At 46.2% G+C, this 57,671-nt stretch carries 43 protein-coding genes, 1 tRNA gene and 1 pseudogene (1 of these 45 running past the window's edge); 24 read left to right on the forward strand and 21 right to left on the reverse strand.

The window, feature by feature from the left end:
- Positions 1 to 146: 146 nt before the first annotated feature.
- A complete protein-coding gene (locus tag QZW82_RS11600; RefSeq protein ID WP_293148160.1) occupies positions 147 to 1,055 on the reverse strand; it encodes a PEP-CTERM sorting domain-containing protein in 909 nt (302 codons plus the stop codon).
- A gap of 242 nt (positions 1,056 to 1,297) precedes the next feature.
- Between QZW82_RS11600 and QZW82_RS11605 the strand changes: the two genes are divergently transcribed.
- Positions 1,298 to 1,507, forward strand: coding sequence for a hypothetical protein (locus QZW82_RS11605; RefSeq protein ID WP_293148162.1), 210 nt, complete (start codon positions 1,298 to 1,300; stop codon positions 1,505 to 1,507).
- On the opposite strand, the gene QZW82_RS11610 is transcribed toward QZW82_RS11605, so the two are convergent.
- Positions 1,489 to 1,926, reverse strand: coding sequence for a secondary thiamine-phosphate synthase enzyme YjbQ (locus QZW82_RS11610; RefSeq protein ID WP_293148164.1), 438 nt, complete (start codon positions 1,924 to 1,926; stop codon positions 1,489 to 1,491). The two genes, QZW82_RS11605 and QZW82_RS11610, sit on opposite strands and share 19 nt — an antisense overlap.
- A 445-nt stretch (positions 1,927 to 2,371) precedes the next feature.
- Positions 2,372 to 2,587 (reverse strand): hypothetical protein, encoded by a 216-nt coding sequence (locus QZW82_RS11615; protein ID WP_293148369.1) that lies wholly within the window; start codon positions 2,585 to 2,587, stop codon positions 2,372 to 2,374.
- 607 nt (positions 2,588 to 3,194) lie between these two features.
- Between QZW82_RS11615 and QZW82_RS11620 the strand changes: the two are divergent.
- The 8 genes and pseudogenes from QZW82_RS11620 to QZW82_RS11650 all read left to right on the forward strand — a co-directional run.
- Positions 3,195 to 4,721 (forward strand): annotated as a pseudogene (locus tag QZW82_RS11620) (ferredoxin--nitrite reductase); the annotation flags it as partial.
- A gap of 75 nt (positions 4,722 to 4,796) precedes the next feature.
- Entirely contained in the window at positions 4,797 to 5,069 is a 273-nt protein-coding gene (locus tag QZW82_RS32235; RefSeq protein ID WP_363318769.1) for a 2Fe-2S iron-sulfur cluster binding domain-containing protein, read from the forward strand.
- A 180-nt stretch (positions 5,070 to 5,249) separates the two neighbouring features.
- Positions 5,250 to 6,578, forward strand: a complete 1,329-nt coding sequence (locus QZW82_RS11625) for a CmpA/NrtA family ABC transporter substrate-binding protein (RefSeq protein ID WP_293148168.1) — start codon at positions 5,250 to 5,252, stop codon at positions 6,576 to 6,578.
- 181 nt (positions 6,579 to 6,759) lie between these two features.
- On the forward strand, positions 6,760 to 7,629 hold the full coding sequence (gene ntrB, locus QZW82_RS11630) for a nitrate ABC transporter permease (RefSeq protein ID WP_293148170.1): 870 nt from the start codon (positions 6,760 to 6,762) through the stop codon (positions 7,627 to 7,629).
- Between the two features lie 364 nt (positions 7,630 to 7,993).
- Positions 7,994 to 10,024: a nitrate ABC transporter ATP-binding protein gene (locus QZW82_RS11635; protein ID WP_293148172.1), complete on the forward strand. Its 2,031-nt coding sequence runs from the start codon at positions 7,994 to 7,996 to the stop codon at positions 10,022 to 10,024.
- Positions 10,025 to 10,129: 105 nt separating this feature from the next.
- Positions 10,130 to 11,779 (forward strand): nitrate ABC transporter ATP-binding protein, encoded by a 1,650-nt coding sequence (locus QZW82_RS11640; protein WP_293148174.1) that lies wholly within the window; start codon positions 10,130 to 10,132, stop codon positions 11,777 to 11,779.
- Between the two features lie 642 nt (positions 11,780 to 12,421).
- Positions 12,422 to 13,669: a transposase gene (locus QZW82_RS11645; RefSeq protein ID WP_293148176.1), complete on the forward strand. Its 1,248-nt coding sequence runs from the start codon at positions 12,422 to 12,424 to the stop codon at positions 13,667 to 13,669.
- A gap of 141 nt (positions 13,670 to 13,810) precedes the next feature.
- Positions 13,811 to 15,982: a molybdopterin oxidoreductase family protein gene (locus QZW82_RS11650; protein ID WP_293148178.1), complete on the forward strand. Its 2,172-nt coding sequence runs from the start codon at positions 13,811 to 13,813 to the stop codon at positions 15,980 to 15,982.
- A 236-nt stretch (positions 15,983 to 16,218) separates the two neighbouring features.
- Here QZW82_RS11650 and QZW82_RS11655 read toward each other — a convergent pair whose 3' ends face one another.
- Complete coding sequence (locus QZW82_RS11655) at positions 16,219 to 16,362, reverse strand: hypothetical protein (protein ID WP_293148180.1); 144 nt, start codon at positions 16,360 to 16,362, stop codon at positions 16,219 to 16,221.
- Positions 16,363 to 16,731: 369 nt separating this feature from the next.
- On the opposite strand from QZW82_RS11655, the gene QZW82_RS11660 reads away from it, so the two are divergent.
- Together QZW82_RS11660 and QZW82_RS11665 are read left to right on the forward strand one after the other, a co-directional pair.
- Positions 16,732 to 17,037 carry an RNA-binding protein gene (locus tag QZW82_RS11660; protein ID WP_293148182.1) on the forward strand — a complete coding sequence of 102 codons (306 nt, stop codon included), beginning with the start codon at positions 16,732 to 16,734 and terminating at the stop codon, positions 17,035 to 17,037.
- A gap of 358 nt (positions 17,038 to 17,395) precedes the next feature.
- On the forward strand, positions 17,396 to 17,857 hold the full coding sequence (locus QZW82_RS11665) for a phosphate-starvation-inducible PsiE family protein (protein ID WP_293148184.1): 462 nt from the start codon (positions 17,396 to 17,398) through the stop codon (positions 17,855 to 17,857).
- A 188-nt stretch (positions 17,858 to 18,045) separates the two neighbouring features.
- Here the strand turns inward: QZW82_RS11665 and rimM are convergent, their stop codons facing one another.
- From rimM to glp, 3 genes are all read right to left on the reverse strand, one after another.
- Positions 18,046 to 18,693 (reverse strand): ribosome maturation factor RimM, encoded by a 648-nt coding sequence (gene rimM, locus QZW82_RS11670; protein WP_293148186.1) that lies wholly within the window; start codon positions 18,691 to 18,693, stop codon positions 18,046 to 18,048.
- A 503-nt stretch (positions 18,694 to 19,196) separates the two neighbouring features.
- Entirely contained in the window at positions 19,197 to 19,829 is a 633-nt protein-coding gene (locus QZW82_RS11675; RefSeq protein ID WP_293148190.1) for a response regulator transcription factor, read from the reverse strand.
- A gap of 248 nt (positions 19,830 to 20,077) precedes the next feature.
- The gene (gene glp, locus QZW82_RS11680; RefSeq protein ID WP_293148192.1) at positions 20,078 to 21,352 is read right to left on the reverse strand and encodes a gephyrin-like molybdotransferase Glp; all 1,275 of its coding nucleotides are present in this window, start codon (positions 21,350 to 21,352) and stop codon (positions 20,078 to 20,080) included.
- A gap of 112 nt (positions 21,353 to 21,464) precedes the next feature.
- Between glp and QZW82_RS11685 the strand changes: the two genes are divergently transcribed.
- From QZW82_RS11685 to cobO, 3 genes are all read left to right on the forward strand, one after another.
- Positions 21,465 to 22,088, forward strand: a complete 624-nt coding sequence (locus QZW82_RS11685) for a hypothetical protein (protein WP_293148194.1) — start codon at positions 21,465 to 21,467, stop codon at positions 22,086 to 22,088.
- 325 nt (positions 22,089 to 22,413) lie between these two features.
- Positions 22,414 to 22,992, forward strand: a complete 579-nt coding sequence (locus tag QZW82_RS11690; RefSeq protein ID WP_293148196.1) for a Uma2 family endonuclease — start codon at positions 22,414 to 22,416, stop codon at positions 22,990 to 22,992.
- A 343-nt stretch (positions 22,993 to 23,335) separates the two neighbouring features.
- A complete protein-coding gene (gene cobO / locus QZW82_RS11695) occupies positions 23,336 to 23,971 on the forward strand; it encodes a cob(I)yrinic acid a,c-diamide adenosyltransferase (protein WP_293148198.1) in 636 nt (211 codons plus the stop codon).
- A 228-nt stretch (positions 23,972 to 24,199) separates the two neighbouring features.
- On the opposite strand, the gene QZW82_RS11700 is transcribed toward cobO, so the two are convergent.
- Positions 24,200 to 26,860: a glycosyltransferase family 39 protein gene (locus tag QZW82_RS11700; protein ID WP_293148200.1), complete on the reverse strand. Its 2,661-nt coding sequence runs from the start codon at positions 26,858 to 26,860 to the stop codon at positions 24,200 to 24,202.
- A 134-nt stretch (positions 26,861 to 26,994) separates the two neighbouring features.
- Here QZW82_RS11700 and QZW82_RS11705 point away from each other — a divergent pair.
- A tRNA-Phe gene (locus QZW82_RS11705) sits at positions 26,995 to 27,067 on the forward strand.
- A gap of 62 nt (positions 27,068 to 27,129) precedes the next feature.
- On the opposite strand, the gene QZW82_RS11710 is transcribed toward QZW82_RS11705, so the two are convergent.
- Positions 27,130 to 27,750, reverse strand: coding sequence for a DUF4339 domain-containing protein (locus QZW82_RS11710; protein WP_293148214.1), 621 nt, complete (start codon positions 27,748 to 27,750; stop codon positions 27,130 to 27,132).
- 247 nt (positions 27,751 to 27,997) lie between these two features.
- On the reverse strand, positions 27,998 to 28,276 hold the full coding sequence (locus tag QZW82_RS11715) for a type II toxin-antitoxin system ParD family antitoxin (RefSeq protein ID WP_293148216.1): 279 nt from the start codon (positions 28,274 to 28,276) through the stop codon (positions 27,998 to 28,000).
- A 421-nt stretch (positions 28,277 to 28,697) separates the two neighbouring features.
- Between QZW82_RS11715 and ribBA the strand changes: the two genes are divergently transcribed.
- From ribBA to QZW82_RS11745, 6 genes are all read left to right on the forward strand, one after another.
- On the forward strand, positions 28,698 to 30,458 hold the full coding sequence (gene ribBA / locus QZW82_RS11720; protein ID WP_293148218.1) for a bifunctional 3,4-dihydroxy-2-butanone-4-phosphate synthase/GTP cyclohydrolase II: 1,761 nt from the start codon (positions 28,698 to 28,700) through the stop codon (positions 30,456 to 30,458).
- A gap of 177 nt (positions 30,459 to 30,635) precedes the next feature.
- Positions 30,636 to 32,069: a pentapeptide repeat-containing protein gene (locus QZW82_RS11725; protein ID WP_293148220.1), complete on the forward strand. Its 1,434-nt coding sequence runs from the start codon at positions 30,636 to 30,638 to the stop codon at positions 32,067 to 32,069.
- 396 nt (positions 32,070 to 32,465) lie between these two features.
- The gene (locus QZW82_RS11730; protein ID WP_293148222.1) at positions 32,466 to 34,202 is read left to right on the forward strand and encodes an ATP-binding protein; all 1,737 of its coding nucleotides are present in this window, start codon (positions 32,466 to 32,468) and stop codon (positions 34,200 to 34,202) included.
- 951 nt (positions 34,203 to 35,153) lie between these two features.
- On the forward strand, positions 35,154 to 36,158 hold the full coding sequence (locus QZW82_RS11735; RefSeq protein ID WP_293148224.1) for an RNA polymerase sigma factor, RpoD/SigA family: 1,005 nt from the start codon (positions 35,154 to 35,156) through the stop codon (positions 36,156 to 36,158).
- A gap of 488 nt (positions 36,159 to 36,646) precedes the next feature.
- Positions 36,647 to 37,198, forward strand: a complete 552-nt coding sequence (locus QZW82_RS11740) for a hypothetical protein (protein WP_293148226.1) — start codon at positions 36,647 to 36,649, stop codon at positions 37,196 to 37,198.
- Positions 37,199 to 37,679: 481 nt separating this feature from the next.
- Positions 37,680 to 40,223: a CHASE4 domain-containing protein gene (locus tag QZW82_RS11745; protein ID WP_293148228.1), complete on the forward strand. Its 2,544-nt coding sequence runs from the start codon at positions 37,680 to 37,682 to the stop codon at positions 40,221 to 40,223.
- A gap of 313 nt (positions 40,224 to 40,536) precedes the next feature.
- Here the strand turns inward: QZW82_RS11745 and QZW82_RS11750 are convergent, their stop codons facing one another.
- The 10 genes from QZW82_RS11750 to thrS all read right to left on the reverse strand — a co-directional run bounded on the left by QZW82_RS11750 (position 40,537) and on the right by thrS (position 52,145).
- On the reverse strand, positions 40,537 to 41,181 hold the full coding sequence (locus QZW82_RS11750; RefSeq protein WP_293148230.1) for a fasciclin domain-containing protein: 645 nt from the start codon (positions 41,179 to 41,181) through the stop codon (positions 40,537 to 40,539).
- A gap of 169 nt (positions 41,182 to 41,350) precedes the next feature.
- Positions 41,351 to 42,133 (reverse strand): MBL fold metallo-hydrolase, encoded by a 783-nt coding sequence (locus QZW82_RS11755; RefSeq protein ID WP_293148232.1) that lies wholly within the window; start codon positions 42,131 to 42,133, stop codon positions 41,351 to 41,353.
- Positions 42,134 to 42,592: 459 nt separating this feature from the next.
- A complete protein-coding gene (locus QZW82_RS11760; RefSeq protein ID WP_293148234.1) occupies positions 42,593 to 43,180 on the reverse strand; it encodes an aminodeoxychorismate/anthranilate synthase component II in 588 nt (195 codons plus the stop codon).
- 179 nt (positions 43,181 to 43,359) lie between these two features.
- Entirely contained in the window at positions 43,360 to 43,869 is a 510-nt protein-coding gene (locus tag QZW82_RS11765) for a diacylglycerol kinase family protein (protein WP_293148236.1), read from the reverse strand.
- 161 nt (positions 43,870 to 44,030) lie between these two features.
- Positions 44,031 to 44,555, reverse strand: a complete 525-nt coding sequence (gene ybeY, locus QZW82_RS11770; RefSeq protein WP_293148238.1) for an rRNA maturation RNase YbeY — start codon at positions 44,553 to 44,555, stop codon at positions 44,031 to 44,033.
- Positions 44,556 to 44,762: 207 nt separating this feature from the next.
- Positions 44,763 to 44,981 (reverse strand): DUF3285 domain-containing protein, encoded by a 219-nt coding sequence (locus tag QZW82_RS11775; RefSeq protein WP_293148240.1) that lies wholly within the window; start codon positions 44,979 to 44,981, stop codon positions 44,763 to 44,765.
- A 259-nt stretch (positions 44,982 to 45,240) separates the two neighbouring features.
- On the reverse strand, positions 45,241 to 48,351 hold the full coding sequence (locus QZW82_RS11780) for a tetratricopeptide repeat protein (protein WP_293148242.1): 3,111 nt from the start codon (positions 48,349 to 48,351) through the stop codon (positions 45,241 to 45,243).
- A 549-nt stretch (positions 48,352 to 48,900) separates the two neighbouring features.
- The gene (locus QZW82_RS11785) at positions 48,901 to 49,224 is read right to left on the reverse strand and encodes a hypothetical protein (protein WP_293148244.1); all 324 of its coding nucleotides are present in this window, start codon (positions 49,222 to 49,224) and stop codon (positions 48,901 to 48,903) included.
- Positions 49,225 to 49,290: 66 nt separating this feature from the next.
- Positions 49,291 to 50,085: a DUF4058 family protein gene (locus tag QZW82_RS11790; protein ID WP_293148246.1), complete on the reverse strand. Its 795-nt coding sequence runs from the start codon at positions 50,083 to 50,085 to the stop codon at positions 49,291 to 49,293.
- 251 nt (positions 50,086 to 50,336) lie between these two features.
- Positions 50,337 to 52,145, reverse strand: a complete 1,809-nt coding sequence (thrS, locus tag QZW82_RS11795; protein ID WP_293148247.1) for a threonine--tRNA ligase — start codon at positions 52,143 to 52,145, stop codon at positions 50,337 to 50,339.
- Between the two features lie 851 nt (positions 52,146 to 52,996).
- On the opposite strand from thrS, the gene QZW82_RS11800 reads away from it, so the two are divergent.
- The 3 genes from QZW82_RS11800 to QZW82_RS11810 all read left to right on the forward strand — a co-directional run bounded on the left by QZW82_RS11800 (position 52,997) and on the right by QZW82_RS11810 (position 55,972).
- Positions 52,997 to 53,326, forward strand: coding sequence for a DUF2605 domain-containing protein (locus QZW82_RS11800; RefSeq protein WP_293148249.1), 330 nt, complete (start codon positions 52,997 to 52,999; stop codon positions 53,324 to 53,326).
- A 158-nt stretch (positions 53,327 to 53,484) separates the two neighbouring features.
- A complete protein-coding gene (locus QZW82_RS11805; protein WP_293148252.1) occupies positions 53,485 to 53,796 on the forward strand; it encodes a DUF2973 domain-containing protein in 312 nt (103 codons plus the stop codon).
- 181 nt (positions 53,797 to 53,977) lie between these two features.
- The gene (locus QZW82_RS11810) at positions 53,978 to 55,972 is read left to right on the forward strand and encodes a DICT sensory domain-containing protein (RefSeq protein WP_293148254.1); all 1,995 of its coding nucleotides are present in this window, start codon (positions 53,978 to 53,980) and stop codon (positions 55,970 to 55,972) included.
- A gap of 199 nt (positions 55,973 to 56,171) precedes the next feature.
- Here QZW82_RS11810 and QZW82_RS11815 read toward each other — a convergent pair whose 3' ends face one another.
- Positions 56,172 to 57,671 carry the 3' end of an AAA family ATPase gene (locus tag QZW82_RS11815; protein WP_293148256.1) on the reverse strand. 4,383 nt of this gene lie beyond the right edge of the window, so only the last 1,500 of its 5,883 coding nucleotides appear in the window; its start codon lies beyond the right edge, outside the window; its stop codon occupies positions 56,172 to 56,174.

Raw genomic sequence — 57,671 nt, forward strand, 5'->3', positions numbered from 1 at the left:
AGAATGGACTACTGGGTGATGTTGAGTCACCGAGATAATTGAGTATTTCTACTCATTTTTGTCTCGGATGATTCACTTTTCCCCCCTCAATCCCCCTATGTGCCAGTTGGGGGTGCGGAATGTGGGTTCCAATCCGTTGCTAAGGTTTAATTGCAGCTAATTTTGCCCTTAATTTTGCGTTTGGCCGCGCCCATACCTAGAATCCCAAATCCTGCCAAAGTACCCAATACCGTACCAGGTTCCGGTACTGCTTCAGCAGATGGTGTTTCAAAATTACCTTTAATCGCGATCGCATCATTAGCGCACTCAGCAAACAAGTTAGCAATATAACTGCCAGAAGGCATGGCAGATTTATTGAAACTGAATCCGATGGTTTGAGAACCTACTGCATTAAACTGCGAGAAATCCAAACCCATGGCGCTCAAAGTTGCTGAAGTTAAAGCAGAGATTTCTCCTACTTTTGTACCCGAATCAATTGAGTTGAGAACTGTCCAGTTTCCTGTTTGTTGAAAATAGGGGTCATTCGCAGCTAAATCTCCCGTAGACGGCGTTCCACCAGCCGATCGAACGCGATCGTTGTATTGAGTTAAATTGGTAAATCCAGAATTAATTTGGGTGACGCTTTTCGCTGTAACATTGCTGTAAACGCCTGTTGTCGCGACGCCTGAGTCATTGCCGGCGGCAAAGCGCACTGCAAACAAGCTGCCATTTGCGTTAGCTGTATTGAAGTTTTGACCTGAAAAATTGAAGAATAAATCGCCGTAGTTAATGTTCCCTCTTTGAGCCTCGGTGTCAGCATATCCTGCTAAACTCAGATTGGAGTTGATGGCGATAAAAGCTCTATCTGATGTTTCTTTGACGGCGATGCCGTAAAATTCAAACTCGCCACCACCGATTTGATTTCCTGTCACGCCGTCGTTGAAGGAGTCGATCGCATAATTCCAGCCGTTAGATAGGGTTGCTGCTGTAGCCTTTGGTTGCTGTAATCCAATAAATGCAAGGAAGACAGCCACCGAGTAAGTCCAGCGAAAGCTGTTTTTTGTAATGGAATTCATAAAAAACTCTCTGATGAACGTGTGTTAAAGTATCAATTTTGTCGATCGACTATTTTGATTTTTAGTAAATCACACATTTCAGTATATTTTATTAAAGTTTTGGTAAAGATTTTGTTGGCAATTACGTAATATCACTGGGATTTGTCCAAAAAACCAACCAATACCTTCAACAGTTGACAGTTGACAGTTGACAGTTGACAGTTTGAAAGCAACCTCTACCCTTAAGTCCAAGGATTGGAGTAATGAATAATCTGATTTTAATTTCTCCCTCAAAGGCTTGGGGCTTTCAACCAATTCTTTGCTGTACTGTATCTAGATTGTCTGTGGTGTGCGAGGGGGAGATGGCAGAGGGTGCGATGGGGAGAGGGTTTGAAGATTTGCGATCGGCGATCGCAATATGCAGCAATTTAAATAAACAACAATACACAACAACTTATTCGCCTATAATTTGAATACTTACACTTCTGTTTCGCGGCCCGTCTAAGTCGAAAAATAAAACTGATTGCCAAGTCCCCAGTGCTAATTTACCTTCAACAACTGGAATGACTTCGCTGGTACTGAGTGTCATGGCCATCAGGTGAGAATGCGCGTTGATCGGTTCGTCGGGCGGAACTATTCTTAAATGCAAGTCGTTGTGCAGGTATTTGTCGTCTGGGGGCGCTAATTTTTGCAGGTATACTTTAATATCGGCTAGCAATCTTTCTTCGTTTTCATTGATTGCTAAAGCTGTCGTGGTGTGTCGGGAAAATACAAGGACTTGTCCATTTTTTACTGCACTTGCGTCCAGAAGCTGGACTATTTGGGGCGTGATGTTGTAAATGCTGATGCCTGATTCTGTGAGGATTTCGATTGTTTGATTGATTATTTGCATAACTTATCTCTTATCTTCCGCCCGGTTCAATAATTATAATTACGTTTGTAGTGAGGACTTCAGTCCTCAAAGTCCTCAAATGCCGATCGCCCAAAATTCTATCATTTCTCTCAACCCTTGCTACCCATGAAGTGTTGGGAAACATTGAAAGGAGGACTTACGCATCAATACCAAAGAAACCGGGTTTTTTGCCTAATCTCGGGGTTAGAACCAAGGATTTTCGTAAAAAACCCGGTTTCTCACCACTCGCGCGTCAGTGCAAAGTAAATCTAAAATCTAAAATCGACTGAGATCCAGAGGCGATCGCTCTCGCCTACGCACGTTTTAACAACAGTCAAGCAAATTCCTGCAACATATTACAGCAGGCATCGCGGGTTAATTCTAACTCGGGCGGTAGTTTCTGCACTTGAAGCGCTGCATAAATCGATCGAGTTTTTCCCGACTCTTAACCTATCGCCGAGAGCTCGTTGACAATTTTGACTTTTCCCTTGAGCACAGAGCGCAGCAGGCGGTTGATCGAATGTATGTCTTCCTCGGGGAGAGAGTCATCTAAAACAGCGGCCATCAAACCGTAGCGATCGGCTACAGTCAAACTGCCCGTATCGGTAACAGAGGCAAGTATTTCGGAAATAGCGCCGGGGATAAGTTGAACCAAAAACATGAAACGTTCCCTCTCATTCGATACAAGTATCATCTCTCGTTCTCCAAAAATTAAGAGTGACGCTGGCATAGCAGAGAACGTGATGTTTTGAGGCTAACTGTGCGATCGCCACGGAGCTTATTTTGTGACGAGTGGCATCTTAAATCAGCGATCGCCGTCACAATATTATCTGAGAACTACCCATTGCCTCCACTCTCCTCCAAAATCTAAAGATTTATAAAGCTTTTTGGGATCTGCGGGTGTCTTTACCCATTTCCCATGTATAAAACGCATTGCGGTGATGCAAAAAGTTCATAAAAGTAAACATTTTGTAAAAATAGCTACGAATATTTACTGTCGCGCGCTTTACATTAGTTCATAACAAAGGTGCATCGGAATACAGCGATCGAGCCATCGGTAACAACTATAACCATATATAGTTTGGCTGAATTCGAGACAGCGCCTAATCAAGCTCAGGCATACACAAGACCAACCATGCTTAAAAGAAATTAGATCGAGTAACTAAATATACAGTTTTAAATCCACAAGCTCATTAAGGTTAGCAGGAAACACATTTTATGCTCCAAGTCAATATCTCAGGGAATAAACCAGCAGCGAGGGTAAATCGATGACCCAAACAGTAGAACCCAAAGCCAGCTTGAACAAGTTTGAAAAACTCAAAGCCGAAAAAGATGGCTTAGCAGTCAAAGCCGAACTAGACCACTTCGCCCAAATCGGCTGGGAAGCAATGGACGAAATCGATCGCGAGCACCGCCTCAAATGGCTCGGCATATTCTTTCGGCCAGTAACTCCGGGCAAATTCATGATGCGCCTGCGCTTGCCCAACGGCGTCATTACCAGCAATCAAACTAGAACGTTAGGAGACATATTACAACGCTACGGCTCCGACGGCAGCGCTGACATCACCACCAGACAAAACCTACAACTGCGCGGAATTCGGATCGAAGATGTGCCCGATATCTTCCGCCGTCTCAAGGAAGCGGGGATGACCAGCATTCAGTCTGGAATGGACAATGTACGTAACATTACGGGTTCCCCAGTCGCGGGTTTGGATGCCGGCGAACTGATAGATACGTGGGAATTGGCGAACCAAGTCCAAGACATGATTACCAACAGCGGCGAAGGCAACCCAGAGTTTTCCAATCTGCCGAGAAAGTTTAATATTGCGATCGCAGGCTGCCGCGATAACTCAGTCCACGCCGAAATCAACGACATCGCCTTCGTACCCGCTTACTCTGACGGCAACATCGGCTTTAACGTTTTAGTCGGCGGCTTCTTCTCCGCCAAACGCTGCGAAGCTGCAATTCCCCTCAACGTCTGGGCTAGTCCCAGCGACGTTGTAGATTTGTGCAGAGCAATTTTAACTGTGTTTCGCGATCGAGGCCCGAGAGCAAACCGCCAAAAATCGCGGTTGATGTGGCTGATTGACGAACTCGGCATCGAACAATTCCGCGCCGCCGTCGAACAACAAGTAGGCCGCACTTTGCCCCCCGCCTCGCCCAAAGATGAAATCATCTGGGACAAACGCGACCACATCGGCATCTACGCGCAAAAACAATCAGGGCTCAACTATGTAGGGTTGCACGTTCCCGTCGGACGGCTGCAAGCAGCAGATTTGTACGATTTGGCCAGAATCGCTGAGGTTTACGGCAGCGGCGAACTCAGGCTCACCGTCGAAGAAAACGTAATTGTTCCCAACGTTCCCGACTCGCGGCTGGAATCCCTAGTCAAAGAACCGTTGTTACAGCGTTTCTCGATCGACCCCGCACCCCTAACGCGCGCCTTGGTTTCCTGCACCGGCTCAAAGTTTTGCAACTTCGCCCTCATCGAAACCAAAGCCCGATCCGTGGCAATGATTCGGGAACTGGAAGCCGAACTCTCCGTTCCCAAACCGGTCAGAATTCACTGGACTGGTTGCCCCAATTCCTGCGCTCAACCCCAGGTAGCCGACATCGGCTTGATGGGTACAAAAGTTCGCAAGAACGGCAAAACCCTCGAAGGTGTGGACATCTACATGGGAGGAACAGTTGGCAAAGACGCTCATTTGGGTACTTGCGTCCAAAAAAGCATTCCTTGCGAAGACCTGAAACCGGTGCTGCATCAACTGTTAATTGATAAGTTTGGGGCTGTTCCCAATCCAGCTTTCGGGGATGTCGCTTCCCTGAACCGGCAACTGCAACTGACGGTTGAGAGAGACGAAACAGTTCTGATGGCGAAACCTCAGACATCTACTGTCATTTTCGCTCGATCGGGCAAAGAAGTGGCTTGCAGCGAAGACGAATTCATTCTCGACGTTGCCGAACGCGCCGGAATCGACCTCGAAAGCAGTTGCCGATCGGGAACCTGCGGCACTTGCAAGCAGCAACTCTTAGAAGGTAAAACCGTCTACGACAGCCAACCTGACGCAGCCTCCGACTTAGAACCAGGGTTCATCTTAGCTTGCAGCGCGCGGGCGATCGGCAAAGTGTCGATCGACGCCTAATATCATAATGTGAGATTCGAGAGACCCAAAGAATTATCTCATTGCGAACAGAATTATGTCATTGCGAATGATATTCTCTCCTTGCGATCGAAATTATGTCATTGCGAAGGTCGTAAACCAATCTCACATCAGGCATCTCACATTTCGAGTATCTCAAAGTACACCAACAATTCAAGACAAATGAGCAACCTTTCTAGAAGAAAATTCATCATCACCGCCGGAGCAACAGCAGCAGGCACCCTCCTCGCCCACGGTTGCAGTTCCGGTTCCAGCACTACTAGCGGTAGCCCTACCCCCGCAGCCGGTGGCGCCTCACCCACCGCCGCCCCAGCAGTCAACATCAACCCCGCCGACGCCCCCGAAGTTACCACCGCCAAACTCGGATTCATTGCCCTCACCGACTCCGCACCCATAATCATCGCCCAAGAAAAAGGGTTATTTGCGAAGTACGGCATGAAAGACGTACAAATCCTCAAACAAGCATCTTGGCCAGTTACTCGCGACAACCTAGAACTCGGTTCCGACAAAGGTGGCATTGACGGAGCTCACATCTTGTCCCCGATGCCTTACCAGATGACCTTAGGCACAATTACCAAAGGCAATCAACCAGTGCCGATGAACATTGTTGCCCGGTTAAATACCAACGGTCAAGCCATCTCCGTAAGCAAAAAATACCTAGATTTAAAAGTAGGTACAGACAGCAAACCACTCAAAGCAGCCCTCGCCAATCAAAAAATTGCTGTTACCTTTCCCGGCGGCACCCACGATTTGTGGATGCGCTATTGGTTAGCAGCCGGTGGCATCGACCCGAATACAGAAGTTTCTGTTATTCCCGTACCGCCACCTCAAATGGTAGCTAACATGAAATCCGGCAGCATGGAAGCATTTTGCGTCGGCGAACCTTGGAATGCCCAGCTAGTTACTCAAAAAGTTGGATACACCGCCTTAGTAACGGGAGAGCTCTGGAAAGATCACCCAGAAAAAGCCTTAACTTTAAGAGCAGATTGGGTTGAGAAAAATCCTAAAGCTACTAAAGCAATTACAATGGCCGTACTGGAAGCCCAGCAGTGGTGCGATAAGCCAGAAAATAAAGATGAGATGTGCCAAATCATCTCTCAAGATAAGTGGTTGAAAGTACCACTTGCAGATATTGCAGGTCGCATGAAAGGACAAATTGACTATGGTACTGGCCGCGTTGAAGCAGCTAGTTTAGTAGCAATGAAATTCTGGGCTGACAATGCTTCCTATCCCTACAAGAGTCACGATGCTTGGTTCATCGCCGAAAATATTCGCTGGGGTTATATGCCGGCAACTACCGACATCAAAGCCACGGTTGATAAAGTTAACCGCGAGGATATTTGGAAAGCAGCAGCGACGGCACTTGGCGTTCCTGCAGCCCAAATTCCTGCAACCACTTCTCGTGGTGTCGAAACATTTTTTGACGGCGTGAAGTTCGATCCGGAAAAACCTGAAGAATATCTGAAGAGTCTGGCTATCAAGAAAGCCTAATTAGTGAACAGTTGACAGTTGGTAGGGGTGGTGTCCCCGTGCCCGCCCTCTTAGTTGACAGTTGACAAATCATAAAAGTTAGTGGCGTTGGGTTTCGCAACTCAACCCACCACAGCCGATAGGGTTCTGAATTCAAAGTATCTACAAATAATCGATTATTCACTGTACTGAAAATAGACAAATGGCAACAAACCTCTCTGTTTCTAAAAGTAAAAATCCAGCAAATTTTGTGCTGGATCTGGTTCAAAAAAACCGCAAAAAAATAATCCGCCCGCTAGTTGCGATTACAGTTCTGCTGGTAGTTTGGCAAATCCTCTGCCACGACCCCACATCCACCTTGCCCGGCCCGATTAAAGCCGTCCAAGAAAGCTGGAATTTGATTATCAATCCGTTCTTCGATAACGGTGGTACTGACAAAGGTTTATTCTGGCAACTGGCTGCTAGCTTGCAGCGGGTGGCGATCGGCTTTACTCTAGCAGCAGTTCTCGGCATTGGTTTAGGGATATTAATCGGTACAAACTCTTTAATGTTCGATGCTTTAGACCCGCTATTTCAAGTATTTAGAACAATCCCGCCCCTGGCTTGGCTACCGATCGCCCTGGCAGTATTTCAACAGTTCAATCCCTTTGAAGGCTTGGGGATGAAAGCTAACGAAGTTTCTGCACTTTTCGTAATCTTGATTACAGCAATCTGGCCGATTCTGATTAACACCACAGTAGGCGTTCAACAAATACCTCAAGATTACAGAAACGTCGCCCGAGTCTTGCGCCTCCCCAACCAAAAATACTTCTGGAAAATCTTGCTACCGTCTTCGGTTCCTTATATCTTCACAGGGTTGAGAATTGGTATCGGTTTGTCTTGGCTGGCGATTGTGGCTGCGGAAATGTTAGTCGGCGGTGTCGGCATCGGCTTCTTCATCTGGGACGCTTATAACAGTTCTCGACTCAGCGCCGTGATTCTGGCAGTGCTTTATGTAGGAATCGTCGGTTTGATTTTAGACAGACTCGTTGGTTTCGTCGCTTCTAAAGTTGTTCCTGAAGAACAAAAATAGAATTGGGGAATGGGGAATAGGGAATGGGGCATCGGGCATTAGTGTCAACCACCAGGTCAAACGTAGTATTGGTCTTCTGTCTGAGTCACAATTCTCTCGATCCCCCCTAGCCCCCCTTAAAAAGGGGGGAACCAGAACCACTCAAAGTCCCCCTTCTTAAGGGGGATTTAGGGGGATCGAGACTCGGCTACAAACGAGAGATACAGAGAGTTTTAGTATTAAGTTGACACCAATGGGTAATGAAAACTTAGTTGTCTGGGACACCCGGATCAACAAAATATTTTCCCAATGGCCAATGCCCAATGCCCTGTTTGGCCAATTAAAATAATCAGCATCTACAAAATACAAATTAACCGGAAAAATCATGTCAGTTCTTATTGAAGTAGACCACGTAGATCGCGTATTTAACTTGCCAAATGGCGAGCAATACATCGCTCTCAAAAATATCGAACTTAAAATCAAAAAGGGAGAATTTATCACCTTAATCGGACACTCTGGTTGTGGTAAATCTACACTATTAAATATCATCGCCGGACTGGACACAGCAAGTCAGGGCGGGATTACTTTAGAAGGGCGGGAAGTCCGCGATCCAGGCCCGGATAGAATGGTGGTATTTCAAAATTACTCGCTGCTACCTTGGCTGACTGTTCGCGAAAATATTGCCCTAGCAGTCGATGAAATTTACAGCGGTAACTCTCAAGCAGACCGGGAGTTGGTAATCGAATACCATATTAAATTGGTGGGACTGGGGGCGGCAGCCAACAAACGTCCCGGCGAAATTTCTGGGGGGATGAAACAAAGAGTTGCGATCGCCCGTGCCCTCGCTATCCGCCCGAAATTGCTGCTGCTAGACGAACCCTTCGGCGCCCTCGATGCTTTAACTCGCGGCGGTTTGCAAGACCAATTGATGAACATTTGCGAAGAAAGCAAAGTCACCAGCGTGATGGTAACTCACGACGTAGATGAGGCTTTGTTGCTGAGCGATCGCATTGTAATGCTCACCAACGGCCCGGAAGCGCAAATCGGACAAATCCTCGAAGTGGACATTCCTCGGCCCCGCAAGCGCATGGAAGTGGTCAACCATCCGAGTTACTACGCGCTGCGAAACGAAATGGTTTACTTCCTCAACCAGCAAAAACGGGTGAAACAGCGCCGGGCCAAACAACAAGCCCCATCCGTGGTGATCGCCCGCAACGGCCTGGAAAAAGTCAACCTCGACATCGGCTTTATTCCCCTCACCGACTGCGCGCCCTTAGTCGTAGCCAAAGAGAAAGGATTCTTCAAAGCCCACGGCTTAGAAGAAGTCACCCTCGTGCGCGAACCTAGCTGGAAAGAAATTGCTAAAGGTATCGGCCAAGGACGACTGGACGCCGCGCAAATGGTCGCAGGAATGCCGATCGCCATGCTGTTAGGTATGGACGGCGAAGCCCCTGTTCCCGTCAACAGCGCCTTAACCCTGTCCCGCAACGGCAACTCGATTATTTTCGGGAAACACCTTTACGACGAAGGCATTCGGACATTAAAGGATTTCAAAGCTGCGATCGCCAAGACCCCCGACAAGGTACAAACCTTGGCCATGGTACACTCCGCCTCCATGCACAATCTGCTGTTCCGCTACTGGCTGGCTGCCGGTGGCATTGACCCCGATCGGGATGTGGCCTTGACCATGATTCCGCCCCCGCAGATGGTATCGAATTTAAAAGCAGGCAACATCCAGGGCTATTGTGCCGGCGATCCCTGGAACTCCAAAGCAGTCAACGACGGTACGGGTTTTGCCATCGCCCGTTCCCTCGATATTCTGCCCGGACACATCGAAAAAGTTCTCGGCGTTAGCGAAGATTGGGCACAGAAATATCCTAAAACCCACGTCGCCCTCGTCAAAGCGCTTTTGGAAGCCTGCGAATACTGCGACGATCGCCGCAACCGCGAAGAAATCCTAGAATTGATTTGCCAAGAACAATACATCGGTGCCGATCCAAAAGACATCCGTCCGGGGTTCATCGACCCGTACAACTCCGGTACGGAGGCACAACCCGAAATGCTCTACAATTTCAACCAGTTCTATGTTGACAAAACCAATTGTCCAGACCGCCTAGAAATGTTGTGGGTGATGGCGCAGATGGCCCGCTGGGGATTGATTCCGTTCCCGAAAAACTGGGTGGAAGTGGTCGATCGAGTTTTGCGGCCCGATGTGTTCGGTCAAGCAGTGCGCGAGTTGGGTTTGCCGGATATTGCTAGAGCTCGCCGGACGATCGAACTATTTGACGGCACTGTCTTTAATCTAGACGACCCGATCGACTATCTTCAGAACGTCAAAATCAAGCGCGATCTTCGGATTGAAGAAATCTTAATTGAACAAATAGGCAGTCAGTGTTCCATCAGACAGCCAGCATAATCACCAAATAGGAAGAGGGAGTGAAGAGTAAGGAATCAGGAAACAAGACTCCACATTTCCCGCTTCCTAATTACCTCTCTTACTAACCCTTAATCCTAAATTCTCATGTCTAATCCCGCAAACCCCCAACCAAATCCTGAAAATATGCAAACTATCAAAGCGCCCCCGGCAACGAAGATTCAGAGTAAGAAATCAGGCTTTTTGACTATTAAAGATGTATCAAAAGTCTACCCAAACCTGAAAGAACCAGAAAAACCTTTCGTGATTCTCGACGGTGTGAACCTGACGATTAATGAAGGCGAATTTATTTGTTTGATCGGTCACTCTGGCTGTGGCAAATCAACTTTGCTGAACATGATTGCGGGATTTAACGGGCCGACAAGCGGAGAAGTTGCTCTCGAAGGTGCGCGGATTACTGAACCGGGCCCCGATCGCATGGTGGTGTTTCAAAACTACTCGCTGCTACCGTGGCTGACTGCTACTGAAAACATCCACCTCGGTGTTGAAACTGTTTACGGGGATAAGTCCGCAGAGGAACACGATAAGATCGTCAAAGATAACCTGGAATTAGTGGGGCTGACAGAAGCTTGCAACAAAAGACCAGGCCAGTTGTCGGGCGGTATGAAACAGCGGGTGGCGATCGCCCGAGCCCTGGCAACTCGTCCCAAACTGCTGATTTTGGACGAACCCTTCGGAGCACTAGATCCGATTACCAGGGAAGAGTTGCAGGAAGAATTGCTGAAAATCTGGCGCGAGTACAAAATTACGATCGTCATGATTACTCACGATATTGATGAAGCTTTGTTTTTAGCCGATCGCATCGTGATGATGACCAACGGCCCTGCTGCATCAATAGGCGAAGATGTGCACATTCCCTTCAGCCGTCCCCGCAACCGCACGCGGATTATGGAAGATCCGAAATATTACGAACTCCGCAACTTTGCTTTAGAATTCCTGTTCTCTCGCTACGCCCACCACGAAGAGGACACAACGGACTCAGAAATGGCACCCGTCGTCCTGCCATTACCCGCTAGCAAAAAGCCTGGGGCTACTGCTGACAAGCCCATGCCACCGGTATCCTTTGTGCCTCACGCTGCACAACCCGTAGAAGCCTCGCCAATCAAAGGTGCCGTCCTGGCAGTCTCGTGGTTGGTAACAATGGCAACTTTAGCTGCTGTCAATACATCTGCTGTTTCCAGCCAACTCAAGCAAGCTAAGCTAGCAGAAACTACACCGGCACCAACTGCGGCGGCGGTTGTCAGTTCTCCCCCCAGCCCTGCACCGATCGCAGCCAGCCCTGCACCGATTGCAGCCAGCCCTGCACCAAGTGCTGCTGCAAGTCCTGCATCCATTGCCAGTCCTGCACCGAGTGCTGCTGCAAGTCCTGCATCCATTGCCAGTCCTGCAACCTCACCCACCAAGGCAGCAAGCAGTGCAGGTTCAGGAATTTCGGACAAAGCTGAACTTGATGCGATCGGAAATCAGTTGTATGCACGAATTGACGAAAATTGGAAGACAACTCCGACATTTACCCAAAGTTTGACCTATCGAGTCAAAGTGAAACAAAACGGAGATATCGTACAGTTCGAGCCAACAAATAAAGCAGCTAAAGATTTCCTCAAAGAAACTCCTCTGCCCGTTTTACAAGCGACCGCCGGTGCCGCAGCAGGCGCTCAAAAAACTGCTGATTTCCAAGTAACTTTTAGCCCCACCAGCGGCGGCGGTGGCGTATTAGAAGTTAAAACCGCGAAATAGGCAACATATTCCCGCACTCAATCTGAGATTGGTACGAACAACTATAGCCTTTCTCAGATAGATGAGGCACGCTTAGGGTAATTGGCGATCGGTAATTGGTAATGCGTAATTGGTAATGGGCTTCTAAGCTTTTAAATCGCCAACTTTTTTCTGATTTCCAATTACCTTTTTCCCGATTACCCTTTTTTCGATTGCCGATTGCCCCAACCATCCGCGAATATGGCAAATCGAACTGCCATAACTCAAAAGTATTACCCGAAAGAATTGGTTGAAAGCCCGCCCGCCATAGCGGGAGAAATTAAAATCAGACTATTTATTACTCCAATCCTCTTCCTTCCGAAGAGGGCCCGCACGGGGGCACCGCCCCTACAAACTGTCAACTGTCAACTGTCAAACCGCCTGCTGTCTGAGTCCTGCAAACATTCCTCCTATCCCCCATCCCTTGGGGGGACAACAGTTAGGTATTAATTCAGTCTGTTTGAGGGGATTGTGAAGCGGAGAAAGTTAGCTACAATCGAGACCGATCGCCAGTTTAACTAAGATAGCGGTTAATTTTAAATCAGGGTATTGTAAAACTTCATTGACTTTATAGCCATTAATAGCCATGTATAGTATAGTATAGTCAAAAATCAGGGCAAAACAATGCAGCTCGTTTCCAAGCAAATTATCGATCGAAACCACTGGCTGTACAAGCAGCTAGATAATTTGTGCTTTCTTTCTAAGAATCTTTTCAACTATGCTAACTACATAGTCCGACAAAAGTTTATTAGTTCCGGAGAATACCTCGATTATTACAAAATACAGAAAATATGTCAGGGAAAGACTGACTATCTAGCATTACCAGCCAAAGTATCTCAGCAAGTATTATTGAGATTGCATGAAAGCTGGAAATCTTTTTTTGTAGCTACCCAGGAATATAAGTTACATCCAGATAAATTCAAAGTCCGACCCAAAATACCCAGATACAAACACAAAATATTAGGCAGAAATGTCCTGACTTACACCGCTCAAGCTATCAGTCAAGAATGGCTCAAAAAAGGAATCATCAATCTGTCTTTGACTCAGATATTTCTAACGACTAAAGTCAGCCAAGTAAATCAAGTCAGAATCGTTCCAAAAACTTACCATTACTCGATAGAGGTAGTTTATGAACCCAAGGCTGTAACTGTTTCATCATCAGGTGTTGAAGGAATAGCAGGAATTGATATTGGCCTGAATAATTTAGCGACAATTACATCCAATCAAAACGGGTTTGTTCCGCTGATAATAAATGGCAAACCTCTCAAATCAATCAATGCCTACTATCACAAAAAAAAGGCTGTGTTGCAGTCAGACTTGAAGGGGGAGAGACAAACATCAATCAAAATTGAACAATTAACTCACAAGCGGAATGTAAAAGTAGATAATTACCTGCACAACGCTAGTCGATTCATCATCAATCATCTGGCAGCTAACCGAATCGGGACACTGGTGATTGGTAAAAATGATAATTGGAAACAGGGAATAAATCTCGGAAAGCGGAACAATCAGAATTTCACAGCAATACCTCATGCAAGGTTTATTGAAATGCTAACTTACAAAGCGCAGTTAGTAGGAATAGTTGTGAAACTTATTGAAGAAAGTTACACTTCAAAGTGTTCTTTCTTAGATAATGAACCTTGTGTTAAGCATTCAGAGTACAAAGGTAAGCGAATTAAGCGAGGTTTGTTTCGTGCTGGTGATGGCAGACCGATCAATGCGGATGTGAATGGCAGCGCTAACATTGTCAAAAAAGCATTTCCCAACGCTTTTGCTGAGGGAATACAGGGCGTAGTAGTACGTCCGGTAAGGGTCACACCTTACAAAATGGTTGCCAGAGGCAATTGTAATATTTGTCTAGAAAACCTGTAACTATTTTCCGCTTGTGTAAAGCATTTTTGCGATAATTTAGTAATTATTGATACATTATTTGTCGGAGTCCTCAGTTCCGACTATAATAACGAGTTACGAATTATCCATGAGCTTTCAAAAATTAGCATCTAAAATCACCAGATGGAAACTATAAAAACTCTTTGCCCTTACTGCGGTGTAGGTTGCGGTCTAGAAGTTGTTCCCGACAAAAAACAAACTTGGAAAGTGCGGGGCGATCGCAATCACCCATCGAGTCAGGGCATGGTTTGTATCAAGGGAGCAACGGTAACAGAGTCCATTCGCAGCGATCGGCTACTTTATCCGATGATGCGAGATTCTCTCGACCAACCGTTCCGCCGCGCTAGCTGGGACGAAGCTCTCGATGCCATTGTCAACCGCATCAAAACAATTCGCAGCACCAGCGGCCCGGACGCTATGTGCGTTTACGGTTCAGGTCAATTCGCTACAGAAGATTATTATGTTGCCCAGAAACTCATGAAAGGTTGTCTGGGCACTAATAATTTTGATGCGAATTCTCGTTTGTGTATGTCTTCAGCGGTTTCGGGATACGTTCAAAGTTTTGGTTCGGACGGGCCGCCTTGCTGTTACGACGATTTAGAATTAACAGATTGCGCTTTTATTATCGGGAGCAATACAGCGGAATGCCATCCAATTGTATTCAATCGATTAGTAAAGTACCACAAAAAGCATCCCGATGTCAAGATGGTTGTGGTAGATCCGAGGCGGACTCCGACTGCTGAAGCAGCAGATTTGCACTTAGCAATTAAACCGGGTACGGATATAGATTTGCTCAATGGAATTGCATATTTGCTGTTGCGGAGGCAAGCAATAGATCCTGAGTTTATTCAAGAATGCACGGCAAATTTTTCAGCTTTTGCTGAAGTTGTCAGCAGCTACACGCCGGAGTTTGTAGCCTCGCGCTGCGGCATTACTGTCAGCGAGTTAGAAACTGCTGCCAACTATTGGGAACAGTCACAACGGGTTTTGTCTCTGTGGTCGATGGGAATTAACCAGTCCTCCGAAGGCACGGCAAAGGTGCGATCGCTAATTAATTTGCACTTGATGACTGGTCAAATCGGCAAACCGGGATCTGGCCCGTTTTCCCTCACAGGCCAGCCAAACGCGATGGGAGGCCGGGAAGCTGGAGGACTTTCTCACTTACTTCCAGGCTACCGCTTTGTCAAAAATGACGAACACAGAACCCAAGTCGAGGAGTTTTGGGGAATCGCACCCGGAACCATTTCGCCGAATCCAGGCCGCAATGCTTGGGAGATGATTACCGGCTTAGAAACGGGTGATGTTGAGTTGCTGTGGATTGCCGCAACTAATCCGGTGGTGAGTATGCCGGATTTAGAACGGACAAAAGCTGCTTTGTTGCGATCGCCCTTTACTATTTATCAAGAAGCATACTATCCCACCGAAACCTCAGCCTACGCTCACATCCTGCTGCCGGCAACCCAGTGGAGCGAAAAAACCGGAGTGATGACGAATTCCGAACGCCGCGTGACGTTTTGTCCCGGTTTCGATCCGCCATCCGGCGAAGCGCGCGACGACTGGAAGATTTTTGCAGAAGTCGGCCGCCGGTTGGGTTTTGCCGAACACTTTGCTTTCGACAGCAGCGCCGATATATACAAAGAATACGTGCAGTTGACACGCGATCGTCCCTGCGACGTAACAGGCCTCAGCCATGAATATTTGCGCCTTCAAGGCCCCCAACAGTGGCCCTGTCCCGAAAATCAGCCTCCCCATCCAGCGACTGAAGCTAAACGGCTGTATACTGACAGGCGTTTTCACACTCCTGACGGGCGGGCGAGATTTTCGGCCTATCACTCCCGGGGACTAGCAGAACCACCAGATCCCGACTATCCGTTTGTGTTGACAACGGGAAGACTTTACGGACACTGGCATACGATGACGCGCACGGGGAGAACAGAGAAAATTAATAAATTGCACCCAGATCCGTTTTTGGAAATTCACCCGCGCGATGCTGCTAAATTGCAAATTAAGGAGGGGGATTTGCTAGAAGTTCGATCGCGCCGCGGTAAGGCTCAGTTTCCCGCAAAAGTCACCAAGGCGATCGCCCCTGGTACGCTATTTGTACCGATGCACTGGGGTTCTCTGTGGGCAGAAAGTGCTGAAGCCAATGCCATGACTCATGCTGCAAGTTGTCCAGATTCCAAACAGCCCGAGTTAAAAGCTTGTGCGGTGCAGTTAGTGCTGATTGGGGCAGAAGTGGCCGCAGAAGTTGGGGAGTTTAATTGGGCAAAATCCACCGTCACGGTCAATTCTTGAGTTGCCGTCCAACTTTACCTTGGTTTCTTGCCACAGACTCAAATAAAATTCTAGTTTTATTGTCAATAAACCCAGTTTCTTAGCTATGGCTGAGGCACAATCGCAGGGTACTCTACAGCAATCAAGACCTTTGTCAGTCGATTTTCTATTTTTCGATTTTCCATTTTTCGATTTACTCCACAGATGCAATCTGGGAGTTGGAACTTTGGCGTTGGCCGTTCGCTTGTCGAAGGGTCTCAAATTTTGGGATCTCCACGACTTAAGTCCGAGGCTTGTACCTGTTTTTGGGAAAGGTTATCGAGTAATTTTGAGTTATTACCAGAAAGAATTGGTTGAAAGCCCCAAGTCTTTGAGGGAGAAATTAAAATCAGACTATTCATTACTCCAATCCTCGGACTTCCAGGTAGAGGTCGCTATCAAACTGTCAAGCGGTCAACAGTCAACAGTCAACTGTTGAAGCACCCGACAAGCTGCGTTCTCCCGCAGAGTTCGCGAATCAAGAAAATTAAATTTATTTTTTCTAGTTTTTCCTGCTTTATTCGGGGTTTTTCCTGATTCCTTGTTCCTGATTCCTGATTCCTGATTCCTGATTCCTGATTTTTTGTCGATCGAGCGGATCGGAAAAATTGCAGTTTGCACCTATAGGTGCTATGCTATTTTTATAAGGCTTTATTTTCGGCAGTACAGTTCGTTCGATCGGCGTTCCTCCGGATTTAAATCTCTACAACCTCGATTCTGGAGAATGTTCAATGTCAATCTATGTCGGCAATTTATCCTACGAAGTAACGCAGGAGCACCTCAACCAAACTTTTGGAGAGTACGGCACAGTAAAGCGCGTTCAATTGCCTGCTGACCGCGAAACAGGTCGGATGCGCGGTTTCGCTTTCGTAGAAATGTCTACTGAAGCAGAAGAAGCAGCAGCCATTGAGGCTCTTGACGGTGCTGAGTGGATGGGTCGCGACCTCAAAGTCAACAAGGCAAAACCCCGCGAAGAGCGCGGTTCTTCCAACAGCGGCAACTGGGGCAACAACGACCGCTCTTCTCGCCGCTACTAAACCACCCAAGCTAAATTTTTAGCTTGACCGTGTGTTCGACAGGGCGAAAATGCAGTCAACAATCCTTATCTGTTGAGAATAAGTAGTTGATTGTGCGATCGTACCGCGTCTAAAAGTCCTCAAACTCTTGATAAGCTAGAGTTTGAGGCTTTTTTATTGGCAAGATTTCTGAATCGGGAAATGGACTGCGTGCGATCGATTTCGGAGCTGACCCGAAAACCTGTAAAATAATGACCGACAGAAAAAATAACCTTCCTCAGACTCCGGTTTTCCGAGGGAAACAAGCAATCACAGAGTTTCGGGATTGCCAAGTGTACCGAAGAATGACAGAATGATCGACGATCGCTAAATCACGGGTATGCTGAAAAAACTATTTAGGCAAATTGTTAAGTCAGGCAGTGATGAAGATTTTCTGCACTTTACAGAAAATGTAGAAGTCATAATATCTAAAATTCTCTCACTGGCGATGATTTTGGTAATTATTGTCAGCGTTTGCGATTTGATGCTTTTTTTAGCAAAAGAATTGTTTAACGACCACGAGACTTTTTTATTAAAAGATACGTTGTTTGTCATATTCGGGTTGTTTTTAAATGTTTTAATTGCCCTGGAAATCTTGGAAAATATTACAGCTTATCTGAAAAAGCACGTAATTCAAGTAGAGCTAGTTATTGTAACTTCTTTGATAGCAGTATCTCGAAAAATTATCATTCTTGACCTAGAAAAAAAAACAGCAGCCGACTTAATTGGTTTAGCGGCAGCAATTTTTGCGCTTTCCATCAGTTACTTAATCGTGCGGTTGGCCAATAAAGGAAAAGATTAACACTGGGAATGGGGCATGGTTCGTAGTGCGGACTTCAGTCCGCTTTCTCGCTGCGGACTGAAGTCCGCACTACGAACCTTATCATTCGTAATTGGGGATTGTTAATAACTAATAGTAACTCTGGCTTGGCTTTAATAAAAATTGGCTGTATTTTCTAGAAAAATGGGCGGTTGAAACCTCCGTCTTATCTAGATGTCTTCCAGCAAACCATCAGGAGGCACAATTTCAATTCTGCCTTTTTCCAAATCAACAATTGGCACAATCTCTTGCACAAACGGAATCAAAATTTTGGTTGACTTAGGTTCTTTAACGCGGATTTTCCGTGGTTTGCGGGTATTTCTGGGATCGGCGTTTGCTGTGGGAGTTTCCGGGCGTTTTGGCTTAGATAGTTCTGGGGGGACAACTTCCGGCGCTGTGAGATTAGTTTCTACCTCTAAAAGGTCGTTACCTGCGGGGATAATATCGCTTACCTTGCCTAAGATTTCCCCGGTTAACTGGTTAAAAACTTCCATGCCAAGCAAATCTTGGACGTAAAACTCATCAGGTTCGAGGTAAGGTCGATCGCCCTTTTCGATTAACAACTTACATCCCCGCAGCGCTTCAGCGCCATCGCGGTCTTCTACACCCTCCACCTCTACAGCATACAACCCTTTGCCCGGAATGTAACGACCCCCCAAAAATTCGATCGGTTCCGGTTCAGTTTTCTTAGGGCGCAAAAGCCACCGCCTCCCCGGTTCAATAAACCTTTCCGGGAAATCCGAATCGGGATAGACTCGCACTTCCCCGTATAAACCTTGAGCTGCTACAATTGTACCGATTTCTATCCACTCACTCATAAATTTTATCACTCAAATTGCTAATAATTAGTCAGTTGACATTGGCCAAACAGGGCATTGGCCAAACAGGGCATTGGCCAAACAGGGCATTGGCCAAACAGGGCATTGGCCAAACAGGGCATTGGCCAAACAGGGCATTTTTCTTACATCGAACCTCAAACATCAATGAGTTAAATCCCTTGCCGAAGTTCTTTATATCCGTTACATCTGAGATATTGCACCATTCTCAACTAGCATTTCAGGGATGGGCATCCTGCCCGTCCCACAAGAAAATTCATCTTTTGTGGAACAGGCATCTTGCCTGTTCTTGAGAATGGTGCTAGATGTGAGTTAGATCCGTTATTAAATCAGTTACCAGAAAGAATTGGTTGAAAGTCGGAACCCTTTGAGGAAGAAATTAAAATCAGACTATTTATTACTCCAATACTCGAACTTAAGGCTAGAGGTCACTCTCAAACTGTCAACTGTCAACTGTCAACTGTCAACTGTCAACTGTCAACTGTTTACACCAACCCACTTCTCAGTGCGACAACCGCTGCTTGCACGCGATCGTCCACAGCCAACTTATTCATAATACCGCGAACATGAGTTTTAATAGTATTTGGACTCAAATAAAGTGCCGCCGCTATCTCCGGATTGCTGTTACCTTCCACCATTAACTTTAACACCTCTAATTCCCGCTGTGACAATTGGCCAAAAGTAGTTGTAGAGGCTGGTGTAGGCGGTTTGAGGTGATCGATGACAGTCCGAGCAATTTGAGGATCGAGGTAAGTAGCCCCCTCTGCTGCCGCTGCAATCGCTGCTAACAGCCTGTCTACGGAAGCACCTTTAATACAATAAGCATCAGCACCGCTAGAAAGGGCAGCAATAATTTCAGTTTCAGCGGTATGAGAAGTTAACATTACCACTCTAACTTCCGGCAGTTGTGCTTTAATTTGCTGCGTCGCTGCTATGCCATCCAGTCGTGGCAAACCGATATCCATTACAATAATATCTGGTTTCAGCTTCAGTGCGGCTGCTACGCCTAAATATCCATCTTCTGCTTGTCCTACTATTTCTATTTCTGGGGAATCGGCTAAAACTTGCTCTAATCCCAGTTGCATCATCGGATCGTCTTCAACAATTAGAATTTTCATAGGAAGAGTTGACAGTTGACAGTTGACAGTTGACAGTTGACAGTTGACAGTTGACAGTTGGTAGAAGGAAGAAAGAAAGAAAGAAAAACAATTCGTGCATCCCTGACTAATGACTACTGTGGGCGAGAACGTAAGCTCGCACTAATGATTAAGGTTCGGGAGCAGAGACTAATGACTAATAACGTTCGCGAGCGGGGACAGCACTAATAACGTTCGCGAGCGGGGACGCTCGCACTAATGACTAATGACTAATGACTAACTTTTAAAACTTCTACAAATTCGCCAGGGCAAATCCAGGTTTCCGATGCGGGCAAAACTGCTAAACCAGTCGTATTTGCGAGGTTAATTAAATTTGCTGAATTTTGGCTGCCGCTTGCAGGTTCAAATTCCCAGAATCCGGCAACTAAATGTAGTTTACCCCAAACATAAGTTTCGCGCTTGCCTGGCGATCGCAATTCCACATCACATCGAGCCCGCACAAACTCCGGGCCCCAAGCATCCGCGCCCAGCCCAGCCATTTTTCGCAAAGCAGGCACCACAAACCGCCAACAGCATACTAAAGCCGAAACTGGATTTCCCGGCAAACCAAAATAGAGACAATCCGAACTCGCAATCGGCAAATCGGATTTTTCTTCATCTCGTTTAAATACAGCGACAGTCAAAGGTTTACCCGGCTTAATCGCCACAGAACTAATGTGAACTTTGCCTTGCAACTGGGCCAATATTTGCTCAATATAATCGTAATCTCCTACAGAAACACCGCCCGTAGAAAGCACCACATCTGCTATCGAAATAGCCTGAGCGATTGCATCCTTTAGCGCATCTTTACTGTCAGGAATAATCCCCAATCGAATCGGTTCAAATCCCATTTGAGTCAACAACACTGTCAAAGCATACTGATTTGAATCTACCAGTTTACCGTAAGTCAAAGTTTTCTCGGGCGATACCAATTCGTCACCAGTAGAAAAAATAGCCACCCGCAAACGCCTATAAACTGGAACTTGAATGCACTGTGCAGTTGCTAATACCGCCATTTCTGGGGCGTTGATAACCGTACCCGGAGTTAGTAAAGTTGTTCCTGCTTGATAAAAAGCACCTTTGTGTCTGACAAATGCTTGCGGCTTTTCAGGAGAAACTAAGATGAAAATGCGATCGCCCTCACGCCTCGTTTCTTCCTGCATAACGACTGTATCAGCACCATCCGGCATCATCGCGCCCGTAAAAATTCGGGCTGCTTGGCCCGATTGTAGCGTAGTTTGAGGCGGATATCCGGCTGGAATCTCCTCGACTACTTCCAGTACCGCAGGTTTTTCGGCGCTGCAATTTTCCACATCAGCAAACCGCACGGCATAGCCATCCATTGCCGAATTATCCCAATAAGGAAAATCGAGGGAACCGGTGACGGGTGCAGCCAAAATGCGCCCCGATGCTGCCAACAAGTCTACAATTTCTACATCCCGCTGACTGTCGAGGGATTGCGCCAAATTTAGAACGATAGATTCTGCTTCTTTTACGGACAGCATCAGTGTCACCCAGTTTAACAAGACTTTTATTAGTTTAGCAAATCAGCAGCTATAGTGGAAATGTATTTTTTGATTCCTCTGCGGTAAACCGTCCTTTTGTCGTGCTTCGCTTATGACTATTTTTCGCTCAGCTTTGCGACTCAATTGTTTGTCTCTATTGCTGGTGGGATTTCTGGTTGTCTTGACTCAACTTTCAGGCTTGCAAGTCAGCGATTTATTCTTTCACCCTTTTTTCTCCCCCAATCCCAATGTGGCTTTATTAACTCGCACATTTCAAGTATTATGTGTTGTGCCAGTTATTGTTTGTAGCTTTAGCTATGGATTGGCTAAAACTATGCAACTACGTCCTACGGAAACTCGATTTATTCTGTTCTCTGCTTTGTTGACAGGCGCTTTTCTGCTCAATGAAATTTACAGAATTCATCTATATATTAGCGCCTTGGGAATTCCTAAGTTAGGAGTGAGTTTGTTGTACGCTATATTTGTGTTCTCCTACGGATGGTTTTTTCGGCGAGAATTACAGTCTACTCCCTACAAAATCTTGTTGGCTGGATTGGGATTGTTGTTTTTTGCGATCGGTATGGACGCGCTGAGGTTAGAAGACAAAATATTAGCTAGTTTGTTAGAAGGGGTTCCCAAGTTATTGAGCGAAATCAACATTACATTTTATTATTGGTATATCTGCAAATCTGTTCTGGCAAAAAGTTTTCATAACAAGATGAACGCGTCATTATAACTTTGTGATAGAATGCTAGCAGTATCTCCAAAAATCTTCCGGCTTCAAAAATAGCATTCTCCGGTTTGCGATTTACACAACCTGCATCGCCCGGCCTTTATCTGCGGTTAAAATAGTCCAAGTGCAGCCTCTAAAATATCATGCTAGCAGTTACCATCAACTTTAATGCGATCGCCCAAATTATATCGCTTCCTGTTGGATCGGAATGATTTAACCGCAGAGGGCGCAGAGAACACAGAGAGAGATAAGAGAGATGATTGCACAATCTGCATCGCTCGCCACTCACCTGCGGTTACAATAGTCCAAGTGCAGCCTCTAAAATACCATGCTAGCAGTTACTATCAACTTTAATGCGATCGCCCAAATCACTGACGACCAATTTTATCAACTGTGTCGCCAAAACCCCGAGGTCAAATTTGAACGCAACGCCACAGGAGAAATAACCGTCATGTCACCCACAGGAGGAGAAACCGGAAATTACAATTTTGAAATAGCTACTGATTTTGGAATTTGGAACAGACGAACTAAACTAGGAGTTTGTTTCGATTCTTCAACTTGCTTCAAACTCCCCAGCGGTGCCAATCGTTCCCCCGATGTTTCTTGGATTAAACAAGAAAGATGGGATGCACTCACTCCCGAAGAAAAACAAAAGTTTCCTCCGATTGCCCCAGATTTTGTCTTAGAGTTAATGTCGCCGACAGACAGTTTAAAAGATGCTCAAGATAAAATGCAAGAATACATGGACAACCAAGTAAGACTCGGCTGGTTAATCAACCGCAAAACGCGCCGAGTTGAAATCTACCGCCAAGGACAAGAAAAAGAAATTTTGGAATGTCCCGCAGAACTTTCGGGAGAAGATATTTTACCCGGTTTCGTGCTAAACTTGCAAACAATATGGATGTAAATATAGGATTCCTAAATGATTGATGAAGATTTGTAGGGGTAGTGCCCCCGTGCCTACCCCTTATCTATCCGGGCAACCACGGTCTTTAAGAACCCCATACAAAAATTATGAACATGATGCGAGGACTTATATAGACATTTTCCATTTATCAGCGTTGATTTGCGTTCATCTGCGGTTAAAATAAAAAAATATCATGGAAACCAATACAGAAACAACTACGACGACGGGCTTATTAAAGAAAGAGGGCTAAAGCCCAACAACGTACCTTATCTTTGTGAGAACTGCTATAACTAGACATTCTGCATTTATCAGTGTTCATCTGCGGTTAAAATAAAAAAATATCATGGAAACCAATACAGAAACAACTACAACGACGGGCTTAACAGCCGAACAACACAAACAAAAAATGCAGCGCCGACAAGAAGTTCAGGCGCAGCGAATTGCTAATGCGGCTGAAGATAAAGGTTTGATAATTGTGAATACGGGTAACGGTAAAGGCAAAACTACGGCTGCTTTAGGCATGGTTTTGCGATCGCTCGGTCACGGCTACCGCGTCGCCATAGTACAATTTATTAAAGGAGCTTGGGAACCGGCAGAGAAAGCCGTTTTTGAACTCTGGGAAAATCAGCTAGAATTTCATGCCATGGGTGAAGGCTTTACCTGGGATACGCAGGATCGCGATCGAGATATTGCTACTGCTCAAAAAGCCTGGGATAAAGCTGTAACTTTTATCTGCAATCCTGAGTTTAGGTTAGTCTTGCTAGATGAAGTCAATATAGCATTAAAGTTGGGTTATTTGCAAGTCGAACAAGTGCTCGCAGCTTTAGAACAAAAACCCAAAGACTCTCATGTCATTCTCACCGGGAGGGGCGCGCCACCGGAATTAATTGAACGCGCCGACTTGGTGACGGAAATGACTTTGGTTAAGCATCCATTTCGGGAACAAGGTATTAAAGCTCAAGCTGGTATTGAGTATTAGACTTGAATTGCAAAAATCGGAAAACACCCTGAAATTATCTGCGTTAGTCTGTGTTTATCTGTCTGACATCTGCGGTTTCTGGAGCGCTCGAAGACTTATGCAAATCTTGTCTATTAATCTTATACCATTTATCTAAAATTGTGCAACACTCTTCGACCCCCCCTAACCCCCCCTTGCTAAGGGGGGGGACAAGAATACTGTTATTTCCTTGAAAATTGGTATTAATTGCTAAATATTCAATTTTTTCAAGAATTGCAAATCTTGCCACGCTTGAATGACGTTGCCTTGCATTAAAGCGGCTAAACCGTTTAAAATTCTAATTTCCGGTAGGTTGGGATTGAGGGCTAGGGCGGGTTTTAAGGCTGTTTCGGCAGCTTTGGGATGCCAGCCGTAAATCTGGACGAAGGCGAGATAAGCGTAAGCATAGGGGTTTTGAGAGTCGAGTTGCGTAACTTTTTCTAAAGCTGCGATCGCACTTTCGACATTTTGCTGCAATACTCTAGAAAATGCCAAAGCATAGGCGAATTCTAGATTGTTCGGTTCCTGCTTCAGTCGATATGCTAAGGCTTGTTCCGCTTGCACGGTATAATCTTGAGTTGGATCGTACTGATTGATCCGTCCAATCTGCTCGAATACTGGTTCCAAACCGGGCAATCCTTTGGGTAAATTAACCGCCATCGCCCGCAATTGAGTTACCAAATCTAACTCGGGCGTATCTTCATTTGCTGGGACTTGCTCGGCGATTTTCAATTTTTTATCGTTTTCGTTATCCGTGCGAGTCTGGGAAGCAATAACCTCGGGCTGAGCGTCGATTTTAAGCGTTACCTGCGGCACGTTGATGGGATAAGTTTCCCCGGTTTTGCGATTGAGATACGTTGCTTGCAGATTGTAGCTTCCCGGTGCAATATTAGCAGGAGTTAGCATCGCCGTGCGATCGACTACTCGAAACCCCACAGCAAATTTATCGGCTTCGAGCATTCCCGGATGCAAAGTTGCCTGGGCGATCGCGCGATCGTGTAAAATCCTCACAGTCTGTCCCGATCGAATATCACCAGACTGCTGATTTTGCCACGTTAACAAGACTAAACCAGACTGCAACTGCTGCCAAGGCCCAGACCAAATATAAGTCACCGGCAACGCCACACCGGGAACTGGTTTTGCCAAAACAGTTACTTGCTCTAATTGTACTTGCGATCGCGCTTCCGGCAACGGCTGTACTTCCACCGGATGCAACTGCTTGCGGTAAAGATTTAAATTAGTATTGTCAGGCAAAACCCAACTTTTTTGCAACTTAAACTTACCGCCAGTTTCAATCGCCGCCACCGCTGCATTTTGAGCTTTTTTAATCCGTTCCCGAATCGAACCTTGCGGGCCAGTTTTGGTAACAAACCAAGAAAGCGATCGCACATCTTGCGGCACTTCTTTTAAATTGGTTCCCACCTGTCGCCCGTAAACCTGAAAATTCGCCAAAGCACCGTAATAATTCAAATTGTGCTGGTTAATTTCCGGTGTGGAAGGCAACACGCCCAAAGTCGATTGCAAATAAGGTTCGGTATCAATAATTTCGGCAATTACTTCTTGGTGCGGCCACTCTTTACCTAAGTAAGGATAGCTCGAATTGCCGGGACTGACAATTTGAACGGAGTTGTTTCCCAAACCACCTCCCAGCGGCCAGATATGGAACAGCATCGCTAGAATTCCTAAGCCAATTGTTCCCCAACGAATTTGCTTTCCCCAACGCTGCGGCCACAGGGTTAAACAGTAGGCTAAAAATATTGCTAGTATTGGTAAATAAGGTATCACATATCGGTCATCTTTGTTGATATTTAGGGAATTAATTAAATAAGCTCCTATCCAAAATACCGCCAGCCACCGACAGGAATCAAGGTACAAGATTGACTGACTGTCCGCTCGATTTCGCCAATAATAGAGTATAAATCCGACTAAGGGAATCAGTAACAGAGGCCAGGAAACGTGTTCTGGTAAGTGCTGAATATAGTAAATCCAAGCACCGATCGTATTCAAGCCCGGATCTCCTTCGGCGATCGCAGAATCGAACGTTGCCCGTTTTCCCCCGGTCAAAATTAACAGCCAATTGGTTTTTGCCCACGGGCCAAACACGGCAGCAGACAGCAACAAAGCACCAGCTAATTGAGCTAATCTTCCCCAAGCTTTTTGCCGCACTGCACCAACTGCCAACCACAGAATCGGTGCAAACAAAAATAATACTGTAGTGTGTTTAACTAATATTGATAAGCCGAGAGAAATTCCAAAAGCGATCGCCCAAAAGAAAGATAATCGATTCAGGTAAAATGCTTTACGATTTTCCTGATTTTTTCTCTCCGTTATATACACTACAAAATCCGCTGCCACATTTTCTTGTTGTTTCCACATTGTCAGACAATAGAAACAAAAAGTAATCGCAGCAGTTAGGGGAAAATCTAGTAAAAATTGCAAGCGGAAGCGATAAAGTCCCGGTAACAAAACACAAATAGCAGCAGCCCACAAACCAACTTGCCTGTTAAATAATTTGGTGCCCAAATTGTAGACTGAGGCGAGCAGAATAGCACTAAATAATAAATGAACGAGGGTTGCCCGATCGCCCCCAGTACCAAAAATATGCAGAAACGGCACCGTTAAGATGTACACCAAGGGGGGAATCTTCGTCGAAAGCAGCCAGAAACTTGTCCACCAGTCGCCGGAAAACCACTGAGGATGCTGCAACGCCTGCAAGTAATTCAGCGTGCTAGTGAGGTATTCTGCTTGATCCCAGGCGGGTACAGATCGATCGCAGGCAAACCAGAGGCGATCGCTAATTGCTGCCAGCAGCCAAATTATCCCCAAGAGTGGCAGACTGTTGCCCCCGCTGTCCCGATGTTGCTGTGCCATTGCGATTTTTGGATTTTAGGCGTGCAGCTTTTAGCTTACAGGTGGGCGGTTCCGGGCGCTCTAAAAATTATTTTGAAAAAGTGCTTGCTAAATTCCGTATGTGTCTGCTAAGGTAGTTAAGCGCGAAAAAACAAGCCGAGATAGCTCAGTTGGTAGAGCAGTGGACTGAAAATCCACGTGTCCGGAGTTCAAATCTCCGTCTTGGCATCGCAAAGCCCTCACAAAGTTGAGGGCTTTTTATTTGGGGAAAATACGGGCTGTGCAGTCAATTATTTTTGAGTCAGATACCCTGCTAATTCTGGAATTTCACCAGCCCGCTGCCACTCAGCTTCCCCAAGTCTCACTTTGGTGCGATCGGTAATCTTCTGAACCTCCAATAGTTGCAATTTGGTATATGGCCCCTCGGCTTTACCGCTGCGGAATACGTACCATTCAGAGGGAGCGGGAGCCGATGTCACCCGTCTCACGGATTTGGCTCGGTTCATACCCGATTCAAATTTCATCTGATTGAGTTCTTGTTCTATGGGATCGATCGTCTTGCCACGATTTGTAGAAGGCGAAGAAGTTGCCAATTTTTGAGAGGCTTTGTGGTTGATCTTCCAAAGCCACGCACCTACGACACCAAACAAACTAAAAACGCCTCCCCCAACGGCAGGTATTAACGCAGGATGAGGCGGGCTGTATTTTTCTGGCTGCGCTGGGGTCGGGGCTGGTGTAGGAGTTGGACTAGAGCGGTTGTCGTAATCTGAGTAGTCTTTATCTCCGTAATACCGTCGATTGCCACGAGGTCGCTTCTTTTTTTGAGCGTAAACCGGAATAGAAGCGACTAGAGCTGAAGCCCCAGTAACTAAAAGTAGCACTTTGCGGCGCGACAGCTTAGAATTAGTCATTTTTCTGGTAGATGATGGGTATCACTATTTTCCCAGAACATAACAATATTGCGGTCATCTGGTAGAAAAGTATTGTTGTGATAATAAGATTTTATCAGATGTTAGGGTCAGCTTTTGTATTTGTAAAAAGACCAGACTTGATGATTCGATCAACCCAAATATTTGAAATTGTCAATAAACGCTCTATTTTCATCGGGAAACATTGCCTCAAAATTTTGGTAAATATGTCGCATATTCGGAAATTTCACTAAGTTTCACAGTTTTTGACACACTCTCGTGCTTTGCAAAACTTTTCCTGCAATTGTTCTCGCACATTCTCTAAGGGAATTCCCTCACCCCGCGATAGTTCCGCCTCCGCTTGCTCGATCGACTGACGCACTTCCTCCTCCCACTCCGAATAATGCTTCTGGGTTTGCGCCAGAGTATGGAGGGCTTTGGTGATTACTTCGGAGGGCGAACTAAACGACCCCTGGGCCAATTGCGCCTCGATCAATTGCATCTGCTCTGGACTTAAAGTAATATTCATTACGCGACCTCCCTCAGACTGATCCATGTTTTAAGAATAGCGCGAGATTCGGTCAGAGCGATCGCCCCAAAATCATACATGACAATTGCAAATCCGATCGCTTGTCGCTGCTTTCGTCATCGCCACAATTGCTAAATCAACAACTCAACCGCGTTATAACGATCGCATTAATATCGGAAAATTTCTGATTTAGAATCAACATAATTTTCCTTCTCTTCCCCTAAAAGCCTCGCAATCTCGATCGAACTCATGAAATGTTCTGGCAATTTTTGATTGACAAAAAGCAGTATTTCTAGTAAGCAAGCTCAAAAATAATGTTAAACTCATCTGGCTCGGACGATCGCCCTGCCGGAAACAACAGGCTACAATCAATAATAGATTCTATTTCCATAACAATACTGTTTATAGCTTGAACTCCTCAGTGCCCTACAACAACACCTCAACTCAATCCTTTCAATTTGACTCAATTGACAGCGCCCTCGCAGACCTGAAAGCAGGTCGGATGCTGGTAGTAGTCGATGACGAAAACCGCGAAAACGAAGGCGACGTGATTTGTGCCGCCCAATTCGCCACCCCCGACAATATCAATTTCATGGCAGTACAGGCCCGGGGTTTGATTTGTCTGGCATTGACCGGCGATCGACTCGATCGCCTAGAACTGCCTCTCATGGTCAGCAAAAACACCGACAAGAACCAAACTGCCTTTACCGTCAGCATCGATGCAGTCAACGGCGTCAGTACCGGTATCTCCGCCGAAGACCGCGCCCGCACCATCCAAGTAGCCATCCACCCAGATACCAAACCTCAGGATTTGCGCCGTCCCGGTCATATTTTCCCGCTGCGGGCGATCGATGGTGGCGTCCTCAAACGCGCCGGTCACACCGAAGCATCAGTTGACCTCGCCAGACTCGCCGGCCTCTATCCCAGCGGCGTCATCTGCGAAATTCAAAACCCCGACGGTTCGATGGCGAGGTTGCCCGAATTGATCGAATACGCCAAAACCCACAACCTCAAAATCATCAGCATTGCTGACTTAATTAGCTACCGCCTCAAGCACGATCGATTTGTCCGCCGCGAAACCGTCGCCAAATTGCCGACTGAATTCGGCGAGTTTACGATCTACGCCTACCGCGACACTCAAGACAATTCAGAACACGTTGCCATTGTCAAGGGCGAGCCGGCAGAATTTAAAGACAAACCCGTGATGGTGCGGGTGCATTCGGAATGTCTGACCGGAGATGCTTTGGGATCCCTGCGGTGCGACTGTCGGATGCAACTGCAAGCGGCACTCAAAATGATCGAAAATGCCGGTTGCGGCATCATAGTTTACTTGCGCCAAGAAGGTCGGGGGATTGGACTGGTCAATAAACTCAAAGCTTACTCGCTGCAAGATATCGGATACGATACCGTAGAAGCTAACGAACGCTTGGGCTTTCCCGCCGACTTGCGGAACTACGGCGTTGGAGCACAAATGCTTAACGATTTGGGAGTGGAAAAAATTCGGTTGATTACCAACAACCCGCGCAAAATTGCCGGTTTGAAAGGTTACGGCATTGAAGTAGTCGATCGCGTCCCCTTACTCATTGAAGCCACAGATTACAACTCGATCTATCTGGCAACCAAAGCCGAAAAACTAGGTCATATGCTGCTGCAAACTTATTTAGTCACAGTAGCGATTCAGTGGAACGAAACGAAGTCGGATGGAAGTCGGAAGAAGGAAGAAGCAAGAGGTTCGAGGGAAGAAGGAAAAGAGGAAGATTCTGCCATCCAAAATCGCTACGAACACCTCGAAAAACTGCGGCAATTGGCCGCTAGCCACGACTTACTGCTGCAAGAAGAAGCACGGCCGGTGGGCATCGCTTTGTTTGGAGAAGGTTCCCTCATCGTTCATTTAGGCTTCGATCAAGTCGGACTCGCAGCTCCCGACTGGTACTCGGAGACAAACCATCCTTACGTCAAGGCGATCGGCCAAATTCTTGAATCTATCAGCACAGAGTCCGACTTGCAAACATTAGAATTCATGGTTTCCTCCGGCGCAGATCCGCTCAAAACCCTGCAAGTCCAGCTCGATCGCGAAAGCTTGCCCCTGGAACAAGTCGCATCCGCCTGTGCGAAGCTTCAACCTCAAAAAATCTATAGTTTTTCCGCTATTCCCGATTCTGCCCTCGAAATGTCAAGCTAAGGTCATCAATTGACAATTGACAGTTGACAGTTGACAGTTGACAGTTAACAGCTACCCATAGCCGTCGATAGAAGAGGATTGAAGCAATGAATCATTTTGTTTGATTTCCCCCCTTTAGGGGGAGGCTTCAGACCCAATCTTCAGGCGTGAAGAATCAAGAGGCAAATCGATATGGAAATGAACGTTGGTGACTTTTTGCACCGGCTCGACCTCAGGGGACAACCGCTTAAAGGCACCAACCTCGGCGGTGCGGAACTCCGGGGAGCAAACCTCAGGGGAACAGATCTCCGAGAAACCAATCTCAGCGACGCAATTCTCAGGTATGCAGATCTGATCGAAGCGGATCTCACCCGCGCCAATCTTAGCGGGGCGGATTTAGCTGAGTCATTTCTGAATTTAGCCAACCTCACCAGAACCGATTTGACCGGTGCTGTCCTCCGAGAAGCTACTCTCGTAGGAGCAGAACTCACGGGAGCCAACCTCAAACAAGCAAGTTTGATCAAGGCCAATTTAGTGGGAGCCAATCTCCAGCAAGCCAACTTAACCAGAGCCAATCTCAGTGGAGCAGATTTGCGAGGCTCTCAGATGACTGGCGTTATTTTAGACAAGACAGTCTACAACAACCGGACAATGTTTCCCGACGATATTGACCCCGCTGCATTGGGAGCAATTTTGCTAGCTCCCAATGCCTCGCTCCCGGGCTTAAATCTGGCTATGGTAGATTTGACCGGAGCCGATTTAAAAGGAGCCGATTTGCGGCGGACAAACTTATACAAAGCTATTTTATTTGGAGCAAAGCTCGATCGGGCAAACTTAGCAGGAGCCAACATTAGCGGCGCAGACTTGAGGGAAGCCAGTCTGAGCGGCACGATTTTAGAAAAAGCTGTTTACAGCAACCAAACATTCTTTTCAGAAGGCATTGACCCCCGTCTTGGCGGAGCTTATTTAATTGCTCCCAATGTATCGCTGCAAGGGGTCAACTTAACCGGAGCCGACTTAAACGGGTCAGATTTAAGCGGAGCTAATTTGAGCGGTTCTAACTTGAGTTCGGTCAATCTCAAAAATGTAGACCTCAGTAAAGCTAGCTTAAAAAAAGCTTACCTCAAAGGTGCAAACTTGGAGGGAACAGACTTGAGAGGAGCTGATTTAAGCGGCGCAATTTTGCACCAAGTAAATTTGAGTTCTTCTGACCTCCGGGGTGTAGACTTAACAAGGGCTGACCTCAGTGGCGCTAATTTGAGCGATGCCGATTTGAGGGAAACAGATTTCACCGGAGCTACTTTGCTGTTCGCAAACTTGAGCGGCGCCGACTTGAGAGGTGTAGACTTGACAAAAGCCGACCTCAGCGGCGCTAAGTTAAATGAAGCAGATCTCAGAAAAGCAGATTTGATGAGAGTAAATTTGGAGGGAGCCGATTTAACTGAGGTAGACTTGAGCGATGCTCATTTATTCCGAGTTAATCTTAGAGGTGCTAACCTTAAAGGTGCAAATCTTAAAGGCGCAAGTTTAAAAGGGGTATCTTTGACCGATGCTTATTTGAGCGAAACGGATTTGACTGATGTAGATCTGAATCCGAGTTTCTTTGAACTACCATTAGAATCGGAATGGTAATTAACAGTTGACAGTTGACAGTTGACAGTTGACAGTTGGCGGTTGGCGGTTGGCGGTTGACAGTTGACAGTTGACAGTTGCTAATAATTAGGAAATCACAAATAAACAAAAACGAAGCACAACAGGCGAATCACAACTCACAACTCCCAACTAACAACCCAACGACCCGCGAGATCTTAAGCTGACAACTAACAACTAACGGGAGCATCTCAGTTTTGCATATAGTGCGAGCGTCCCCGCTCGCGATTATACTGCTCGCGATCGGGGACGCTCGCACTATAATAAAAAATGCTTTTTTCAAAAATGGGATGCTCCCCAAATAACAACTAACAACTAACAACTAACAACTAACAACTAACAACTAACAACTAACAACTAACAACTAACAACTGACTAATGACTACTGACAAACCGTTAGGCTCTGTTATTCAAGGTTCCCTGAGCAAGGGATTAGAAGTGCGACTACACGCCGACGTTTCAGTGGAAGATATGAGGGTGGGGAAATTTTTAGTAGTGCGGGGGGTACGATCGCACTTTTTCTGTATGCTCACCGATGTGTCTCTCGGAACATCCAGCTCTCGGATTTTATCCAACCCTCCCAACCCCAACGACGATTTTCTCCTCGCAGTCCTCGCAGGTAGCAGCACCTACGGTACGATCGAGCTGGCGCCGATGTTGATGCTGACTGCGGAAAAAGAAAAATCTCAAGCCATCTTCAATCCCACAGGTAACGGAGTCCCCGATAAAAAGCTGGCGTTAGGAAATTTGGGTTCTTTTGAGCCGCAAAGTGGCGCCGATATGGAATTGCTGCCGGTGAAAACGATTCCCAGCCACTTTTCCCAGGTGTTTGATGCCAAAGAAACCGATTTTAGGGCGGTTTTTGGCTGGGAAGATGACCCCTATCGGCGCAATTTTGCGATCGGCAAACCGATTGACATGGACGTGGCTGTGTGCTTGGACTTAGACAGATTTGTGGAACGCAGCAACGGAGTTTTTGGTAAGTCGGGAACGGGTAAATCTTTTTTGACGCGCTTGCTGCTGTCGGGCATTATTCGCAAGCAAGCTGCTGTCAATCTAATTTTTGATATGCACTCGGAGTACGGGTGGGAAGCGGTTTCGGAAGGAAAACAATTTAGCACTGTTAAAGGTTTGCGGCAGTTGTTTCCCGATAAAATGCAGATTTATACTCTCGATCCAGAGTCTACCAAGCGCCGGGGAGTTCGCGATGCTCAAGAGTTGTTTTTGAGTTTCGAGGAAATTGAAGTGGAAGATATCTCGCTAGTCCAGCGGGAGTTAAATCTTTCGGAAGCTAGTATCGAAAATGCGATCATTTTGCGAAATGAGTTGGGCAAGGGTTGGATTAACAAGTTGCTGGAAATGACCAACGAAGATATTCAAATGTTTTGCGAAGAAAAGCGGGGAAATAAATCTTCGATTATGGCTTTGCAGCGGAAATTAGAGCGTTTAAATGATTTGAAATACATTCGCAAACGCTGTCCCAAAAATTATGTCACTGAAGTTTTGCAGTGTTTGGATAGTGGGAAAAATGTAGTAATCGAGTTTGGTTCGCACTCAGATTTGCTGTCCTATATGTTAGCAGCAAATGTGATTACTCGCCGCATTCACGCATCTTACGTGCGGAAAGCTGAGAAGTTTTTGCAGAGTAAAAATCCGTGCGATCGCCCGCAACCGTTAGTGATTACCATTGAGGAAGCCCACCGCTTTCTCGATCCGGCGATCGTGCGATCGACTATTTTCGGGACGATCGCCCGCGAAATGCGAAAATACTTCGTAACTCTGCTGATTGTAGATCAACGTCCCTCTGGCATCGACGGCGAGGTGATGTCGCAAGTCGGCACGCGGATCACAGCCTTGCTAAACGACGATAAAGACATCGATGCTATCTTTACGGGCGTTTCAGGAGGGCAGAGTTTGCGATCGGTTTTAGCCAAACTCGACTCAAAACAGCAAGCTTTAGTTTTGGGCCACGCCGTACCGATGCCGGTAGTTGTCCAGACTCGTCCCTACGATGAGCAATTCTACAAAGAAATTGGGGATATTGACTGGCAAGAAATGCCGGACGAACAAGTGTTTGCAGAGGCAGAATCTGCTAAGATGGATTTGGGATTTTAGATTAGACTTGAATTGCAAAAATCGGAAAAACCCCTGAAATTATCTGCGTTTATCTGCCTGACATCTGCGGTTGAAGGAGCGATCGAAGACTTATGCAATTCAAGTCTACTGTTTCAGTGGGCTGATTAGAAGTATTGTGAAGAAAAACCCGGTTTCTTGTTACCCGCGCGTAAGTCTCAGAAAGGGCGATCGACATTCAAAAAAAATATTTTCCGGCTTTAGGCAAGGGCTTTTGCCCTCACACCCGTCACCCCTCATCCCTAACTTCATAAAAATTGGATAAGGTTAAATATTGTTCAGTCGATCGACAAAATTTAACTCAAATAGCCAAACATCCCGCTCTTAATATATCTTTACTCACTGACAGCAAAAGTTGATTAGCATATTTAAATAAAAATGTCAAGAAATATTTTAAACGGTAAGTTGCAGCGAATACGGCGATCGAGTTCGGTTATCTCGCATCGCAGCATCTAGGCAGCGAGAAAAATTCAAGCGATGATGGAATAGAGAGCAAAACAAAGCCCTCGAATTGCATGAGTCTGTTTGCATGAGTGTGTTTGCTTGAGTCTGTTTGCATGAGTATTGTGAAGTTGAGTTCCACTTAAAACTAGCAGGGAATTGAAAACCTTAAGGAAAAATGTAGAATCTTGACCTTAAGACAGAGGTTTTTACCCTTTACGAGCCTCAAAATTTGGAATAATATTGAGAAAAGTAAACTCAAATTCACTTCGCCTAGAACTAGCCGTAAAAGCTAGCAAGCTACGGAAAATCGACGGGGATTACTGGAAAATCAAGCATAAAAGTAATCCAATACCACAAGCTTCTACCGATCGTCACCGATAAACAGGAGGGGTAACATCCCCCCTGTCGCAGTCTTTATCCCACTTGTAAAAGTGGGACAGGGTATCACCAACTTTTTATCTGTTGTTACAAGGAGTGCAATACTCACCCATGTCCACTACCACCCCCAAAACCAAAACAGTGAAAGCCGATCGCATGGGCAGCCGGCCATACTCCTCAACGGATACGGTTCGTACCTATCTGCACGAGATCGGTCGAGTACCCCTGCTAACCCGAGAAGAAGAGATTGTTTTCGGGAAGCAGGTACAGCAAATGATGAAATTAATCGAAGCAAAACAAGCGCTGGCTAAAGAATGGCAGCGAGATCTGACGAATGAAGAGTGGGCGGCCGAAATGGCATTGACCGAAGCCGAACTGAACCGGATCTTGCAGTTAGGGCGGCGCGCCAAGCAAAAGATGATTGAAGCGAATTTGCGCCTAGTAGTTGCGATCGCCAAAAAGTACCAGAAACGCAATATGGAATTCTTGGATTTAATTCAAGAAGGCACCCTCGGTTTAGAACGGGGAGTCGAAAAATTTGACCCGATGCGGGGATACAAATTTTCTACCTATGCCTACTGGTGGATTCGCCAAGCAATCACTCGCGCGATCGCCCAACACGCGCGCACCATTCGATTGCCAATTCACATCACCGAAAAACTCAACAAAATCAAAAAAGTGCAGCGGGAACTCACCCAGCAGTTGGGCCGTTCTCCCTCGCCTGCGGAAATTGCCACCGCCCTGGAACTGCAACCTTCCCAGATTCGGGAATACCTGCTGATGGCAAGACATCCAGTTTCTTTGGACTTGCGCGTAGGAGATAACCAAGATACCGAACTGCAAGAACTCTTAGAAGACGAAACAGCATCTCCAGACAACTACATTACTTCGGAATTGCTGCGGCAAGACCTCAATACCTTGATATCAGAACTGACCCCCCAGCAACGAGATGTAATTGTTCTGCGCTTCGGTTTGGAAGACGGCACCGAAATGTCTCTGGCGAAAGTCGGAGAACGCCTGAATCTCAGCCGCGAACGGGTGCGACAGCTAGAACATCAAGCCCTCGCCCACCTGCGGCGGCGTCAATCTCAAGTCCGAGAATACTTGGCTAGTTAGTCACTAAAAGAGTTGAGATTTTCTCCAAATCTCAACTCTTTTTTTGTGCAAGCGCTTCCAGGAAGGATATTTTGATAGCAAGCAATTTTCAAGTGATATCCTGTCCGGTCGATCGACCAAAATAACTAACCCTCTGTAAATGTTCGTAGTGCGGACTTCAGTCCGCAGCTAGAAAGCGGACTGAAGTCCGCACTACTAACCCTCTGTAAATGTTCGTAGTGCGGACTTCAGTCCGCAGCTAGAAAGCGGACTGAAGTCCGCACTACTAACCCTCTGAGTCAGGTACAGATAGCAATGGGTAATTGGTAGGCTGACGAGTACCTCGAAAGATTTGAAAAGCGCTATATTTAAGATGTCGATCGCACTTGATGGGCGATCGCAATTTATCAAAACTAATCTGAGATTTGAATTTAGGAACCGGGCGGGCGATCTAAAATTCAAGTTAATATTCAGGATTAAGCTAAATACCCGGTTTCTGTAAGATCTGTTTGAAACAGGTACAAGAAGGGCAGCGCAGCAGCTATGGGAAATTTTGGGGCAAGCAAGTGGTTTTGACTTATTCGATCGTATTAACAAGCACTTTAGAGGCGATCGCCCTTGCTCTCTCGCCCGGTAACTTCAGCATCGAATTTCCCCTAGGCGAGGCACAGCAATCGGACATCAAATCCGGCATTTTGACCTCGCAATCCCTCCCAAATGCTGCGCCAGATACCGCTAGCACAGGTTTAGCAGACGGTATTTACCTCTACGGCCAGTCCAGCCAGCCCGATCGAATTAAAAAAGAATATTTTGTATTTGAAATGCGACAGAGTAAAGTAGTCGGCGCTTTTTACCTGCCTCGGTCTGCTTTTTACTGTTTTTACGGCAGTGCGGAGCGAACTCAGTTAAATTTAACAGTAGTGGACACTTACGACGGCAGTCGCTCTCCCTACTCCGTAAACCTGCAACAGTATCACCCTATTTCCGCCGTCAGCAACAACGATCGGCGCATTTTGGGTATTTGCAAGGAAGCTCACAAACAGCAGGTGTGGGGAAACTAATACCATTTTCGATTTTCGATTGGGGATTAAATAATTGGGAATGATTTACTGCATAAGAGTTTGGAGTTTCCCTACAGTTGCATTCATTTCTGAAACTGGTATAACCAGTACCTGCGCGATTTTCTTGGTTTCTTGGGTATAGCAAAGCGAAACAAAAACCTATTTGTTCGGTAGGAGTGCCTCAACCCAACCTAATTTTTGAGGGGATTTTCCAGTTTGGTCAAGATCTTGTGTAACAAAAAACCAGGTCTCATCCCTATGCCTGAAGTTAGCGGATGTTCGCTGTATACTCCTTAACAAGGCAGCAGTAGAGTGCGTCACACAAGAAACTGGAAATATCCGAGAAAATGTGAGGCTACGGGGCGCCCTACAAAACTCCCTCCCGGCAGACTGGTGCAGCGCCAGCAGCCAGGATTCAGGAAACAGCAGTAAAATTGCTCCTGAGTTGAGAATTTCAGACTGACATCACACACTCGGCAAGATGAAACTGCGTCGGAAAACACTATCAATAGTTGGCATTACCATCGCTGGACTGACTGGCATTCTCTATGCAGCCTCCTCCAGCATCCTTTTGGGCAGCCTTGTCAAAGCAGAGGAACAAGAAGCCACACAGGTTGTCAAGGGAGTGCTCAGCGTGTTCGGGCAAACCGCAGATGACTTCAACTCGCGCTTTGCTGACTGGTCTGCCTGGGATGACACCTACACTTTTATCCAAAACCGCAACTCAGAATTCATTGCCTCGAATTTAGTTCCAGAAGGGCTGAATAATTTGAGAGTTCATCTAGCCATATTTGTCAATACTTCTGGCAAAATAGTTTACGGTACGGGTTTAGACAGCGACAAGATGAAACTAACGCCTGTTCCAGAAGCATTAAAAGAGCATATTTCTCTCAACGACCCGCTGTTGCAGCACCCCAATCCCAAAAGTAGCCTCGCTGGTATCCTGCTGCTGCCCTCAGGGCCGATACTGATTAGTTCCCGGCCAATTCTCACTACAAAAAGCACCGGCCCGATTCGGGGCACGCTGGTATTCGGGCGCAATTTGGATGCTGCGGGCATTGAGAAGCTTTCTAAAATTACTCGCTTGCCATTGATTGTACACAGCATTGATGAGCGTGATTTACCCGCTGATTTTGTGAAAGCACGGCAGAAACTGTCGGGGAAAAAAACGATTTTCGTGCGTTCTGTCAGCGAAGATTTGATGGCGGGTTATGCTTTGATCCAGGATATTTACGATCGACCGGCGCTACTTCTACGGGTGGATATGCCCAGAGAAATCTACCGCCAAGGTCAAATCAGTTTAATGTACCTGCTGGTGTCTGTGGGGTTAGCGGGAATAGGATTTATCGGCTGCACTCTGCTGCTGATTGAGCATTTGGTGCTGTCTCGGTTGAGCAGTTTGGCGAAAGCAGTTAACCGCGTCAGCAGCAGCCAAGACCTCTCGGTGCGACTGCCGGTCACGGGCGCAGACGAGTTGGCCGACCTTGCCCATACTATCAATGGAATGCTCGGGACGATCGCCAGCGCCGAAAGCGAACAACTTGAGGAAAAAGCCCGCTACCGAGCCGTTGTCGAGCAAGCTACAGACTGCATTTTCCTGTGGGACGCTCAAACCAAACGCATTTTAGAAGCCAATACAGCCTTTAGAAACTTGCTCGATTACAGTCTTGATGCGATTTCGCAACTGAGTGTTTACGATATCGTCGCCTATTCCAAAGACCTAGTTGACCGAAATATCCTGTTCCTGCTAAGAGAGAAACAACTCAGAATTGGCGAAGTTCTCTACCGCCGCCGAGACGGTTCCTGCATGGACGTGGAAGTAAGCGCCAGCCTGATTTCCTACGGCGGCCGCGAGATTATTTGCACTGTTGTCCGCGACATTACCGAGCGCAAGCAAGCCGAAGCCGAACTCCGAGCCTCCGAAGAACGCTACAGACTTTTGTTTAAAAACAACCCCCATCCGATGTGGGTTTACGACTTAGAAACTCTGGAATTTATAGCCGTCAATCAAGCTGCTGTCGAGCACTACGGGTACACTCGCGACGAATTTCTCCACATGACCGTTGCGGATATTCGTCCGCGCCAAGAACTGTCCAGATTGCTAGAAAATATATCCCAAGTAGATGCCGGAATTGATTTTGGGGGTGTGTGGCAGCACCAGACAAAAAACGGCACAATTATTGATGTAGAAGTTACTTCTTATACCCTGATATTTGACAGCAGAAATGCTGAATTAGTGCTGGCTCACGACGTAACCGACCGCTTGCAAGCCGAGGCAGAACTTTATAAGGCAAAAGAAGCAGCAGAAGCAGCTAATTTGGCTAAAAGTCAGTTTTTGGCTAACATGAGCCACGAACTGCGAACTCCTCTGAATGCGATTATCGGTTACAGCGAGATTCTGCAAGAAGATGCTTTAGATATTGGCGAAGAAGACTTTGTGTCGGATTTGGAAAGAATTCACAATGCAGGCAACCATTTACTGGGATTGATTAATGATATTCTGGATTTGTCGAAGATTGAAGCAGGTCACGGGGAACTTGAATTAGAAACTTTTGACGTATTCGAGACAATTAAAGATGTAGTAAAAACTGTTGAGCCGTTATTTTTCCGAAACAACAATCGCCTGAATGTTGAATGCGATCCTAATATTGGCCAATTGCATTCCGATAAAACTAAGTTAACTCAAATTTTATTTAATTTGCTCAGCAATGCAGCGAAGTTTACTCAGCAAGGGATTGTTACACTCAGCGTTAAAAAAAATCAAAATGACGAGAATAGTTGGGATGTTGAAGAGTTAATTTTTAATTGTACTGATACGGGAATTGGGATGACTCCGGAACAGCTAGAAAAGTTATTTCAACCTTTTACGCAAGCTGATGCTTCGACTACCCGCAAGTACGGAGGTACGGGTTTGGGTTTGGCTATAGCGCAGAAATACTCTGAGATGCTGGGGGGAGAAATTACTGTTAATAGCGAGTTAGGCAAGGGGTCAACTTTTACTCTCATGTTGCCGACACTATTGTAATCTGTCCCAATACGTTTGGGTTAGTGTCACATTAATAAATAAAGGTACGTTGTTGGGATGCGAGCCCTCTTTATAGGGTGTTTGAAACGTCAAAAGTTGTACCCTTTTAATACCAGATTCCCCTCGCATCCCGCTTTCCAAGGGGGACTTTGAGTTGGATTCTGGTTCTCCGTTGGAAAGGTGGTTAGGAGAATCGGGTCTTTTGATACCAACGAAAGGAGTTTTCAAACACCCTCTTAGACGTATAGATAAAGAGGGCTGAAGCCAAACAACGTACCTAATTTAACATCATTTGATGCCCAAAATGCTCGTCCTACTTCGCATCAGGGGGCATCAAAACTTTGTCAATTACGTGAATAACGCCGTTGCTAGCTTTGATATCAGCTTTCACAACATTAGCGCCGCTAACAGTAACTTTGCCTGCGGCAACTACCACCTTCAGCGAGCCGCCTTCCACGGTTTTAACATCGCCGGATTTGAGGCTGGTAGATAAAACTGAACCAGAAACAACGTGGTAAGTTAAAATCTTGGCAAGTTTGGCTTTATTTGCTGGTTTGAGCAAATCATCCACAGTTGCTTTGCCCAAAGTAGCAAATGCCGCGTCTGTCGGTGCAAAAACAGTGAAAGGGCCTTTGCCTTGGAGAGTTGTAACTAAACCTGCGGCTGTTAAAGCCTTAGTCAATGTCTTAAATTGAGCGTCGCCAGATGCAATAGCGACAATATCCTTCGTAGCGGCTGTTGGTGCTGGTGAAGTGGTTGATTTCGGTGAGGCTGTTGGTGCTGGTGAAGCAGCTATTTTCACATTTCCTGCAACTTGTTGAGTTGGTGTTGTATTGCTAACAGTTGTGCTGGAGTTGATGTGAGCCCAAGCGGGGAAACCAATCAACGCGCTAGCGCCGATTACTCCTGCGAAACCTGTGAGTTGTTTCATCCAGGTAGGTAAATTTTGATTTTTCATTACGCTTGCTTTTCCTTATGACAATAAAACAGTGAACGTGAATTGTTATGTTAGCCAAATTTCCGCAAAAGGTAAGGTTGGGAAAGGCACTCGGTAGAGATAAAATGAGCTGGGATTGTCGATCGACCAAAACTTCCTTACTATAGCGCAAGCTCAGGGAAAAAGAGGCTCAACCGCTAAATCTGTAACTCAAAACCTCAATCACCGAACCTGTTTGCGGTAAGTCAGAAGATTTGACCGAAATCGTGTCGTTATTCGATCGGCGTATCGATGTACCATCCATTAGGCCCAAGAATTCATCTAGCGATACTAAATCGCACGCAGCAGCATCGGCGGCTTGGGTTTTGAAATGCGTGGGAATTACCATTTTCGGTTTGAGAAGTTGCACCGTTTGCTTCGCTTCCGCCGGAGTATAAGCTTTCGGCCCTCCGCCCACGGGAATTAGCAAAATATCCGGCCGCCCGATTAAGATTTGTTCTTCAATGCCGATCGGGCCAGCAACTCCGCCCAAGTGTAAAATCTTAACACCGGCTTGCTGCCAGAGCCAAGCCACATTCACCCCAAACCGCCTTCCTCCCTCACGGTCTTTTTGCGTGCGAATGCCTTGAATCCTGAGCCCGTTAGACCTATAAGTGCCCGGTTCGTACAAAAGGCCGGGATTGCCCGAAAATCCGTCTACCGCCCCTTCATCAAGCAATCTGCTGCTAATCAGAATCAAATCTGTGGGGACTTTAGGAGAACGATAGCCTGCCGTACAGCCCAGGGGGCGAAAAGGATTCACCAGCACCCTCGCACCGCCACCGGCAAACAAGAAGCAAGTGTGCCCCAACCACTGAACCGACAAAGAACCAGCAGTTTGAGCTTGATAGCTTTCCCATCCAGATGGCAAACCAGTCGCTAAAGCTGCTAGCAAACCCGTCTGTGCGTAACGTATTAATTGTCGCCGTTTCATCTTGTGGTTGCGGTTATCGGGTGTTGGTCGTTTGTTGTTATATCACAAAATGCCGCCAGGTGCGAAATGTGCGATCGAGTCTTACCTTCATTCAGTTGACAGTTGACAGTTGATATGTTGTAGGGGCAGTGGATGGTGCGGGCCTGCCCTCTTAGTTGACAGTTGACAGTTGACAGTTGACAGTTGACAGTTGACAGTTGACAGTTGACAGTTGACAGTTGACAGTTGACAGTTGACAGTTAACAGTTAACAGCGACCTCTACCTAGAAAGAAGAGGATTGGAGCAATGAATAGTCGGCATTGCTGAATTCAGGTATGAATTGGAATGTAGAGACGTAGCATTGTTACGTCTTTACAGAGGTTTCAGTATAATAGAAAAGAATTTTCCTACATCAAATCAGCAACACCTAAATGCCACAACAGCTTAAGAGCGCATCCTACAATTTCATAGAAATTCAACTAAAGCCGTTCCAAAAAATTCCGCAATAATTGCTTTCCCGAAGTAGTCAAAATACTTTCCGGGTGAAACTGTACGCCTTCAATGTGTGGATATTCCCGGTGCCGCACGCCCATAATCGTGCCATCTTCCACCCAAGCCGTAATTTCCAAAACTTCTGGACAACTCTCTTTTTCAATTACCAAACTGTGATAGCGAGTCGCCAGCATCGGCGATTCTACACCTACAAAAACTCCGACTCCTGCGTGTTCTACCTGAGAAGTTTTGCCGTGCATTAATACTGGTGCGGAAACAATCTTGCCGCCGAATACTTGACCGATACTTTGATGTCCGAGACACACGCCTAAAATTGGTAGAGTCGGCCCCAATTCTTCGATCAATTTCAGAGAAATTCCCGCATCTTCCGGCCGTCCCGGGCCTGGAGAAATCACTACTGCTGCGGGCTGCAATCGGCGAATGTCTGATAAGGAAATTTGGTCGTTGCGGTAGACTTGGACTTCTTTTGCTACTGGCAAATCAGCACCGAGTTCTCCTAAATACTGTACCAAATTGTATGTAAAACTGTCGTAGTTATCGATGACTATAATCACGGGTTAAGTGGGATTCTAGGTTTTAGATTTGTGATTTTAGATTGACTCGCTGCCGGAATGCAATAGTAGGAAGATTTTAGATAGATGCCCAAGATTAAAATAGCTGCAATATGTAGGAATAAAACCAAAAATCTCAAATTGGTCATCTAAAACCTAAGATTTGCCTGCGGAATAAGCTACTAACGGACGATCGCAATTTGAACAACTACCCACAACGGAGGAAGCAGCAGTGCACCAGCGACAATCGCCGCAGCCATTGCCGATACCAGAACGGCTCCGGCAGCGCAGTCTTTGGCAATTTTGGCGAGTTCGTGGTAAGATTGCCCGACGGTTAAGTCTACCACTGATTCGATCGCCGTGTTCAACAATTCCATTGCTAAAACTATACCAATTGTGACGCCGATCACTGATATTTCTACAGGTTTGAGGTGCAAAAATAGTCCGAGTCCGATCGCTAAAGTTCCTATAACAGTGTGAATCCGAAAATTGCGCTGAGTTTCAAAAGCATAGGTTAGCCCACCCCAAGCATACCGAAAACTCGTAGCTAAACTAGATGCGATTTTCCAGGAAAGCTCTCGCTTGTATTTCAAGGCTTTTTTAGGTTCGTGGACTGTAGGCATGGCAGAATCTGAAGGCACGATCGCAAACGGTGGGATGTTTGATGTAATTGACGGTTGATCTAGTGTCATAAACAACCAACTTTAAGTTACAGAGATTAACGAAAGCTAGACTTTGAAAATTTCCTTCACTAAGTCTAGTTAACTTTCCCAAGTTTTTAGTAAAGTTTTGGTATGATTTCAGGAAATTATGTTGGGCTTGACATGATTGGTTGAGTCACCATCAACGTCAGTTATGCTGTTTGGATCTCAAGTCCGATCGCGCGCAGCAGTGTTTCTTGTCGATCGAGCATTTGAGTCAGACTCTCTTCATCCGGGTGATCCCAGCCCAAAAGATGTAAAAAACCGTGGGATGCCAGCCAAGCTAGTTCAGTCTTTAGGGGATGTCCCTGCTGCTGGGCTTGTCGCTGCGCTGTGTCGATCGAGATGATGATATCACCCAAGTATAGAGGTTCCGATGACTGCATTTCTTCTAGCTGAGGACAGTCTACCTCTAAAGCTGCGAAAGCTAGTACATCGGTCGATCGATCTTGCTGGCGGTACTGGGCGTTGAGGGCTTGGATATCGGCATCGGCGGTTAAACGCAGACTGACTTCGTAGCCGGGGGCCTCTGGCACATCTGCTTGCTGGTTTTCTAGCCAAACGCTAAACCAATTTTCCCAGGTTTGGGCGGCAATCTCCCCGCTGGGTTGATTCTCCGGGAGGTTGTCAGCGTCGGCGATGCCATAACAGTCTTCGACGTTCACCTCAATTAGCATTTTTCGGTTCTTTTGTCAAGGGATGTATTGAATCTTTTGATAAGTGAAAATTGGGCGGGCTAATCGACTTTTTGCTTTTAGCAGGAAGATTACAATAATCTGCTGAAGATTGCAATGGGTCGATCGCACGATCGGATCGAACCCCCCGGTATTTAACCCGCTTTCTAGTGGGTGAGTGTGTGTAGAGAGGCGGTTTCAACCGATATTCTAAGAATTGAAATAGCGATCGAGAAAAGCCAAACCGACGAGTACGCCCAAAAGTCCAGCAGCAGTCAAAGCAAAATGAAACAGAGAAGTCGCCCGCTTGCGAACCATATTCCGCATCGCTAGCTTGACATAACTCGGTGGAGGTGCATTGTTTGTGGGGGCGATCGGAGTTTCGGGGGCGGACTCTTCGGAGGTTGTTGGCGAGGGAGGTTGAGTCATAGCGGTTATTTTAGAAGGTTAACACCAGAGGCTGCGGAGGACAGACTCGCCACGATGTTAACAAATTTGTAACGTTTTGTGTAGGATTTTTGAGGTTTCGGATGGCTTGAGACTGGTTTCGGGCGGCAGAGAATCGGGCGAAACTTAACGCGCTTTTCCACATTCGAGCTTTTCCACATTCGGGCTTTTCCGCTTTCCCACATTCCGGCAGGGGTTTGAACCCCTGGCGGTTTTTCGGGTCTCGCGATAAATCCCTACTTCACCCATCAGCCATCTGCTGAACTATAGCAATAATTCTCTTCACTGTCTCCGCTTCGGGAGAATGCAAATGCTGAAAAATATCCAAAGATTGCTGGAAATAATTCAAGGCTTCCTCAATAATTCCCTGCGATGCTAACAATTGTCCTAACATTGCAAAACTAGCGGCTTTCCCTCGAACATCGCCAATTTTTTCGTAAAGTTCCAGAGATTTTTGATAAAGTGCGAGCGCTCGGGTTACGTCCCCTTGCTTGAAATAATAAATTCCTGCTAGTTGGTTGAAACTAGCAGCTTTCCCTTGAACATCGCCAATTTTTTCGTAAAGTTCCACAGATTGCTGATAAAGTGCGATCGCCCGGGTTATGTCCCCTTGCTTGGCATAAATTCCTGCTAGTTGGTGCAAACTAGCAGCTTTCCCTTGAAGATGGCCAATTTTCTCGTAAAGTTCGAGAGATTGTTGATAAAGTGCGATCGCCTCATCTACTTCCCCTCGATTGGCATAAACTATTGCAAGACAGTGCAAAGTAGATGCTTTCCCTGGAAGATTGCCAATTTTTTCGTTAAGTTCGAGAGATTCTTTATAAAGTGCGATCGCCCGGGTTACTTTCCCTTGATCGGCATAAATTATTGCTAGATTGTGAATAATGGCTGCCTTTACTCTTTCGTCTTCTGGCGGACACTCATCTAATGCTTGTTGGTAATACTTTTTTGCTGCATCCGTGTTACCCAATACAGCCTCAGAATTAGCCAAACTATTAAAAATTCGATAATCTGGAAAAACTGCTAAAGTCTGCTCACAAGTTTTCACAGATTCCTTGAATCGACTTTGATTATTCCACCGATTCGTTAAAAAATCAACAATTTTAACAGCAATCTTTTCCACCTTTCCCAGCATCGCCAATCGATAAATTTCTAACCCCTTTTCCTCCGTAGAATATTCCCCTTCCTGCCACCAGAGACGATACAAAATTTCAGCAGCTTCTGCGGCGTGCAAACCTTCGCTATCCTCCGGCAAATTCAGCGACAAAATCCGGGGTACTCGCAGCGACAAATCTGGACTAACTTCTAGCAAACCCAAAGCTATTGCCCGATGTAAGATTTTCTCAATCTCAACAATACTCGTACAAACAGCCGCGATAGCTTCCCTCGGTACCGGCAACTGATAAACTAATGCCAACTCCAGCATCTTTGTCAATTCCGGCGATAGCTGCTTCAACAATTCCTCATTCAAAATATCTTCTCGAAACTCCGCAGTTGTCTCCTGCATCCGTGGCAAAATCGTACTTAGATCCAGCTTTTCGGCTAGCAACACCAAATTCAGCCGTTCCAACAACCGAGGATTTCCATCCGCCAATTTTTTCGCTTGCGATTGCAACTTCCCATCCACCGAAGATTTGGGCGCAAAAGCCGCAAGCCAACTGCATTTTTTCTGCAAATCTGCGTCCTTAAAACCATCCAAACCCTGCTTGTAAAAATCCCGCAACAGTGGCGAATCAAAATCGTAACGGCAAGTTATCACCAAACGGTGAGGCGCATTAGTTTCGTTAATTGCCCAAACCAAAGCATCTAAAATCCTTGCCATTTCCGGCTGCAACACACAGCCACTATTTGATCGCGATTCTAGATGAGTTTCAAAATCATCCAAAACCAACAAAAACGGCTGCAAATCCCCCTCATCTAAACCCCAGAAAAGGTCTCGCAAGCGATATTTCAACTCCTCATCATCTCGCTGCAAATCATCTCGCTGGAACTTCGACAACTTGTCGCCCAACTTACTCAGCAAACGCGCTTCATCAACCTTCCCCACCAATACAATCTTTTCAAATTCCGTCAATCGATCGCACAACCTCGACGCCAAACTACTCTTACCCAAACCCCCCATCCCGTGAATCAAAACCCCTACTTTATCCGAAGGCAATTTCAATGCCTTCAAACAAGATTGGATCTGCCGCCGCCGTCCGACAAAAGCTTCGCGAGTTGGGACTTTCACCTGCTGCCCGGAAGCATCCAAAAACTGTGCGGAAACAGTTGGTTTCGGTGCGGCTTTGCGCCCGCGAGTCCGCAAAGTTGTCACCAAGTTTCCGGGCAAAGTTCCTGCCACATAAAGCCTGAGTAAATGCCAATCCCGCGCCTTATTTGCAATCAAAGCTTGATAAGTTTGAGCCAAAGCCTCCGTCAATTCATCGCCCGCCGCCAAACGAGAATACAGCGCCTCAGCAGCAGCCGTTGCATCCCCATTTAAAACCTTTTGCCCCCAACCCAAAACCGCCTTAGCCCCGAAACTCAGCAACTCTTCAGCCAAACAAGGAACCGATCCAGCTTCGCCGCGTTGTCCCGTGCGACAACCCGACAGAAATAGTAATTTAGGAATCCGAAAATTGAAAGATTTAGCAATATCTTGACCGCTGGCTAGATGAATTTCACCAGTCTCTGTTTCCGTATAAAAACGCGGCTCACCGCTTTCATTAATTGTAGCATGACCAGTCAAATGAAAAATATCAAAATATCCTTTTTCCCGATCGTCAATTAAATATCTCAATTCTGTCAAACAGCCACTTTCTTCAACTATTAACGCCAAAGGTTGCCGCGCCGTTGCTTTCAGAATCAATCCTTCTTCCTTCTCAAAATCCAGCACAGGTTTTGCCTCAGCGGGGGAAGCTGCCATAAACAAGAGATTGAGCGCTCTATTTTCGGGCTTTGTCTCATCAACGGACAATTTTTTAATGCTATCCGAAGACACCCAGCGAATCGGCACAATCGGCTGAGGTTTGTCTACTAAAAAATTGATGCCATCGTGCAGCACTTCCCAAGGCAAATGAGCGAGTTTTTCTGTCGCAGCAATCGCTAAAATCACGCTTTCCCCCGCCAACTCTTGGAGTTTTTGAGAAAACAGGCGATCTGTGCCATCAAGCCAGTCAAACAAGCATTTTCCAGTAACAGGATAGCTTTTTGGTAAAGCCACATAATAATCTTGTTCGACAAGATTAATTAAATCCGCAATTTCGGTCAGAGACAGCCGCCGCGATTGATAATTATTAGGATTGTCTAAAAAATAGCGAAATTCGACATAATCACCTTGAATAGTTTTGAGGTCGAGGTGTAGGATTTTCATAGTTGGGAGTTGTATAAGGTTAACGGGTGATGCTTTTCCCGACAGCCGACCAGAAGCTTTAACATCTAGCTAAATAAAATATTTTGAATCAGATTAAAGATGACTTCCTTCTGGTTTTTCTCGTTTCCGGATATTTTGCTGATTTATCGTGCGTCTAAATCATTTATGCAAGTAGGGCGGTGCTCCGCGCCCGCCCGCTGATATTTGTAGGGTGTGTCGCCTGCGATAAATCCCTTGCATTCGATCGACCATCAAGCGATCGACGCACCTGAAAGGATAGTATGTGTAGGTGTGTCGCCTGCGATCGATGCGTATATGCGATAACTATTTTGCAAGGTGCGTCGCTTTGAGATTGTCTATTTCATTTAGAGATTTTTCGTGGCGACACACCCTACAACGCTGACAACTGACAACTGACAACTGTCTATTCATCGAGAATTTGTTTAATTGCGATAACTATTTTGCAAGGTGCGTCGCTTTGAGATTGTCTATTTCATTTAGAGATTTTTCGTGGCGACACACCCTACAACGCTGACAACTGACAACTGTCTATTCGTCTAGGATTTGCTTAATTTGGTCGATCGTCGCATTTTCCAACAGCAACCGCCGCCCGCGCCGCCCAACCAGCAAAACTTTCTCAATCTTTTTACCAGACTTGCCTTTTTTATATTCTTGATACCACTTCCGAATTTGTTCTGCGATCGCCACAGTTCCGCCAACAATACCTACAATAGCGCCAATAGTTACGAGAATTCCCTCTTTTTCATCATCTCCGGCTGTTTCCCAATTTCCCGACAACCCAGAAATCGCAAAGAATTCCTCGGTAGCCGCAACTGCATCTTGTCCTTCTACGCTAATTTGAATATCTGTCATTACTTTTTCTCGCCACTCTGGGTGATTTAATTATATCTGTACGACTAATATCTGTGCGATCGCCCTTCAACCACCCTCTCCCCTGACTCCCGTCTCCCGCAACAGAGAATCAGCCCAAACTGCATCGGGTTCGGCAAGCGCAGGGACTAACTCAGCCTTATAATCGAGGGTAATGTCATAGGCGGCGCGATCGTACACTGTATTCAACAACGCCTGTAAATCCACAACTGGTTCTACATCGCCTCCCCGCAAAGGCAGCGCAAAAGCCGGAATCACATCTGGTAGATTAAACAAATACAAGTCAGCCGTGGGGCGACAATCTGCCCGACTCACCAAAATCCGGTAATTTCCGTCAATATTTTCCCCAAAAACAGGCAGAGGTTCGTAAATTCGCAGCAAGTCAATTTCCACTAAGTGCGATCGCCCTGCGAACACTTTATACCGCTTTTCCTCATACATCTCGCGCCCTTTACCGCGCTTGTTTGTCGGTGAAAGCACTTCTATTACTGTAACTACTTTCCGAGTTTCCTGTTCGATTACCTGCAAATAACTTTCTCTAACTTCCACCGTTGTAGGCACTCTCACTCTCAAAGCCGTCACAGGCGATGCCATAACAGCGACATTTCCAGTGCTAGAAGTTGCTTGAATTGGCGATCGCTGCACCGCCACATCGGGAATACCGACTAATAAAGCATCTTCCCCGCTGATTTGATAAATTCTTTGTTCAATGTCCACTAAATACTTCGGTAGCAGTTGCGGAGTCAAAAAATCTGCGATCGCCACTATCAAGCGATTGTGAACAGCCCGCCAAAAGTCAGGACTTTCTAAATAGGGATTCATCCCCGGAAATGGATTAGGCATAATCGTACCTCCCATTGATTACTATCATTTTAGCAAACATATTAAAAAAACGCAGACAATATCAAACTATCATCTGCGTTAATTGTGGAATGGGCGTCTCGCCACTTCTGAAAAATGTGTAACGGGCGTCTCGATCGCGGTTTGTAGTGAGGACTTCAGTCCTGCTTAAAAGTTTGTAATAAAGAAGGACTGAAGTCCGAACGATCGAACCTAATTTGATTGTTACTGTTCAAGCAGATACAATATTTCGCTTAAAAATCCCCGTAACTACTAATAGCAGCTTGCAACCTTGCGATCGCCTCATCAACCGCAATCGCGCCCAACTCCCCAGAAGCCCGAGTCCGAATATTCAAACTATTCGCCTCAACCTCCTTAGCACCCACAACACACATCACCGGAATTTTATCCTTCTCAGCATTGCGAATTAACTTACCCAAACGTTCGCTACTCTCAACTTCCGCGCGAATATTCAGCGCCTTCATCCTCGCTTCCACTTCCTTAGCAAACGGCAAAAACTCCTCGCTGACAGGCAACAACCGCACCTGAATCGGAGCTAACCATATCGGGAAATCCCCTGCGTACTGTTCGATCAAAATCCCAATTAAACGCTCCAAAGAACCAAAAGGAGCGCGGTGAATCATTACCGGACGCTGGCGGCTGCCGTCTTCAGAGACGTATTGCAAATCAAAACGTTCTGGCAAATTGTAATCTACCTGAACAGTTCCCAATTGCCATTCTCTATCCAACACATCTTGGAAAATAAAATCGAGTTTCGGCCCGTAAAAAGCCGCTTCCCCAATTCCCTCAAAATAATTCATTCCCAAAGTTTCCACCGCGCGACGGATGGCACCTTGCGCTTTTTCCCAAGCTTCATCGGAACCGATGTATTTCTCTAAGTTTTCTGGATCGCGGAAACTCAAACGCGCTTTAAAGTTTTTCAGTTGCAAACTCTTGAATACTGACAGAATTAAATCCACCACACTCAAGAATTCAGCATCCAATTGTTCAGGCGTTACAAACAAGTGGGAATCATCCACTGTAAAGCCGCGCACTCTGGTTAAACCGCCCAATTCTCCCGATTGTTCGTAGCGGTAAACTGTGCCGAATTCTGCTAAGCGCATCGGCAATTCCCGATAGGAACGCAGTTCGCTTTTGTAAATTTGAATGTGAAACGGACAATTCATTGGTTTCATTACAAAACCTTGTTCGTTGGCTGCCGCTTCTGCATCTTCTGCCATTAGCGGAAACATATCTTCTTTGTATTTCTGCCAATGTCCTGAGATTTTGAACAAATCGACTCTGGCGATGTGCGGTGTCACTACTTGCAAATAGCCGCGCTTGATTTGTTCTTGTTTCAAGAAGTCTTCTAAAATACTTCTCAAAATAGTGCCTTTGGGTGTCCACAAAGGCAAACCTGGCCCAACTGGATCGGCGAAGATAAACAAGCCTAATTCTTTGCCTAATTTGCGGTGATCTCGCCTTAGGGCTTCTTCTTTGCGGTGTTTGTAGGCTTCCAATTGTTCGGGAGTTTCCCAAGCTGTGCCGTAAATCCGCTGCAATTGAGCTTTGGTTTCGTCGCCGCGCCAATATGCGCCGGCGAGACTCTCTAGCTCGATCGCCTTTGGATTCAACTCACTGGTATTATCCAAATGGGGCCCAGCGCACAAATCCCACCATTCGTCACCCAAATGGTAAAGAGTAATCGGTTCGATCAAACCTGCCAAAATTTCTAATTTGTAAGGTTCGTTAATCTCCTTGATGCGCCTTTCCGCTTCCTCGCGGCTGACTTCTTCGCGAATTACAGGCAATTTGCGGTTGATGATTTTGATCATTTCTTTTTTAATTGCCTTGAGATCCTTTTCAGTAAAAGGTTCCGGGCAATCAAAATCGTAATAAAAACCATTTTCAATCCAAGGGCCGATTGTGACTTGGGCCTTGGGAAATAATTTCTGTACCGCCATCGCCATAACGTGAGATGTTGTGTGGCGAATTTTTTTTAGTTGTTCCGACTCACTCGTGCGGGGCAACTCTATCTTAACGGACTCTTCTGGAGCGTTCATAAAAACAATACGGTAAGTGGGAAACTCAGAGTATGAAAGACCTGAGAGGAAAACGACCAGGCGATTTCAATCGCCTTGAATCTTTCCATTACCGCCTTGGAGTTGCAAGAGTCCGGTGTACTTTTGTAATGTACTTTCGATGGGACAATTACCATCTCAAATGTTGCAACCCTGTACGCATAATGTTTGCTCCTGATGGAGCCTCCCTTCCGGGGTAATGTTCGCCTCGACCTGGTTATAAAGGCTTGTTAGACCTGCGACACTGTTTCAGTGACTTTAAAACTGTTTAATCGCAGATGACAGAGCGGAAAACTGGCGTCGCATTCGCCGGTGTCGTGACCTAAATAACGTCTCCTCCTAGGAGGGGTCTGGTCAGAACAGCTTGCAATTTCTTACAAGCTCAGTGGCTTGAGCCTCTGAGTTCCTGACGGATTCTGAGCTAGACATCGGCTAAATAAGCAATTAATTTTGTTGTAGTTGCTTCTATCTTACTCAGATTGGGACGGCAACCGCCGATTTCCGGCTGCGGACACTCCTGGAAATTACAGCAATGGCGCTGATGGTGACAAGTTGACTTCGGGAGGCACTGCGAAGCCAAGAAACCTGGTTTTTTACCGAATCTGTCGGCTGTAACAAGATATTGCCTGAAAAAACTCGGTTTCTAATTACCCGATCGCCAACTAATTTGACATAATTTGCCGATTTTTACTCAAAAATAACTGCTGACACTGTTAAATTTCTTGACACTCACCTGCTAATTTTTGTGAAATTATTGAATTTTTGTTAAAAATATGTTACAATTTGTAAAGCGCGTTTAAGGTTAGAATAAATAAATAACCCAATTTTAATCCATGCTTAATTCCAATTTGCCAGAATCAGAATTGCTCAAATCCCTACTGGAACCGCTGTTAGAGGATTTTAAATACTGGTTCGAGCGATCGGCTACTCTCTTAGAAACTGAGGAAATTCATTTTCTGAGCGGCGACGATCAATCCGACTTGCTGGCACGAGTCAAACAGGCTCAGCAAGAATTAGTGGCTGCTAAAGCTCTATTTCAAGCAACCGGAGGGCAAGTTGCAATTGAAACCGCAGCACTCATGCCGTGGCATAGACTGCTCGCCGAATGCTGGCAAGTATCGGCGCGCTTTCGGAAAGAGCAGTCAGCTCGCCCTGGAAAATAAAAAGGCAAGTTCAAGTTCAACCCGCAGTCAAATTCCCAACCTTGGGAAATGTCGCGTCCACTTGACAAGCTCAAACAGATTTCCAGTTAATAAGTAATTACTTGCTGAAACACTTTTGTAAATTGCTGTGTGGCTATCAGAGCCCGGAGGAGAAAATAATGTTACACCTGCTTTATATTTTAGCTTTCACCGTTCTTGCCTTTTTGGCCGTCAGTAACTTAATCCGCAGTCTAGTCACCGTAGGTATGGAGTCCCAGCGCCCCCAACAATTCAGGGCAAATAATCGCTACGCATCCTATCCTCGCTCTCAAGCCGTACCCCATCCAGAACTGTTAGACGAATACGGAAATATTGTCAACGAACCCCTATTAGTTATGCGTTCGCTGACTGTCCAAGACGCGCGCGAACAATTAGATGCTCTTTACAAATCATCTCCCGGCGGCAGTGACGAAGGCGGCGAACTAGCCTGATTCGATCGCGTTCGCAGCATTTATACTTACGGGCGATCGCCCTAAAAAAATAATTGGCCGTTAGTTTCTCGCTAACGGCCAATTTGTAGTTAGTTTTGAGAGATACTTAAAAGGGATCGATCTCAACTGACTGTCGATCGCTCCTGTTTTGTCATCGGCAAAAATGCACGTTTAAGGCTAGATGCTCGTCCCAATTTCGCTACTAGCAGAACTTCTGCAAGCTTTGCCCCAACTGCGGGCACAAATTTATTTCAAATCTTCCATGACAGCGCTGTCTCACGCGATGGAAGACTTGGTTTTGGCGGGTTCCGACGACGAACCCCTAGTTATTGCCAGCTTTCAGCGAGAGCGCTTCTACCGCCAAGAAGCTCACCGCTATCGACGCATTGCCGATCGATCTTCTCAGGTATATGTGCTGTCATCACCGGAAACAGAGTTTAAAAATTCCTCGGAACATCACGAAACTGTGGCGTTTGCACCGGAGGACACATTAAGTCAAGAGTGGCACTTAGTGGTAGTTGGGCAACATTACTCAACTTGCCTGATTTGTCAAGAAAAAATTGTGCCGATCGACAACCAGGACGAGCGCAGCCCGCTGTTGATGGATCAAGCTCGTCGATTTGAAGGAATTTGGACATTCGACAGAGAGGTAAGCTGCAAAGCTGCCGAATTGTTGCTCGATAAAATTGTCAAATATCGCCCGGAATTGGCCGAAAAGATCGATCGAGCGCGCACAACTTACAATCTGGGCAAAAAACCCAAAAAAACGCGGAAATCCGCCGCAGACAAAACCACAAAACCAGCGAAAAGAGCGCCAAAAGACTCAAGAATTCCCAATCCCAAATTGAGCGACGCTTTTGCCGAACGCTTAGTCACCTACTTGCAAGCAGGGCAGCACAAACTGCTGAAAGCATACAGCGCGATCGCCGCCCAAGAACGCAAAGAACGCCTGGTAAACTTAATTACCACCGCCATGCGGCAGTCTCTCAACCCGCAAGAAATTGTCGAAGTCGCAGTACAAGAATTGGGAACCGCCCTATCAGCAAGCCGCTGTTTGATTTATCGCTGCAAGGCGACAGATATTGCCGTCAAAATCGATCGGGAATTTTTGCGTGCCGGCGCTACTTCTGTCCTAAACCAGACTTGGCAGTTGCAGGAAAATCCCATATTTCGGGACGCGGTAGGGCGGCAAGAGCGAGTTTACATCCAAGAGACAGCACAACACCCGCTGATTGTCAATACAAAATCCCTGGGCGAAATTGTCAAAAATTGGCAGATTGTCTCTTGGTTAATGGTGCCGGTGCTTTATCAGGGGCGGGTGTTGGGCATGGTGGAAATGCACCAATGCCGATCGACTTCGCCTTGGGAAGAAGACGAAATTGCTCTCGTAGAGGCGATCGCCACCCAACTCGGAGCAGCCTTAATTCAAGCCGAAACCTACGCTCACTTAGAAGAACTCAACCAACAATTAGAAGCATTAGACCGCACTCGCAGCAATCTAATTGCCATCACAGGCCACGAACTCCGCACCCCACTTTCTACCATTCAAGTGTGTCTAGAAAGTTTAAACTCCGAGCCAGATATGCCCCAAGAATTGCGGCAAATCATGTTAGAAACAGCCCTCGGAGATGCCGATCGAATGCGGAAACTCGTCCAGGATTTCTTAACACTTTCTCACTTAGAAAGCGGGCGAGTTAAATGGAATGTAGAATCGCTGACGCTGCAAGAATGCGTTGACTTGGCCCTCAGCAGCGTGCGATCGCGCGGCGGAGTCGATCGACAGTTACCACAAATTATCGCCGAAGTGTCCGCAGAATTGCCATTAGTGCAAGCAGACGGCGAATGGTTAGTGGAGGTACTGTCCAAACTCCTAGACAACGCCTGCAAATTCACCACACCCCAGGGAAGCGTCACAGTGCGCGCTGTCTTCAACGGTTCTCGCATGGTGGAAGTGCTCGTAGCCGATACAGGGCGGGGAATAGAGGCGAATAGTTTGAAAGTAGTGTTCGATCGATTTTATCAAGAAGAAGGAGCATTGCGGCGCAGCGCCGGCGGCACCGGTTTGGGATTAGCAATCTGCAAGCAAATTGTTGCCGGCTGGGGCGGTAAAATTTGGGTAGATTCCCCAGGAAAAGACCGAGGAAGCGAATTTCATTTTACTATTCCAATTGTTTAGAAGACCGGGCGGTTTAAACCCTACATCCGCTCTTCAACCTGCGGAGGCAGGTTTCGTTTGTGTAGACGCGGTTTCAACCGCCGTCCGATCTAATGACTAATGACCAATGCCCCATGCCCCATGCCCCATGCCCCATGCCCCATGCCCCATGCCCCATGCCCCATGCCCCATGCCCCATGCCCCATGCCCCATGACTCCCCTAAATCGGAAGACTAATCACAAACTCTGTTCCACCTCCTACCGAAGACAAACATTCCAAAGTTCCCCCATGTATTTCAGTCACTATCTGATGGCAAATAGACAGTCCCAATCCCGTACCTTTACCTTCTGCTTTAGTTGTAAAAAATGGCGCAAACATTTTTTCTCTGACAGATTCCGGCATTCCCATTCCATTGTCAGCAATCTGAATCACAATTGTATCGATGATTTCCAGTTTTTGCTGGCAAACACCCACCGTAGAAATCATAATTATATTGGGATTTTGTTCAATTTCTGCGTAGGTTTTGCCCGCGTTGGATTCTTCCACAGCATCGATCGCATTAGCAATCAAATTCATAAATACTTGATTTATTTGCCCGGGATGGCATTTTAATGTTGGCAACTCACCGTAATGTTTAATGATTTTAATTGCCGGTCTGTTGTGCTTAGCCTTGAGGCGGTGAGATAAAATCATTAAAGTAGTTTCAATGCCTTCGTGGATGTCAACTGCTCTTTTTTCCTGACTGTCGCTACGGGAATAGTTCCGCAGAGATTGCATAATGTCGCGGATGCGATCGATTCCCATCTTCATGGACGCCGTAGTTTTGGGCAAGTCGGCTAATAGATATTGTAAATCGATCGATGCAATTTCCTGTTCAATTTCTGCTCCCGGTTCGGGAAAGTTTTCTTGATAAATATTCACCAAGTTAATTAAATCACCAATATATTGTTGAACGTGGTGCAAGTTCCCAGAAATAAAGCCAATAGGATTGTTAACTTCGTGGGCTACTCCAGCTACCAGTTGTCCGAGTTGCGAGATTTTTTCAGTTTGAACTAATTGTGCTTGAGTTTGTTGCAGTTCGATCAATATGGCTTCTAAATTTTTAGCTTTCTCTCTCAGTTGAGCTTCTGATGTTTGTAAAGCTTGTTCCGCTACTTTGCGCTGGCTGATATCGCGAATGATTGACAAAGCGTGGGGTTTCCCTCTGTATTCAAAAAACTTTGCTCTTACCTCAATATCGAATTCTGTACCGTCTTTTCGCAGCACGACAGCTTCACAATAAAATTCTTGGTGCAAGCTAACGGTTGTCATAAACTCATCGAATAAATGTAGGCACTTTGGGTGCAGGAGATCTAAAGGACTTAAGCTCAAGAATTCCTCCATAGAATAACCGTACATTTCGCACATTACCGGGTTTGCTGCCGCAAATTTTCTAGTCTCCAAATCTATTAAGATAAGTCCGTCTGCTACACTTTCAAAAATACTGCGGTACTCCTCTTCTTTTTGAGCGAGTTCGGCTTGAGATTGTTGCAAGTTTTGTAGGGATTCAGTTAACTGGCGGGATTTATCTTGTTCGCTAGCGTAGGAACGCGCATTTGCAATAGCAATTGCTGCTTGTGCGGTCAACATTTCCAAAAGTGTCAAACCTTCGTCAGTGAAGGCTCCAGCGACCAAGTTATTTTCTAGATAAACTATACCGATTGACTTTCCTTGATAGAC

The sequence above is a fragment of the Microcoleus sp. bin48.metabat.b7b8b9.023 genome, from assembly GCF_013299185.1.
Taxonomy (GTDB): Bacteria; Cyanobacteriota; Cyanobacteriia; order Cyanobacteriales; family Microcoleaceae; genus Microcoleus.

Bases quoted from the DNA above. Each gene is read 5' to 3' on its own strand.
- QZW82_RS11600 (WP_293148160.1), bottom strand. From the start codon at position 1,055: ATGAATTCCATTACAAAAAACAGCTTTCGCTGGACTTACTCGGTGGCT.
- QZW82_RS11605 (WP_293148162.1), top strand. From the start codon at position 1,298: ATGAATAATCTGATTTTAATTTCTCCCTCAAAGGCTTGGGGCTTTCAA.
- QZW82_RS11610 (WP_293148164.1), bottom strand. From the start codon at position 1,926: ATGCAAATAATCAATCAAACAATCGAAATCCTCACAGAATCAGGCATC.
- QZW82_RS11615 (WP_293148369.1), bottom strand. From the start codon at position 2,587: ATGTTTTTGGTTCAACTTATCCCCGGCGCTATTTCCGAAATACTTGCC.
- QZW82_RS32235 (WP_363318769.1), top strand. From the start codon at position 4,797: ATGGCGAAACCTCAGACATCTACTGTCATTTTCGCTCGATCGGGCAAA.
- QZW82_RS11625 (WP_293148168.1), top strand. From the start codon at position 5,250: ATGAGCAACCTTTCTAGAAGAAAATTCATCATCACCGCCGGAGCAACA.
- ntrB (WP_293148170.1), top strand. From the start codon at position 6,760: ATGGCAACAAACCTCTCTGTTTCTAAAAGTAAAAATCCAGCAAATTTT.
- QZW82_RS11635 (WP_293148172.1), top strand. From the start codon at position 7,994: ATGTCAGTTCTTATTGAAGTAGACCACGTAGATCGCGTATTTAACTTG.
- QZW82_RS11640 (WP_293148174.1), top strand. From the start codon at position 10,130: ATGTCTAATCCCGCAAACCCCCAACCAAATCCTGAAAATATGCAAACT.
- QZW82_RS11645 (WP_293148176.1), top strand. From the start codon at position 12,422: ATGCAGCTCGTTTCCAAGCAAATTATCGATCGAAACCACTGGCTGTAC.
- QZW82_RS11650 (WP_293148178.1), top strand. From the start codon at position 13,811: ATGGAAACTATAAAAACTCTTTGCCCTTACTGCGGTGTAGGTTGCGGT.
- QZW82_RS11655 (WP_293148180.1), bottom strand. From the start codon at position 16,362: ATGAATAGTCTGATTTTAATTTCTCCCTCAAAGACTTGGGGCTTTCAA.
- QZW82_RS11660 (WP_293148182.1), top strand. From the start codon at position 16,732: ATGTCAATCTATGTCGGCAATTTATCCTACGAAGTAACGCAGGAGCAC.
- QZW82_RS11665 (WP_293148184.1), top strand. From the start codon at position 17,396: ATGCTGAAAAAACTATTTAGGCAAATTGTTAAGTCAGGCAGTGATGAA.
- rimM (WP_293148186.1), bottom strand. From the start codon at position 18,693: ATGAGTGAGTGGATAGAAATCGGTACAATTGTAGCAGCTCAAGGTTTA.
- QZW82_RS11675 (WP_293148190.1), bottom strand. From the start codon at position 19,829: ATGAAAATTCTAATTGTTGAAGACGATCCGATGATGCAACTGGGATTA.
- glp (WP_293148192.1), bottom strand. From the start codon at position 21,352: ATGCTGTCCGTAAAAGAAGCAGAATCTATCGTTCTAAATTTGGCGCAA.
- QZW82_RS11685 (WP_293148194.1), top strand. From the start codon at position 21,465: ATGACTATTTTTCGCTCAGCTTTGCGACTCAATTGTTTGTCTCTATTG.
- QZW82_RS11690 (WP_293148196.1), top strand. From the start codon at position 22,414: ATGCTAGCAGTTACTATCAACTTTAATGCGATCGCCCAAATCACTGAC.
- cobO (WP_293148198.1), top strand. From the start codon at position 23,336: ATGGAAACCAATACAGAAACAACTACAACGACGGGCTTAACAGCCGAA.
- QZW82_RS11700 (WP_293148200.1), bottom strand. From the start codon at position 26,860: ATGGCACAGCAACATCGGGACAGCGGGGGCAACAGTCTGCCACTCTTG.
- QZW82_RS11710 (WP_293148214.1), bottom strand. From the start codon at position 27,750: ATGACTAATTCTAAGCTGTCGCGCCGCAAAGTGCTACTTTTAGTTACT.
- QZW82_RS11715 (WP_293148216.1), bottom strand. From the start codon at position 28,276: ATGAATATTACTTTAAGTCCAGAGCAGATGCAATTGATCGAGGCGCAA.
- QZW82_RS11725 (WP_293148220.1), top strand. From the start codon at position 30,636: ATGAACGTTGGTGACTTTTTGCACCGGCTCGACCTCAGGGGACAACCG.
- QZW82_RS11730 (WP_293148222.1), top strand. From the start codon at position 32,466: ATGACTACTGACAAACCGTTAGGCTCTGTTATTCAAGGTTCCCTGAGC.
- QZW82_RS11735 (WP_293148224.1), top strand. From the start codon at position 35,154: ATGTCCACTACCACCCCCAAAACCAAAACAGTGAAAGCCGATCGCATG.
- QZW82_RS11745 (WP_293148228.1), top strand. From the start codon at position 37,680: ATGAAACTGCGTCGGAAAACACTATCAATAGTTGGCATTACCATCGCT.
- QZW82_RS11750 (WP_293148230.1), bottom strand. From the start codon at position 41,181: ATGAAAAATCAAAATTTACCTACCTGGATGAAACAACTCACAGGTTTC.
- QZW82_RS11755 (WP_293148232.1), bottom strand. From the start codon at position 42,133: ATGAAACGGCGACAATTAATACGTTACGCACAGACGGGTTTGCTAGCA.
- QZW82_RS11765 (WP_293148236.1), bottom strand. From the start codon at position 43,869: ATGACACTAGATCAACCGTCAATTACATCAAACATCCCACCGTTTGCG.
- ybeY (WP_293148238.1), bottom strand. From the start codon at position 44,555: ATGCTAATTGAGGTGAACGTCGAAGACTGTTATGGCATCGCCGACGCT.
- QZW82_RS11775 (WP_293148240.1), bottom strand. From the start codon at position 44,981: ATGACTCAACCTCCCTCGCCAACAACCTCCGAAGAGTCCGCCCCCGAA.
- QZW82_RS11780 (WP_293148242.1), bottom strand. From the start codon at position 48,351: ATGAAAATCCTACACCTCGACCTCAAAACTATTCAAGGTGATTATGTC.
- QZW82_RS11785 (WP_293148244.1), bottom strand. From the start codon at position 49,224: ATGACAGATATTCAAATTAGCGTAGAAGGACAAGATGCAGTTGCGGCT.
- QZW82_RS11790 (WP_293148246.1), bottom strand. From the start codon at position 50,085: ATGCCTAATCCATTTCCGGGGATGAATCCCTATTTAGAAAGTCCTGAC.
- thrS (WP_293148247.1), bottom strand. From the start codon at position 52,145: ATGAACGCTCCAGAAGAGTCCGTTAAGATAGAGTTGCCCCGCACGAGT.
- QZW82_RS11800 (WP_293148249.1), top strand. From the start codon at position 52,997: ATGCTTAATTCCAATTTGCCAGAATCAGAATTGCTCAAATCCCTACTG.
- QZW82_RS11805 (WP_293148252.1), top strand. From the start codon at position 53,485: ATGTTACACCTGCTTTATATTTTAGCTTTCACCGTTCTTGCCTTTTTG.
- QZW82_RS11810 (WP_293148254.1), top strand. From the start codon at position 53,978: ATGCTCGTCCCAATTTCGCTACTAGCAGAACTTCTGCAAGCTTTGCCC.